General features: G+C 44.5%; 42 protein-coding genes, 8 pseudogenes and 1 other annotated feature (1 of these 51 running past the window's edge). Of the genes and pseudogenes, 19 read left to right on the forward strand and 31 right to left on the reverse strand.

All coding sequences use genetic code 11. The annotated features are described in order from the left end of the window. Positions 1-435: 435 nt before the first annotated feature. The 3 genes from clpB to rluD form a co-directional block, all read right to left on the reverse strand. Positions 436-3,015: an ATP-dependent chaperone ClpB gene (gene clpB, locus BLO31_RS22415; protein ID WP_070972224.1), complete on the reverse strand. Its 2,580-nt coding sequence runs from the start codon at positions 3,013-3,015 to the stop codon at positions 436-438. Between the two features lie 76 nt (positions 3,016-3,091). Then, entirely contained in the window at positions 3,092-3,829 is a 738-nt protein-coding gene (gene pgeF / locus BLO31_RS22420; protein WP_070972227.1) for a peptidoglycan editing factor PgeF, read from the reverse strand. 2 nt (positions 3,830-3,831) lie between these two features. Beyond that, positions 3,832-4,809, reverse strand: a complete 978-nt coding sequence (gene rluD / locus BLO31_RS22425) for a 23S rRNA pseudouridine(1911/1915/1917) synthase RluD (protein WP_070972230.1) — start codon at positions 4,807-4,809, stop codon at positions 3,832-3,834. Between the two features lie 131 nt (positions 4,810-4,940). On the opposite strand from rluD, the gene bamD reads away from it, so the two are divergent. The 5 genes and pseudogenes from bamD (at position 4,941) to yjjX (ending at position 11,064) form a co-directional block, all read left to right on the forward strand. Continuing rightward, on the forward strand, positions 4,941-5,666 hold the full coding sequence (gene bamD, locus BLO31_RS22430; protein WP_070972233.1) for an outer membrane protein assembly factor BamD: 726 nt from the start codon (positions 4,941-4,943) through the stop codon (positions 5,664-5,666). Between the two features lie 379 nt (positions 5,667-6,045). Next, entirely contained in the window at positions 6,046-6,372 is a 327-nt protein-coding gene (gene hpf, locus BLO31_RS22435) for a ribosome hibernation-promoting factor, HPF/YfiA family (protein WP_070972237.1), read from the forward strand. A 104-nt stretch (positions 6,373-6,476) separates the two neighbouring features. Beyond that, positions 6,477-6,598: a sequence feature (Phe leader region), on the forward strand. A gap of 17 nt (positions 6,599-6,615) precedes the next feature. Beyond that, on the forward strand, positions 6,616-7,794 hold the full coding sequence (pheA, locus tag BLO31_RS22440) for a prephenate dehydratase (RefSeq protein ID WP_070972239.1): 1,179 nt from the start codon (positions 6,616-6,618) through the stop codon (positions 7,792-7,794). A gap of 415 nt (positions 7,795-8,209) precedes the next feature. Beyond that, positions 8,210-10,551: pseudogene (locus BLO31_RS22445) on the forward strand (EAL domain-containing protein). Next, positions 10,517-11,064: pseudogene (gene yjjX, locus BLO31_RS22450) on the forward strand (inosine/xanthosine triphosphatase). Before BLO31_RS22445 ends, yjjX begins: the two co-directional pseudogenes overlap by 35 nt. A gap of 47 nt (positions 11,065-11,111) precedes the next feature. Here the strand turns inward: yjjX and trpR are convergent. Both trpR and sltY read right to left on the reverse strand, forming a co-directional pair. Further along, positions 11,112-11,411: pseudogene (trpR, locus tag BLO31_RS22455) on the reverse strand (trp operon repressor); the annotation flags it as partial. A gap of 21 nt (positions 11,412-11,432) precedes the next feature. After that, on the reverse strand, positions 11,433-13,388 hold the full coding sequence (sltY, locus tag BLO31_RS22460) for a murein transglycosylase (protein ID WP_070972242.1): 1,956 nt from the start codon (positions 13,386-13,388) through the stop codon (positions 11,433-11,435). A 243-nt stretch (positions 13,389-13,631) separates the two neighbouring features. Between sltY and ettA the strand changes: the two genes are divergently transcribed. Together ettA and BLO31_RS22470 are read left to right on the forward strand one after the other, a co-directional pair. Further along, a complete protein-coding gene (gene ettA, locus BLO31_RS22465) occupies positions 13,632-15,299 on the forward strand; it encodes an energy-dependent translational throttle protein EttA (RefSeq protein ID WP_070972245.1) in 1,668 nt (555 codons plus the stop codon). Between the two features lie 242 nt (positions 15,300-15,541). Beyond that, positions 15,542-15,913, forward strand: a complete 372-nt coding sequence (locus tag BLO31_RS22470; protein WP_070972248.1) for a PilZ domain-containing protein — start codon at positions 15,542-15,544, stop codon at positions 15,911-15,913. Positions 15,914-15,985: 72 nt separating this feature from the next. Here BLO31_RS22470 and tyrA read toward each other — a convergent pair whose 3' ends face one another. Beyond that, positions 15,986-17,113 carry a bifunctional chorismate mutase/prephenate dehydrogenase gene (tyrA, locus tag BLO31_RS22475; protein WP_070972251.1) on the reverse strand — a complete coding sequence of 376 codons (1,128 nt, stop codon included), beginning with the start codon at positions 17,111-17,113 and terminating at the stop codon, positions 15,986-15,988. 16 nt (positions 17,114-17,129) lie between these two features. Continuing rightward, positions 17,130-18,206: a 3-deoxy-7-phosphoheptulonate synthase gene (locus tag BLO31_RS22480; RefSeq protein ID WP_070972254.1), complete on the reverse strand. Its 1,077-nt coding sequence runs from the start codon at positions 18,204-18,206 to the stop codon at positions 17,130-17,132. 249 nt (positions 18,207-18,455) lie between these two features. Here BLO31_RS22480 and BLO31_RS22485 point away from each other — a divergent pair, with 249 nt between their 5' ends. Next, positions 18,456-20,126 (forward strand): sensor histidine kinase, encoded by a 1,671-nt coding sequence (locus BLO31_RS22485; protein ID WP_070972425.1) that lies wholly within the window; start codon positions 18,456-18,458, stop codon positions 20,124-20,126. A 15-nt stretch (positions 20,127-20,141) separates the two neighbouring features. After that, positions 20,142-20,858 (forward strand): two-component system response regulator BtsR, encoded by a 717-nt coding sequence (gene btsR / locus BLO31_RS22490; RefSeq protein WP_070972257.1) that lies wholly within the window; start codon positions 20,142-20,144, stop codon positions 20,856-20,858. Here the strand turns inward: btsR and nagZ are convergent. Then, positions 20,855-21,856 (reverse strand): beta-N-acetylhexosaminidase, encoded by a 1,002-nt coding sequence (gene nagZ, locus BLO31_RS22495; protein WP_070972260.1) that lies wholly within the window; start codon positions 21,854-21,856, stop codon positions 20,855-20,857. The two genes, btsR and nagZ, sit on opposite strands and share 4 nt — an antisense overlap. Before the next feature lie 149 nt (positions 21,857-22,005). Between nagZ and BLO31_RS22500 the strand changes: the two are divergent. Continuing rightward, a pseudogene (locus BLO31_RS22500) lies at positions 22,006-23,114 on the forward strand (anhydro-N-acetylmuramic acid kinase). Positions 23,115-23,138: 24 nt separating this feature from the next. Beyond that, positions 23,139-24,068 (forward strand): N-acetylmuramic acid 6-phosphate etherase, encoded by a 930-nt coding sequence (gene murQ, locus BLO31_RS22505; RefSeq protein WP_070972263.1) that lies wholly within the window; start codon positions 23,139-23,141, stop codon positions 24,066-24,068. Here murQ and BLO31_RS22510 read toward each other — a convergent pair. Both BLO31_RS22510 and BLO31_RS22515 read right to left on the reverse strand, forming a co-directional pair. Continuing rightward, positions 24,061-24,984, reverse strand: a complete 924-nt coding sequence (locus BLO31_RS22510) for a DUF3179 domain-containing protein (protein ID WP_070972266.1) — start codon at positions 24,982-24,984, stop codon at positions 24,061-24,063. The two genes, murQ and BLO31_RS22510, sit on opposite strands and share 8 nt — an antisense overlap. 32 nt (positions 24,985-25,016) lie before the next feature. Beyond that, the gene (locus BLO31_RS22515) at positions 25,017-25,349 is read right to left on the reverse strand and encodes a DUF2799 domain-containing protein (protein WP_070972269.1); all 333 of its coding nucleotides are present in this window, start codon (positions 25,347-25,349) and stop codon (positions 25,017-25,019) included. Between the two features lie 208 nt (positions 25,350-25,557). On the opposite strand from BLO31_RS22515, the gene BLO31_RS22520 reads away from it, so the two are divergent. Further along, positions 25,558-27,042 carry a carbon starvation CstA family protein gene (locus tag BLO31_RS22520; RefSeq protein ID WP_070972272.1) on the forward strand — a complete coding sequence of 495 codons (1,485 nt, stop codon included), beginning with the start codon at positions 25,558-25,560 and terminating at the stop codon, positions 27,040-27,042. Between the two features lie 99 nt (positions 27,043-27,141). On the opposite strand, the gene ispH is transcribed toward BLO31_RS22520, so the two are convergent. The 6 genes and pseudogenes from ispH to murJ all read right to left on the reverse strand — a co-directional run bounded on the left by ispH (position 27,142) and on the right by murJ (position 34,716). Next, positions 27,142-28,104: a 4-hydroxy-3-methylbut-2-enyl diphosphate reductase gene (ispH, locus tag BLO31_RS22525; RefSeq protein WP_070972275.1), complete on the reverse strand. Its 963-nt coding sequence runs from the start codon at positions 28,102-28,104 to the stop codon at positions 27,142-27,144. A 22-nt stretch (positions 28,105-28,126) separates the two neighbouring features. Next, a pseudogene (fkpB, locus tag BLO31_RS22530) lies at positions 28,127-28,556 on the reverse strand (FKBP-type peptidyl-prolyl cis-trans isomerase). Positions 28,557-28,657: 101 nt separating this feature from the next. Next, positions 28,658-29,167: a signal peptidase II gene (lspA, locus tag BLO31_RS22535; protein WP_070972278.1), complete on the reverse strand. Its 510-nt coding sequence runs from the start codon at positions 29,165-29,167 to the stop codon at positions 28,658-28,660. 12 nt (positions 29,168-29,179) lie between these two features. After that, positions 29,180-32,008, reverse strand: a complete 2,829-nt coding sequence (gene ileS / locus BLO31_RS22540) for an isoleucine--tRNA ligase (RefSeq protein ID WP_070972280.1) — start codon at positions 32,006-32,008, stop codon at positions 29,180-29,182. A gap of 73 nt (positions 32,009-32,081) precedes the next feature. After that, positions 32,082-33,008, reverse strand: coding sequence for a bifunctional riboflavin kinase/FAD synthetase (ribF, locus tag BLO31_RS22545; protein ID WP_070972283.1), 927 nt, complete (start codon positions 33,006-33,008; stop codon positions 32,082-32,084). A gap of 163 nt (positions 33,009-33,171) precedes the next feature. Then, positions 33,172-34,716: a murein biosynthesis integral membrane protein MurJ gene (murJ, locus tag BLO31_RS22550; RefSeq protein WP_070972286.1), complete on the reverse strand. Its 1,545-nt coding sequence runs from the start codon at positions 34,714-34,716 to the stop codon at positions 33,172-33,174. Between the two features lie 259 nt (positions 34,717-34,975). On the opposite strand from murJ, the gene rpsT reads away from it, so the two are divergent. Continuing rightward, positions 34,976-35,236: a 30S ribosomal protein S20 gene (gene rpsT / locus BLO31_RS22555; protein ID WP_041156978.1), complete on the forward strand. Its 261-nt coding sequence runs from the start codon at positions 34,976-34,978 to the stop codon at positions 35,234-35,236. Positions 35,237-35,301: 65 nt separating this feature from the next. On the opposite strand, the gene BLO31_RS22560 is transcribed toward rpsT, so the two are convergent. After that, complete coding sequence (locus tag BLO31_RS22560) at positions 35,302-35,598, reverse strand: ArsR/SmtB family transcription factor (protein ID WP_070972289.1); 297 nt, start codon at positions 35,596-35,598, stop codon at positions 35,302-35,304. A 289-nt stretch (positions 35,599-35,887) separates the two neighbouring features. Continuing rightward, positions 35,888-36,778 carry a transcriptional activator NhaR gene (gene nhaR, locus BLO31_RS22565; protein WP_070972293.1) on the reverse strand — a complete coding sequence of 297 codons (891 nt, stop codon included), beginning with the start codon at positions 36,776-36,778 and terminating at the stop codon, positions 35,888-35,890. A gap of 405 nt (positions 36,779-37,183) precedes the next feature. Between nhaR and BLO31_RS22570 the strand changes: the two genes are divergently transcribed. Then, positions 37,184-38,329 (forward strand): Na/Pi symporter, encoded by a 1,146-nt coding sequence (locus BLO31_RS22570; RefSeq protein WP_070972428.1) that lies wholly within the window; start codon positions 37,184-37,186, stop codon positions 38,327-38,329. Positions 38,330-38,483: 154 nt separating this feature from the next. On the opposite strand, the gene BLO31_RS22575 is transcribed toward BLO31_RS22570, so the two are convergent. The 5 genes from BLO31_RS22575 to rppH are packed head-to-tail and all read right to left on the reverse strand — an operon-like array spanning position 38,484 to position 43,793. Next, a complete protein-coding gene (locus BLO31_RS22575; RefSeq protein WP_070972296.1) occupies positions 38,484-39,335 on the reverse strand; it encodes a thymidylate synthase in 852 nt (283 codons plus the stop codon). Positions 39,336-39,344: 9 nt separating this feature from the next. Next, a complete protein-coding gene (gene lgt / locus BLO31_RS22580; RefSeq protein ID WP_070972299.1) occupies positions 39,345-40,169 on the reverse strand; it encodes a prolipoprotein diacylglyceryl transferase in 825 nt (274 codons plus the stop codon). Between the two features lie 55 nt (positions 40,170-40,224). Then, positions 40,225-41,016 (reverse strand): sulfite exporter TauE/SafE family protein, encoded by a 792-nt coding sequence (locus BLO31_RS22585; RefSeq protein ID WP_070972302.1) that lies wholly within the window; start codon positions 41,014-41,016, stop codon positions 40,225-40,227. Between the two features lie 9 nt (positions 41,017-41,025). Beyond that, positions 41,026-43,272 (reverse strand): phosphoenolpyruvate--protein phosphotransferase, encoded by a 2,247-nt coding sequence (gene ptsP / locus BLO31_RS22590; RefSeq protein ID WP_070972305.1) that lies wholly within the window; start codon positions 43,270-43,272, stop codon positions 41,026-41,028. A gap of 2 nt (positions 43,273-43,274) precedes the next feature. Continuing rightward, entirely contained in the window at positions 43,275-43,793 is a 519-nt protein-coding gene (gene rppH / locus BLO31_RS22595) for an RNA pyrophosphohydrolase (protein ID WP_070972308.1), read from the reverse strand. A gap of 619 nt (positions 43,794-44,412) precedes the next feature. Between rppH and mutH the strand changes: the two genes are divergently transcribed. Further along, positions 44,413-45,078 (forward strand): DNA mismatch repair endonuclease MutH, encoded by a 666-nt coding sequence (mutH, locus tag BLO31_RS22600; protein WP_070972311.1) that lies wholly within the window; start codon positions 44,413-44,415, stop codon positions 45,076-45,078. Positions 45,079-45,108: 30 nt separating this feature from the next. Here the strand turns inward: mutH and BLO31_RS22605 are convergent, their stop codons facing one another. Beyond that, positions 45,109-45,420, reverse strand: coding sequence for a DUF6482 family protein (locus BLO31_RS22605; RefSeq protein ID WP_070972314.1), 312 nt, complete (start codon positions 45,418-45,420; stop codon positions 45,109-45,111). A 244-nt stretch (positions 45,421-45,664) separates the two neighbouring features. On the opposite strand from BLO31_RS22605, the gene BLO31_RS22610 reads away from it, so the two are divergent. Next, positions 45,665-46,699 carry an NADP(H)-dependent aldo-keto reductase gene (locus tag BLO31_RS22610; protein WP_070972317.1) on the forward strand — a complete coding sequence of 345 codons (1,035 nt, stop codon included), beginning with the start codon at positions 45,665-45,667 and terminating at the stop codon, positions 46,697-46,699. Between the two features lie 40 nt (positions 46,700-46,739). On the opposite strand, the pseudogene BLO31_RS23370 reads toward BLO31_RS22610, so the two are convergent. The 6 genes and pseudogenes from BLO31_RS23370 to brnQ form a co-directional block, all read right to left on the reverse strand. Further along, positions 46,740-46,990: pseudogene (locus BLO31_RS23370) on the reverse strand (DUF1127 domain-containing protein). A gap of 105 nt (positions 46,991-47,095) precedes the next feature. Further along, complete coding sequence (locus BLO31_RS24985) at positions 47,096-47,230, reverse strand: hypothetical protein (RefSeq protein ID WP_281182308.1); 135 nt, start codon at positions 47,228-47,230, stop codon at positions 47,096-47,098. Between the two features lie 256 nt (positions 47,231-47,486). Continuing rightward, positions 47,487-48,820, reverse strand: a pseudogene (vpsR, locus tag BLO31_RS22615) (cyclic-di-GMP-binding transcriptional regulator VpsR). A gap of 272 nt (positions 48,821-49,092) precedes the next feature. Next, complete coding sequence (gene lysS / locus BLO31_RS22620; protein ID WP_070972320.1) at positions 49,093-50,610, reverse strand: lysine--tRNA ligase; 1,518 nt, start codon at positions 50,608-50,610, stop codon at positions 49,093-49,095. Between the two features lie 32 nt (positions 50,611-50,642). Then, positions 50,643-51,741, reverse strand: a protein-coding gene (gene prfB, locus BLO31_RS22625; RefSeq protein ID WP_139159098.1) for a peptide chain release factor 2 whose coding sequence is annotated in 2 segments (ribosomal slippage) — positions 50,643-51,665 and positions 51,667-51,741 — 1,098 coding nt in all. Because the reading frame shifts where the segments join, the coding sequence is not laid out codon by codon here. A gap of 158 nt (positions 51,742-51,899) precedes the next feature. Beyond that, entirely contained in the window at positions 51,900-53,207 is a 1,308-nt protein-coding gene (gene brnQ, locus BLO31_RS22630) for a branched-chain amino acid transport system II carrier protein (protein ID WP_070972325.1), read from the reverse strand. Between the two features lie 307 nt (positions 53,208-53,514). Between brnQ and BLO31_RS22635 the strand changes: the two genes are divergently transcribed. Next, positions 53,515-54,234 carry a tRNA1(Val) (adenine(37)-N6)-methyltransferase gene (locus BLO31_RS22635; RefSeq protein WP_070972328.1) on the forward strand — a complete coding sequence of 240 codons (720 nt, stop codon included), beginning with the start codon at positions 53,515-53,517 and terminating at the stop codon, positions 54,232-54,234. A gap of 91 nt (positions 54,235-54,325) precedes the next feature. After that, entirely contained in the window at positions 54,326-55,558 is a 1,233-nt protein-coding gene (gene srmB, locus BLO31_RS22640) for an ATP-dependent RNA helicase SrmB (protein WP_070972331.1), read from the forward strand. A 52-nt stretch (positions 55,559-55,610) separates the two neighbouring features. Here srmB and prfC read toward each other — a convergent pair. After that, positions 55,611-57,199 (reverse strand): annotated as a pseudogene (prfC, locus tag BLO31_RS22645) (peptide chain release factor 3). A gap of 254 nt (positions 57,200-57,453) precedes the next feature. On the opposite strand from prfC, the gene BLO31_RS22650 reads away from it, so the two are divergent. Further along, positions 57,454-57,671: the beginning of a putative bifunctional diguanylate cyclase/phosphodiesterase gene (locus tag BLO31_RS22650; RefSeq protein WP_070972333.1), read on the forward strand. The gene runs 1,819 nt beyond the window's last position; 218 of the gene's 2,037 nt are visible here — the first part of the coding sequence; it begins with the start codon at positions 57,454-57,456; its stop codon lies beyond the right edge, outside the window.

Here is a 57,671-nt window from a genome sequence, read left to right on the forward strand (position 1 = left end):
CATTCCTTTCACTAATAAATAGTGAAAGTAATGTTTGAATTGACTGTGCTGAGTCTTACGACTCGTTGGTCACTTCGTTTCATTGAAACCTAATTTGAAGCTATTGCTTCTAATTGGATTATCATCAACGAGTGCCCACACAGATTGATAGGTTTACATTGTTAAAGAGCTTTGCTTTGCGAATCTTTCATCTCAAAGCGGACGGCCATTTTAGCGAGTTAGCTTAAAGTGTCAAACACTTTTTTGCTTTAATTCTCTTTGCGTTAGCAAGTACTTAAAAAGCCGTTTCATTGCTTGGGTATTATTCCCTGACAACGGAGGCGCATTATATGGAGTTGCCGCAATAAGACAACAGTTAAAATCAAAAAAACTGCTCAAAACGATTCGTTCGAGCAGTTTTTATTCAATTATGGCTATTAGTGATTGTTTGTTGTTCTATTTGGGCTGATGAATAATGATTTGTTCTTTACTCACCACTAGTTGAACTTTTCTCTCAGGTACCACTTTCCCTGAAAGTATCGCTTTCGCAAGTGGATTTTCCACGCTTTGCTGTATCGCCCTTTTAAGTGGACGTGCACCAAATACTGGATCAAAGCCAACTTGTGCAATCAGACTTAGTGCTTTATCTGATACTTCCAGTTCAAAACCTCTTTCTTCTACTCGTTTTGATAGTTGGGCTAATTGGATAGAAGCAATAGACTTGATGTGCTCTTGGCCAAGAGGATGGAATACCACACTTTCATCCACTCTATTTAAGAACTCTGGACGGAAGTGTTTACTCACAACATCCATCACCTGCTGCTTAATCCCCTGATAATCCAACGCCGCAAAGTTCTCTTGTATCCTTGAAGAACCTAAATTCGAGGTCATAATCACAACCGTATTTCTAAAATCGACTGTTCTTCCTTGTCCATCGGTGAGCCTTCCATCATCGAGTACTTGTAGAAGAATATTAAACACGTCCGGATGCGCCTTTTCGACTTCATCTAGCAAGATCACTGAATAGGGTTTTCTTCTTACCGCTTCGGTTAAATAACCACCTTCTTCATATCCTACGTAACCAGGAGGCGCACCAACCAGTCTCGCTACCGAGTGTTTTTCCATAAACTCGGACATATCAATTCGCACCATCGCGTCATCGCTATCAAACATAAAGTTTGCTAACGCTTTACAGAGTTCCGTTTTACCTACACCAGTTGGCCCTAAGAATAGAAAAGAGCCAATCGGCTTATTTGGATCTGAAAGCCCTGCTCGACTACGCCTGATTGCGTTAGATACCACTTCAACTGCTTCTGTTTGTCCGATCACTCGACCGTGAAGTACCTCTTCCATACGCAGCAATTTCTCTTTTTCTGCTTCTAGCATTTTTGACACGGGTATACCCGTTTGCTTCGAAAGTACTTCTGCAATCTCGTTGTCACTGACTTTGTTTTTAAGAAGCGTCATCTCTTGCATTTCAGCCTGTGTAGCGAGATCCAGCTGTTTTTCTAACTCTGGTATTCGGCCATACTGCAACTCTGACATTCGGTTTAAGTCGCCAGCTCTTCTTGCAAAATCCATGTCCATGCGGGCTTGCTCTAATTCAGCTTTGATATGCTGAGTTCCGGAAAGTGCCGCTTTCTCGGCATTCCATACTTCTTCAAGCTCTGCGTATTGACGCTCTCGTACAGAGAGCTCTTCATTGAGTGCCTCTAGACGTTTTTCACTCGCATCATCATGTTCATTAGTCAGTGCTTGCTGCTCTATCTTTAGCTGAATAATTTTTCGTTCTAACTTATCCAGTGATTCTGGTTTTGAATCGATTTGCATGCGGATACTTGATGCTGCTTCATCGATTAGGTCAATCGCCTTATCTGGTAGTTGACGATCAGAAACATAACGATGAGATAAACTCGCCGCTGCTACTATCGCTGGGTCAGTAATTTCTACGTGATGGTGAAGTTCGTAGCGCTCTTTAAGACCGCGTAGAATCGCAACCGTATCTTCCACACTCGGCTCATCCACCAGTACTTTTTGGAACCGTCGTTCTAAGGCTGGGTCCTTCTCTATATATTGTCGATATTCATCGAGTGTGGTAGCGCCAACACAATGCAACTCACCTCTAGCAAGAGCGGGCTTGAGCATGTTCCCTGCATCCATAGAACCTTCACCTTTACCGGCACCAACCATGGTATGTAGCTCATCGATAAAGAGAATGATATTTCCCTCTTCTTTAGACAGCTCATTGAGTACCGACTTCAAACGCTCTTCAAACTCACCGCGATACTTGGCTCCTGCAACCAATGCGCCCATATCTAATGAAAGTACACGGCGGTTTCGCAACCCTTCTGGTACTTCGTTATTGATAATGCGCTGAGCGAGTCCTTCTACGATTGCTGTTTTACCCACACCGGGCTCACCAATGATGACAGGGTTGTTTTTGGTGCGTCGCTGTAGAACTTGAATCGTCCTTCTGATTTCATCATCGCGACCAATTACTGGGTCTAGCTTGCCTTGCTCGGCGCGTTCGGTGAGATCGATGGTGAACTTTTCTAGTGCTTGGCGAAGGTCTTCTGCATTTTGGTCATTGACCTTTTGCCCACCTCTTATCTTTTCTATGGCTGCACTTACTTTACTTTCACTCAACCCCAACTCTTTTAGCAAACTGCCAAGTGCCCCCTTGTCTTCCAAAGCTGCTAGCAAAAAGACTTCTGAAGAGATATAGCTGTCTTGTCTTTTTTGCGCGACTTTGTCACACAGGTTGAACAAAGTCCCCATTGCACCTGAAAGCTGAACATCACCTCCGATGCCGGATACCTTTGGTAATCGCTCTAGAATTTCACTCAACTTTGAACGCAGATGAATAACATCGACTTCTAGCAGGGTTAAAAGAGGTCTGATCGGACTGCCATTTTGGTCGAGCAGCGCAACCATAAGATGAACGGGTTCTATATATTGATGGTCTCGCCCTAACGCGAGAGATTGAGCATCTGAGATAGCGATTTGAAATTTGCTTGTAAATCTATCAAGGCGCATATCGATCTTCCTAACCTAACTGATTTAATAAGAAAGATGGATACGCTCGAACAAATTTTCAAGGGGAGTGTGATGATTATGAGGCGTAGTCTTCGATCCAAATGAAGGTTGCTTGCCTTCCCGTTACACCATCGCGGCGATATGAATAAAAACGTTGCTCATCGTTATAGGTGCAAAGATCGCTGGAATAGACTTTTGACACACCTGCCGCATTTAATCTTAGCGTCGCAAGTGCAAACATATCAGCTTGAAACTTATCAACTTGAGCACCTGCAACAAATGCCTGTTTTGCTTCTGGTTGCCGGGTAACAAAAGCGTCGTATACATCTTGACCCACTTCAAAAGCCTTCTGAGTGATCGCAGGACCAAGCCAAGCCATTACTTCACCATCAAACTTGTTCACAGCATTTTCTAGTATACCGTCTGCTAGACCTCGCCAGCCGGCATGCACGGCAGCCACTTGAGTTCCGCTAGTATTACACAAGAGAACAGGTAAACAATCCGCAGTCATTGCACTGCAAACCACACCTTGAGTTTCCGTGAATGCGCCATCCGCATCCAATACCAAAGCGGTAGATTTCCTCACCGAAGCAACATGGGTTGAATGGGTTTGGTTGAGCCAAACGGGTTGGCTTGGCATCCCGCTTTTTTGGCAGAGCCACTCTCGATTTTGCTGTACAGTCTGTTCATCATCCCCAACGTGCTTACCAAGATTTAATCCTGCATATACACCCGTAGAGAATCCCTCAACTCTTGTTGAGGCAAAGGCTTTAACACGATTAGGCGCTGGCCAGTTGGGGACGATTACTTCCACGATCAGAACTCGTCTTCTAATCCATGCTCTTGCGTGTCTTTTCGCAAGGCTTCGGTGATAGCAACCATATCGTCCGGCACTGGCGCGTGAAACTCAAGTTCTTCCCCAGTCACCGGATGTTCAAACCTTAGCATTACTGCGTGAAGTGCTTGTCTATCAAAGTGTCGAATCATCTCGGTCAACTCTTCCGACGCTCCAGTTGGGATACGGGCTCGACCTCCGTACGCTGTATCACCTAGCAAAGGATGCTGTAAGTAAGACATATGTACACGAATTTGGTGTGTTCGACCTGTTTCTAGACGAAGGCGGATCCTAGTGTGCTCGCGAAAGTGTTCTGCAACGCGGTAATGCGTAACAGCGGGCTTACCCATAGGGGCTACGGCCATCAAGGTGCGTTTTGTGGAGTGTCGACCAATGGGTTGCTCCACCTTACCACCAGCCGTCATTCGGCCAATTGCAATGGCCTCATACTCACGGGTAATGTTGCGCTTTTGAAGTGCTCGCACCAATCGAGTTTGAGCTGGCACCGTCTTAGCAACGACCATTAGGCCAGTCGTATCTTTATCCAGACGGTGAACGATACCTGCACGAGGTACCTCGGCGATATCGGGGTAGTGATGCAACAACGCATTCAATACTGTACCATCTGGAGTACCAGCGCCTGGGTGTACGACAAAATCTCGTGGTTTATTGACAACTAAAATATCATCGTCTTCATAGACGATATCAAGAGGAATGTCTTGCGCTTCCCAACGCTCCTCATCTTCTAGCTCCGCTTGTAAAACGATCTCTTCACCGCCCATAACTCTGGTACGAGGCTTAGTTACAACGACGCCATCGACTTGGACTTTGCCGTTTAGCAGCCACTCTTTGAGACGTGAGCGCGAAAAATCTGCGAACAATTCAGCGATAGCTTGGTCCAATCTTTGACCAAGTTGGCTGTCTTTTACGGTATTTGTTAATTCAATCTGCTGAGCCATATCGAACTTTTTTAAAAACTGTGAGACTAATACTCACTACTGTGGAAAAATAGACTATTGCGTCATTGTATCTGTTACTCGTTCGAAAGTAACGGAGATTAGAAATTAATATCAAGGAATCGACTCCTGACATGTACAAGCATACTTTAACGGGCATTTTGGCCTTATCTCTGTTGGCAGGATGTTCCAGCAGCGATGAAATTGTCCCTGATGTGCCACCATCTGAGCTGTATTCAGATGCACAATACGCGCTTCAAAGTGGTAGTTGGACAACAGCTATTGAGCAACTAGAAGCCTTAGATTCTCGTTATCCTTTTGGTGCATATTCCGAGCAAGTTCAGCTTGATCTGATTTATGCCTACTACAAAAATGATGACCTAGCTCTAGGCCTAGCGACCATTGAGCGCTTTAATCGGTTAAACCCAACTCATGACAAATTAGATTGGGTGCTATACATGAAAGGGCTAACCCACATGGCCCAAGATCGTAACTTTATGCACGATCTGTTTAATCTAGACCGCAGTGATCGAGATCCTGAGCCTGTTAAAGCCGCTTTTGCCGACTTTAAAAAGCTATTAGAACGCTATCCAAACAGCCCTTACGCCGAAGATGCACAAAAACGCATGGTGGCTTTAAAGAATCGTTTGGCAAATTATGATCTAGCAACGGCTGATTTCTACCTGCGTAGAGAAGCATGGATTGCCGCGATCAACCGTACACAAGAACTTCAAAAAGCGTATCCTGATACAGAAGCGGCACGAGCTTCTTTGAAAATCCAACTTGAGGCATACCAACAGTTAGGATTACAAGATGCAGTTGAAAGAACCAAACAACTAATTAGACTTAATCCACAATAAGCTGATTAGTTGCGTAAAAACCACTTCTTCGGAGGTGGTTTTTTTATGGGGGGCCAGAAGAGATTTTGAATGAGTGCGTCGGGGCGTGCTACTGCTCACAAAACACCGTTGGATATTTATTCATCAAAACTTTTGTTTAGGTCGAATAAAATCCCTAAAAAGCGGATGATTTTTAGTACGTTACTTCTTACTAATCTAATGAGATTTTTTTTCTCTTCAAGCTTTTTCGGACCTTAATCTAGGGACTTCTTGAGTCAGATCACGTTTAGTTGGCGATGGAAAAAACCCTTAAAGAATACTGATCTTAATCACATTTTTTTTGATACGGATAAGTAATCTGGAGTTAACCCATGAGGGATGAAACAGAGGAAAAATACTTATGAAAATAAACATCACTGGCAAAAACATCGAAATCACCTCTGCAATCCGCACTCACATAGAGAGTAAGTTTAAAAAGTTAGAAAAGTGGCAAGTAGACATTATCGGCTGTCAGACAAGCTTTAACGAAGAGCCGAACAAACAGATGAAATTTGAAGCGTGCATTACAATACCTAAAGGCAAACTCGTTGCTTCAGCCACTCACCAAGATTTATACGCTGCCGTTAATGAGGTAGAACAAAAGTTAGAACGTCAGCTAAACAAACTTCGCCACAAACCAGAAGCACGTCGTGCAGATAAACCAGAACTAGAGGAAGAGCTCGATTAATTTGCTTTTTCGAAAGTAGCGCCGAAAGGCGCTATTTTTTTGCTTGACGCCCCAGCTTAGCTTGCTTATTGTGGTTACATATTCACAGCAAGACCGTTTTTTATGCATATTTATTCTTTGTTCTTTTTTGACTTCTTTTTTCTCGACTGAACCGGGAGGCTCGCTCGTTTGCGAAAGATAAGTCAAAAACGAACAGAAAGCCTCCCAGTCGGGAGGCTTTTTTGATTGATAGGAAGATTAAAAATGACTGAACAAAAATACTCACTAGACGAGATTCGCCTTAGGTTGAATCAACTTGACGACGAACTACTTAAGCTACTGTCCGAGCGTCGACAGATGAGTATTGAAGTTGCCAAAAGCAAAGTACAGACTTCAAAGCCAGTGCGTGATGCGCAGCGAGAACAGCAGTTATTGGTCAAATTGATTGACAATGGCCAAAGCAAATATCAGTTGGACGCTCAATACATTACAAAACTGTTCCACACCATTATCGAAGACTCTGTTCTACTGCAACAGTCTTACCTACAAAACTTGGCGAATCCGGAGCTGAGCAGAAAGCCGTTGGCTAGAGTCGCTTTCTTAGGTTCTAAAGGTTCCTATTCTCATCTTGCAAGCCGAGAATATTTCAGTCGTAAAAATACCGAATTAGTCGAACTAAATTGTGAACATTTTAAAGAGGTAACTCAAACCGTCGAATCCGGTCATGCCGATTACGGAGTTTTGCCAATTGAAAACACTAGCTCAGGTTCGATTAATGAAGTGTATGACCTTCTTCAGCACACTACCCTGTACATCGTTGGGGAATTAACGCTTCCTATTGAGCATTGTTTAGTCGCGACGTCTGATATTTCTCTAGAGAAAATCAAAACCCTATACTCTCACCCACAGCCTCATGCACAATGCAGCGAGTTTTTAAGCCGTTTAGATGGTGTCACTCTGGAATCGTGTGCCAGTACTGCAGACGCGATGCAAAAGGTTCGCGAATTAAACACCGATGATGTTGCTGCAATTGGTAACGCTTCAAGTGGCAAGCTCTATGGCCTGCAACCGATAAAGAGCAATATTGCCAATCAAACGGAAAACCACACGCGTTTTATTATTGTCGCCCGTAAGCCTGTTGAAGTTTCGATGCAAATCCCTGCTAAGACCACACTAATTATGTCGACCTCTCAAGAAGCGGGATCCCTGGTCGCCACCTTGCTAGTTTTACAGCGCTACGGCATCAATATGACTAAGCTTGAATCTCGCCCTATTATGGGCAATCCGTGGGAAGAAATGTTTTACGTAGATCTTCAAGCTCATCTGGAATCAAAAGAGATGCAAGATGCATTGATCGAGCTAACTAAGCTGACAAAACACCTAAAAGTTCTGGGCTGTTTCCCTAGCGAGAACGTCAAGCCGACTCAAGTAAAACTGCAATAACGACCTTTGTTCTCTTTTTCATTCACCTCAACGTTACCCTTACTTTGAGGTGAATGAAATACACCTTGTAACATCGCCCGCTTCACCAACCCTATTCAGTCACTTTCTGAGCAAACAGCCATAAATAACTACTCGCTATTGGTCCTGTTTTAAATGGCGCCCACTTGCACGGTTTGCTGAAAAATGTTTGATGACAATTAGCAAATCTAACATTAAATCCGTGGCAAAACAGATTGTTAATTATATCATCTCATGCGTTATGGTCAGTTAGGCCCACTTATACTTGCTCTTAAAACAATAGGTGGACTCGATGCTGCCTATCTGTTTGCAAAACAGATAAACAGGTCTTGGACAGGGACTCGTCCATTGCTAATCAGCCTGCGGGCTTGGATAAATTACGGCATTTTGAAACATCATGAAGCTCAATACTAGAGTACTGTTGCTGGTCGCCCCAGTTGTGCTGATGAGTGCAGCTCTTTCAAGCTATAGTATTTACGAAAATCAAAAAAGCGCTCTTATTAAACGAGAAAACAGCTATTTGCAGCTAACTATGGAAAAGTTAGCCAGCCACTTTCGCCATTCTAGGGCCTTAATTAATAGCTACTCACTCACGTTGACAAAAAGTGACCTAATTCGTCACTACTTTACTCAAGACAGCAATCCCTACCGAGAAAAACAGTTAGTCGATAACTTACACAAGACGATTGCGACTTTGCAAAGTGATGATGCAAACAGAGTCTCAATCGCTTTATTGGATAGGGTGAATCAACAACAATTTTATGCCGACAATCAACCCGACGCGTTTGAGCAGCTCGATCAAAGTGTGCAAAGTTATGTCCTTCAGACCTATCAAAATACGGGCACGACAAGCCATATTGGCTTTACTCAAAACTTCCAAGGAGAAAGCATATTAGTCAGGTATGACGTGTTGGATAAGCAAACATTCGAGACGCCCACGGCAGCTTCGTCAGAGCCCCAATTTTTTGTGATTGTTTCGCTCTCACTAGATAAGTTCAACCAACTGCGGCATATTCTTGAACTCGACAATGACAGCAGTATTTTCTTTAGCAGTGAACCAGTTGTTCGCTCAGGGTTAACTCAAACTATCGAACTTCAAAAAGGGCTTTACGCCACGTTGGATCCCGCGCCTTATTTACTCACTGGCAAGCTAAAAAATCTGGAGGGTCAGCTCACTCTTTCTTATACCGCTTCTTCGACCATTACCCTCGCCTTGTTGCTCTTTCTGCTTTATCGCCATGTAATAAAGCCGATAACCCAATTGGATAAACAACTACAAGAAGTAGAGCAAAACAAACGGACCAACATTCAGAGACTGCCGGGTAAAGATGAAATCGCCCGTTTGTCTAGCCGCTTCTTTGATATGTATCGAGAACTCAACGCAAGTTATCAAAAAACCAAAGCGATGGCTGAACTGGATCACCTTACCCAATTAGCCAATCGCTACCAGTTCCAACAATATGTTGAGCAAAGTTTACAAGAAGTTCCAGAGCAGAAAAAAGCGTGGATCCTTTACATTGATCTCGACAATTTTAAATACGTAAACGACAAATATGGCCATCACTTGGGCGATTCATTACTCGTGAGCTTTGCCAGCCACGTGCGCAGTTTATGCTTGTACTACGAGCAGCACCACGGAGTACACTGTTTGGCATCTCGTCTTTCTGGTGACGAGTTTGCCGTGTATATAACCTTTGAACACTATCAGTGTTTAGTCGAAGATCTGGCAAAACAAATCCTAGAGCCGATTCAAAATGGCTACGATACACCGATGGGAACAATGCCAATTACCGCCAGTATCGGTATTGCAACCTATCCAGAAGATGGCCCCGATGTAACTAAGCTGCTTTCTCATGCCGATACAGCTATGTACCAAGCCAAACGGCAGGTAAAAATCAAATTGCCTATTACTCTTGTGAACTGGACAAGAGTGTAAGGCGTAAAGCCCAGCTAGAAAGAGCGCTAAGAGCCAGTAACTTTGATCAAGAGTTCTCTTTGCGTTATCAACCTTATTACGACCGAACTGGCCAGAATGTACTTGGGGTGGAAGCCTTGCTGCGTTGGTCTTCAGAGAAGCTAGGAAACGTGTCTCCGAGTGAGTTTATCCCTATTGCTGAGCAAACAGGCCTGTTTGGAGCGATTGACCGTTGGGTCGTCAATCAAGCGTTTACCGACTTTGCCAAGATCCAAGGTGCCTTCTCTACACCGATACAGATATCAATCAATCTATCTTCCGCTGAGTTGGATTCATTGCAACTGGCTAAAGATATAGACAAGCTTGCCAAGGAAAAACAGGTTCCTCCCCACCTTATCGACTTTGAGATAACCGAAACATTTGCCACGGACTCCCAGAGCTACTCCTTGCTTCACGAGTTATCCAACCTTGGCTTTAAGTTAGCCATTGATGACTTTGGCTCTGGTTACACTTCAATAACTCAGCTAGTGGAATACCCTGTACAGCGAATCAAGTTTGACCGAGGCTTCTTAGCGACGCTAATAAAAACAGATAATAAGAAGGTAGTAAAACCGCTAGTCGAACTTTGCCATTCCCAGTCAATGGTTGTCACAGCAGAGGGCATTGAAGACAAAGAGATGCACCAGTGGCTTGCCGATAACAAATGTGATTCAATGCAAGGGTTTTATCTTTCACTCCCGTTGCGGTTGAGTGAGCTTGTGCAGTTAGAAACAAAAGAGGACCCTGTAGATGTCAGTGAAGAAGGTCGTTGTAGCTTCGCTTAATCCTGCTAAAGTAAATGCGGTAAAAAGCGCCTTTCAGCAAGCTTTTAGTGATACAGACTTTGTGTTTGAAGGGGTGAGTGTCGCGAGTGAAGTTGCAGAACAACCAATGACGGATTGTGAAACCAAACAGGGCGCATTAAATCGTGTTACGAATGCAAAAATTGCCGTCACTGATGGTGATTTTTACGTCGGATTAGAAGCAGGCTTCGAAAAGGGTTCTACCTTTGCGTGGATGGTCATTGAGTCTGATACCCACCAAGCATGTCTCGCAGTGCCAGCTTAATGCTTCCGCCAAACGTCAGCCGACAATTATCCTCAGATATCGAACTCGGCACCATAATGGACAAAGAGTTTGATACTGAAAATATTAAACAGAAAGGCGGCGCCATCGGCTTGTTAACTCAAGACCTACTCACCAGAAGCTCCGTCTACCATCAAGCATTAATATTGGCGCTGATCCCATTTACCAACCCAGAGCACTTTCCCGCAAACTTACCACCAGCCAATAAATAGATGAGCAAACGCTGCGGAGATAACAGAGAAAAAAACAGGGCATCAGCCTGTTTTTGATTTTCGAGAAGTTCAGCAAGATAGGCTTTTTCTTGTTCAGATTTCGATTTAAGCTCGTTTGAACCACGTGTAATGGTGGCCACTCCAACACCTAAAAGTTGACTGATTTGTCTTTGAGAAAGATCGCCTTTTAATAGCTCTCTAAAAATATTAATGCGAGCCACCAAAGCATCTCGTTCATCTGGTGTCAGTAACATCGTCAGCAATAGCTGATGACTCTCTTGCTCTACACTCTGTTCAATTAACGTTAGCACTTGCTGCCAGTCGTTGTACTCAGGTTCTGAGGACATAGTCTTACTACCTGTTTTTTCTTAGTATCGCGTACCTATCTCCACGCTATTCAGGAATGCTCCGTCTTTACCCAATATATCTCTATAGTAGGTTTCAAACATCAGGATATTTTGAACATAACCCCGTGTTTCCTTAAACGGAATCGCTTCAATAAAGGCATAAGCATCTAGCTTACCTTCAGTGCGTGCTCGCCAAGTTTTTACTCGGTGAGGTCCGGCATTATACGCTGCCAAGGCAAAGATTCGGTTGTTATCGTACCTTTCTAACAAACTCTTAAGGTACTGACTACCAATTTCTATATTTTTCCCCACTTCATAGAGGTCATTACTGCTCCGATAACTCAGCTTGTACTTTTTCGCAGTGTACTTGGCAGTACGCGGCATAATCTGCATGATACCTCGTGCGCCAACAGGTGAACGCGCTTCGACATCCATCCCGCTCTCTTGTCTGGCAAGTGACATTAAAGTGATTGGGTCAATATCGTGCTTATCACCGTAAAAATCGAACCACCAGCGATGGGCCACGGGGAAACGAACTTCCAAGTTGTCCCACATTTTAGCCTCAATACTAGCGGTCACGGTTAGGTGATACCAGCGTCTAGATGCCGCGTATACCGCCAACATCTCTTTGGTTGAACTATCAACTCTACTCAATAACCAGCGCCACTCGCTCTTTGCCGCCGTTATTTTATCTAATGCGATTAACTCTTTAATACGATTTAACGCCACTTGATGGGGCGTGACAAGCGAACGGTCTAAGGTCAGGGAAGAAGTGGGGTAATAGATTGACTGCCCTACTTCTTTGGCGGCAGCAACACTATAGAAATTGCGCTCGCCAAGTAAATTTTGCAATCTCTGATTGCCTTTGCTCGCCAAACCGGTTTCGATTTCACTTCTACCCAACCAAAACTGCCAGCGGTTGCTCTGTTGAGCCTCCTGCGGTAATTGCCCTATCCAATAGCGAACATCTTCCCAGTCTGCGTGTTGAATCGCTAAGCGAACTCGCCTCTCAATCAACGTTTTCTTACTTGACTGCGCAATCGCTTTGTCTCGCCATATCGCCAGTTCGGTAGACTCTGTATTGATTAAGCGAAAGGCAATGTAATCTGCCAACGCCTGACTGCGAGTACTATTTAGCTTTTGCCCCGTCACTACTGATGAATAGCTCTCTTTTGCTAGCTCGACATTTTTCCGTGCCAATTTTTGCAAGGCCAACTCAGATAACGTTTGATTGGTGGGCGTGACATACTGTTTTTTAGCAAACGCTGCGACTTTTTCTGGTGCACGGAACAGAGAAACAATATGTTCTCCTTGCTCACGCTCCTGAGCACCTTTCAGCTGTTTGTTTAGATACTTTAAGAGACTGCCATTTCTCGCCTGATAAACTAGCAGCATGCGTTCGATCACTTGACTATCCGTTTTACCACCCGTCTTTTCCCAGACTTCAAACAAAGGTTCACAAGCATCATCGATACTTGTACCGGATAACCAAAGTGATTCAGCCCCTTTTAAAGCACTTGATATCTGCCCTGTTTGATATTGAGCATTAAAGTAGTGACAGCGGTATTTCTCCCCTTTAGGTTCTGAGGTTTGAAAGTTCAAAAAGCTTTTCCAGTCCGAGCGTTTAGCTAACGCTTCTAAATAAGGCGCTCTAACTCTAAACGAAAAAGGAAAGGCTTCATTCTCTTCGATAAACCTGTTCACTTGCTCAGGGGTTTTCTCATTTATCTCCGCTAAAAAGGCGCGATAATCAACATAAGGTGTCAGTGGATAGTCTTCAATTTTGGGGCGAAGAGCGCGGTATTGGCTCAACTGTTCCTTGTCTAAATACTCTTGTGCTTGTTCATATAAATCTCTCTGCTGATTAATATCCGCAGAATGAGCTAAATTTGGTATTGTCGCTCCGCATATACATGAGATCACAACCATCAGTGATTTTGGAAAACGATGCGAAGACAGTGCTAACGATGGTTTCATCTTTTAACTCCCTGTCCAGAGGTTCGACGAACGTGAGTGCATATTAATGCTTATTCTCAGTGCTCCTGTAAAGAGTCCAGATGTAAATAATAATAAATTCACAATAGTGTGACAGAACATTGGCAAAAGCATCCCTGTTCAACCATAGCAGCAATGAATCAAGCTATGCCTAACTTGTGGATAGCAGAAATTGAGATACAATAACTCTTTACGTAAATTAGACACCTTAGGAACAGATCGGCAATGGCTGAATACGTTTATACCATGTCGCGGGTGAGCAAAATTGTGCCACCTAAGCGTCAAATTCTTAAAGACATTTCATTAAGCTTCTTCCCTGGAGCAAAAATCGGTGTTCTTGGCCTTAATGGTGCAGGTAAATCGACCCTGCTTCGCATTATGGCGGGTATCGATACCGATATCGACGGTGAAGCTCGTCCACAACCTGGGCTTAATGTCGGCTACCTCCCTCAAGAACCGGTGTTAGATGAAAGCAAAACGGTTCGCGAAATTGTTGAAGAAGCCGTTTCTGATGTTGCCGATGCACTAAAACGTCTAGACGCAGTATACGCCGCTTACGCGGAAGCTGACGCAGACTTCGACGCACTTGCAAAAGAACAAGGCGAACTTGAAGCACTGATTCAAGCGAAAGATGGTCACAACCTAGAAAACGCACTAGAGCGTGCGGCAGATGCCCTTCGTCTACCGGAGTGGGACCAAAAAATCGCCCACCTTTCAGGAGGTGAGCGTCGCCGTGTTGCTATCTGTCGTCTACTTCTAGAAAAACCAGATATGCTTCTACTTGACGAACCGACCAACCACTTGGATGCTGAATCCGTAGCTTGGCTTGAGCGCTTCCTAGTTGACTACACTGGCACCGTTGTTGCGATTACCCACGACCGTTACTTCCTAGATAACGCTGCGGGTTGGATCCTAGAACTCGACCGTGGTGAAGGTATTCCATGGCAGGGTAACTACACGTCTTGGCTTGAACAGAAAGATGCTCGTCTTCAACAAGAAGCATCTCAAGAGAAAGCTCGTCAGAAAACCATCGAGAAAGAACTTGAGTGGGTTCGTCAAAACCCTAAAGGTCGACAGGCGAAATCTAAAGCTCGTATGGCTCGCTTTGAAGAGCTGCAAAACAGTGATCACCAGAAGCGCAACGAAACTAACGAACTGTTTATCCCACCAGGTGAGCGCCTCGGTGACAAGGTTATCGACGTTAAAAACCTAACCAAGTCATTCGACGGACGAGTACTGATTGATGATTTGTCGTTTAGTATGCCAAAAGGTGCAATTGTCGGTATTATCGGTGCCAACGGTGCGGGTAAATCTACCCTATTTAAAATGCTAAGTGGTACAGAGCAACCAGATTCCGGTAGCATCGAAATGGGTGAAACCGTGAAGCTAGCTTCTGTTGATCAGTTCCGTGACAGCATGGATGACAGCAAGACCGTTTTCCAAGAAATTTCTGAAGGTGCTGACATCATCAAGATCAACAACTTCGAATTTCCAGCTCGTGCATACTGTTCACGCTTTAACTTCAAAGGCGTGGATCAGCAAAAAATCATTGGCGAACTTTCAGGTGGTGAGAGAAACCGCGTTCACCTTGCAAAACTGCTTAAAGCTGGCGGTAACGTACTACTACTCGATGAACCAACCAACGACCTAGATGTTGAAACACTACGAGCACTAGAAGAAGCTTTGCTTGAGTTCCCAGGCTGTGCCATGGTGATCTCGCACGACCGTTGGTTCCTTGACCGTATTGCCACTCATATCATCGACTACCGCGATGAAGGTCAAGTTAACTTCTACGAAGGTAACTACACCGAATACATGGATTGGTTGAAGAAGACCTTGGGTCCACAAGCGGCTGAACCACATCGCATCAAATACAAGCGAATCACTAAGTAACACTCAAGGCCGCTGTTCATCAGCGGCTTTTTTATACCTACTGACATGCTCTATCAAAGGCTAGTTAAACAAAAATCCAGTTCATCAAATCAGTTCAAATGACTTTTACTATCACCGTTGAACTATTCATATCAAAACTATCGCGCATTTTTACAGTGCAAGTGACGATAATGAGAACAATAACATATTGACTACGGCTGGGTTTTGCTAAGCTTAAGGGAAGTCAATTACGGGGACTTACTATGACTGAGCGACGTCGCTTTTCGCGTATTATCTATCAAGCACCTGCCACATTATCTCAAGGTGAGGTTTCTGTCGTGGGCAATGTCAATGACCTTTCCTTACACGGCTTGCTATTGAGGGCTGATGACGCAGAAAAGCTGACTCTTGGCAAAGCAGTAAACGTGTCGTTCACCCTGCCTGAAAGTGATATCACTATCGCTTTAGTTGGCAATTTAATTAGTAATGAAAAACATGCTGTTCGCTTGAGCATTGACCATATTGATATTGAAAGTATCGGTCACCTAAAACGCCTAGTAGAACTCAACGTCGGTGATGACAGCCTTTTACACCGAGAAATTGAACACCTTTCAGATCTTGGTGAACACCATTAAAAAGGCCAGGTAGTAAAAAAGCAGCCAAGCTGCTTTTTTACATGTGAACTTCTAGTAGGACAATCAATAGCCCTATCCTCTTTGAATTGAATCGTTCGCTTGTTTTAACAGTTGCTGACTCTCTGACATAAATTGCTGAGAATACTCTCCGAACCACTCACTCACTTGTTCAAAGCTATCGACAAACTTAGATTTATCTTGCTGGTCGAGTAACTGCATCGCTTCGCCAAAACTCTCGTGGAAGCGCTTAATCATATCGATATTTTCTTGAGATGAGAGAATAATATCGCCGTAAAGATTTGGATCTTGCCCAAATAGTCGTCCTACCATTGCTAGTTCTAATCGATAGATTGGTGAACTAAGGGTCAGTAACTTATCAAGGCTTGGGTTCTCTTTACTTAAGTGCAAGCCATAAGCAAACGAAGTAAAGTGTCGCAACGCCTGAATCAACGTCATTCCGTGATCATGTTCAGGAGCATCAATCGGACACAAACTCGCTCCCCAAATAGAAAACTGTTGTAACAACCACTGGTAACTCTCTTGCCCACGACCATCACAGTAGACAATAACCTGCTTAGCTAGACTTGGAACGTCCGGGCCAAACATAGGGTGAAGACCAACTACTGGGCCTTGATGAACGTCCATCATTGCTTGAAGCGGCTTCGACTTAATCGAGGTAAGGTCGCATAAGATACAATCTTTGGGCAAGTTGCCAAGTTGCTCAATCACCCCCAAAGTGCGATTGATCGGAACCGTGACAACCACAAGGCCAGCATCGCTCAAGATTTCGCTGGCATTGTTCCAATCTTGGCTACCGAGAATTTTTACCTTATAACCGGAGAGTTCAAACATTCGCGCAAATAGACCACCCAATTGACCGCGACCACCGACGATCACCACAGAGCGCAGTTCTGGATTTAAACACTTAAACCCAGAGTCCTTTTCACTTGCATACGACTCGCGCATTGTACGGCGTAAAATGTCTTCAATCAGTTGAGGCGGAACACCTATCTTCTCTGCTTCTTCACGTCGAGAGGCGAGCATAGCCGCTTCGCGGTCAGGAGCATAAATAGGCAGACCATGTTCACTTTTTACTTCACCTACTTTCTCTACCAACGACAAACGTTGCGCCAATAGGTCAAGGATCTGCTTATCAACAGCGTCAATTTGATCGCGTAATAGGTTCAGCTCTGCGGCCATTCAACTCTTCCTTAAATTACTTATTTTGAATACGATTTTCTAAAAACGGAACCAATTCAGTATGGGCTCTCGTCAATAGTGCCTCAGTTGAATCCCAATTGATACATGCATCGGTGATCGATACTCCGTATTGCATGTCATTGGGGGCGAGATCGGATGATTGATTTCCTTCATTGATATGACTCTCTATCATCAAGCCGATAATTGAGCGATTTCCCTCGCGAATTTGGTGAATCACATCTTCAGCAACTAAAGGCTGACGACGGTAGTCTTTTCTAGAGTTAGCATGACTACAATCAACCATTAAAGACGCGTCCAAACCTGCACTGGCCATCTCTTGTTCACATTCAGTCACCGACACTGAATCGTAGTTGGTTTGCTTACCGCCACGAAGAATAACATGACCATTGGGGTTGCCTTGGGTCGTCAGTAAAGCAACCTGACCTTCGCGGTTAATCCCCATAAAGCGATGGCTGGAAGATGCCGCTTGCATAGCATTGATCGCAGTACCTAAATTACCATCGGTACCATTTTTAAAGCCGATAGGCATAGAGAGACCACTCGCCATTTCGCGGTGTGTCTGTGATTCCGTTGTACGGGCACCTATCGCAGCCCAAGAAAATGTATCCGACAGATACTGAGGGCTAATTGGATCGAGCGCTTCTGTTGCCAACGGAATTTCCATTTCAGCCAGTTCCACTAACAACTTACGACCAACGTGAAGACCGTGCTCAATATCAAATGAACCATCTAAATGTGGGTCATTGATTAATCCTTTCCAGCCAACCGTCGTTCTTGGTTTTTCAAAGTAAACACGCATAACAATATACAGCTGGTCGTCGAGTTTTTCGGAAAGTGCTTTTAGTCGACGCGCGTAGTCTATTGCCGCATCAACATCATGGATGGAGCAAGGTCCACACACGACAAGTAATCGATGGTCTTTCTTATGAATAATATTGGCGATAGTTTGACGAGACTCTTGGATAAATCGACGTGCTTTTTCACTCAGTGGTAGTTTCGCTTTTAACTGTTCAGGTGTGATAAGAACCTGTTCGTCACTGATGTTAATATTACTTAGTTCACTTTTTTGCATGCCGGCCTCAACTGTATACTTTTATTTACAATAATGGATAACAACTATATCCAAAAGACTACAAAACATAAGATATCAGGATGAAATTGATTTTCAACCGTAAACTATAAAAAACACTACTGTAAACTTGATGTTACACCTTACACTAAATTCCCTTTCCCTATTCGCATACTATTCCCCCTACCGCACTTGTGCCTTTTCTTCTCAAATAAGGTTAGAATAAAGCCCTCACTCTCTATGGGCCAGCTTATGGATCTGATCCTTTCTTTACTGCAACAGATGTGTGTTTACTTAGTACTGGCTTATATGCTGAGTAAAACCCCCATTTTTTTGCCGCTTCTCAGCATTTCTAATCGCTTAAGCCACAAAGTAAGTGTCTATGTCCTTTTTTCTCTCTTTTGCATTATGGGCACCTATTTTGGTTTACAGATAAACGACGCTATCGCCAACACTAGAGCGATCGGTGCTGTTATGGGGGGGCTATTTGGAGGGCCGGTAGTCGGCTTTTTTGTTGGCCTTACAGGGGGATTACATCGATATACTCTAGGAGGGTTTACGGATGTAGCCTGCGCGATTTCAACCACCGCAGAAGGTTTGATCGGTGGTTTACTGCATACTTACCTGCTGAGAAAAGGCAAAGGCATTCTTCTCTTTAGCCCTAGTATTGTATTCGCCGTAACCCTAGTTGCCGAAATCGTCCAAATGGCGATCATTCTCATTGTCGCTAAACCTTTCGACCAAGCCTACAGCTTAGTTTCTGCTATTGCCGCCCCAATGATCATCGCCAATTCAGTGGGTGCTGCGCTGTTTATGAGCATACTGCAAGACCGCAAAACTATTTTCGAAGAGTACTCTGCCACGTTTTCTAAGCGGGCACTGAATATTGCAGAGCGTTCTGTCGGTATATTGGCTTCTGGCTTTAATAGTCAAAACGCCGAAAAAATCGCGCGTATTGTCTACGAAGAAACCAGTGTTGGAGCGGTATCTATTACTGATGATGAAAAAATACTCGCCTTTGTCGGAATTGGCGATGACCACCACAAGCCAGAAACTCCAATTTCTTCGCAAAGTACTCTAGAGGCGATTGAAAAAAACAACATCATCTATCTCGATGGCAAAGATAAACCATATCAATGTTCGATTTCCAAGGATTGTAAACTGGGGTCTGCTTTAATCATTCCTCTACGTACCGGAGACAAGGTTATTGGTACTATTAAGCTATACGAACCCAAGCGAAAGCTATTTTCCACCATCAATATGTCCATGGCTCAGGGGATTGCTCAGTTGCTTTCTAGCCAAATTCTGTACGGCGACTATCAACAAAAGCAAACCTTACTTTCACAGGCCGAAATCAAGCTATTACACGCACAAGTCAATCCACATTTTTTGTTTAACGCCTTAAACACTATCAGTGCCGTCATTCGCCGCGAACCAAGCAAAGCAAGAGAGTTAATCCAGCATCTCTCTCAATTTTTCCGCAGCAACCTGAAACAGAACGTTGAAACTGTCACACTAAGAGAAGAACTGGCCCACGTCAGCGCATATCTAACAATAGAAAAAGCCCGTTTTGCCGATCGTCTTGAAGTCGACATCGATATTGATAGTGAACTTTTGGATAAAAAACTCCCCACCTTTACATTGCAGCCTCTGGTTGAGAATGCGATCAAACACGGGACTTCTAATCTATTGGAAAGCGGAGAAATCCGAATTTTCAGTCAAGAAGTCAGCAACGGGATAAAAATAGTGGTTGAAGACAATGCTGGTTGTTATCAAAAGCCAGAACAGGGCCATAGTGGCTTAGGCATGGAAATTGTCGATAAACGCCTTTCCAATATGTTTGGTAGAATCGCGTCCCTTGAAATTGATTCCATGCCCAATAAGTACACAAGGATGAGTTTCGTGATCCCAAATCACGAATGAGGATAAGGTAATAAAATGCTGTCAGCGTTAGTGATAGATGATGAACTTCTGGCTCGTGAAGAGTTAACGGAACTTCTTACCGAGAGCGGTAAAGTTGAAGTGATAGCACAAGCGAGCAATGCTATTGAAGGCCTCAAAAAGATCAATCACTTAAAGCCGGATGTGGTATTTCTCGATATTCAAATGCCCCAAGTGACTGGTATTGAACTACTGGGGATGCTCGATCCTGATACCATGCCTAAAGTGGTTTTTGTCACCGCCTATGACCAGTATGCGATCCAAGCATTTGAAGACAACGCGTTCGACTATCTACTCAAGCCTGTTGATGAAAACAGGCTAGATAAAACACTTGATAGACTCAACAAACAGCAAAGCCACCAGCCAGACCTTGCAAAGCTAGCCCCTATACAGCTGGACCAAGTGCCTTGCGTTGGTCACAATCGCATAGTGATTATCGCGACCAAGGAAGTGGAACTGGCCTACAGTGATCTCTCTGGTGTACAAGTTGTCACAAATAACCAAAAAGCCACCAGCCAATTGACCCTGAAAGTGCTAGAAGAAAAAACACACTTAGTTCGTTGCCACCGACAATACTTGGTCAACATAAAAGCAATTAAAGAGATAAAACTGTTAGAAAACGGACTGGCTGAGATCGTTACCGTTAGCGACAACTTAGTTCCTGTCAGTCGTCGCTACCTAAAAACACTAAAAGAGATGCTGGGTTTTCATTAGCAGTGGTTTTGCCATTCATCCATCACTTTTTGCATTGCCTTACTCGCCTCTTTCCATTCAGTGGTGAGTTTTAGCTCGCTGAAAGTGAAGCTCTTGCCGCGCAACAACTGATTGGCCACAGGCGTTTCCATAATAGGAAGATGATCCAGCACTTCAATTTGAGCGTCTCTTTGGTTGCATACCAAAATCATATCGCACCCCGCTACCAAAGCCTGATGAGAGCGCGCGGCAGGGCTTCCCATCACCGTAGCACCTTCCATAGTAAGATCGTCCGAGAAGATAATACCTTTAAATCCTAGCTTCTCTCTTAAGATGGTTTTCAACCAGAACTCCGAGCCACTTGCAGGCTGGTCGTCATAGTGTGGGTAAATCACATGAGCGGGCATCATAGCATCTAAGGTTCCAGCTTGGATCTGAGCTTTAAACACTGCCATATCCCGCTCAAAAATATCACTCCGACCGTCTACTGGCGTCTCAAGGTGAGAATCCGCTACCACGCCACCGTGACCAGGAAAGTGCTTGCCAGTCGTCGACATACCTATGGCTTTCATTCCTCGCATATACGCCGTACTCAGTTTGACAATGGTATCGGTGTCTTCGCCAAATGCTCGACTGCGAATCGCCTTACAGTCATATCCCATATCTAACACTGGCGCAAAACTCAGGTCGACGTCGTGAGCAATAAGTTCTGCCGCCATCAACCAACCGCCTTGTTGCGCAAGCTGTTCTCCCTCTGCGTGGCGACCATATGCCTGAGCGGGCGGGATCAAAGAGAAGCCTTGTTTAAATCTCTGGACTAATCCACCTTCCTGATCCACACCAATTAAGATGGGACGTTTGGCCGCTTCGCGAATAGAGCGGTTGAGCTCAATCAACTGTTCGTTATCGTGGTAGTTTCGAGCAAACAGGATGACGCCACCAACGGTTGGATGAGCGATAATTTCTTTGTCTTCTGCAGTCAGCTCGTACCCAGCTACATCAACCCACAATGGTCCCATGTTTAAATCCTCTTGTCCTAACTTGCCATTTCAGTTGTCAATGACGACACTTGAACACGCATGTTAGCACTAGATGAAAAAAATAGTGAGAGTGTGTCTATTTTTACTGGTAAATTAGAAAGATAACCTGAGATAGAGTTTGTAGATTCATGAGTAGAGAGCGCTTTATTGGTGTAATGTCTGGTACGAGTATGGACAGTATCGACACCGTTTTAGTCGAATTTGAAAATGGCGTTCCCAAAGAGTTATGCGCCAACGACTACCCGTTCCCCAGTAGCCTTAAACAAGAATTGCTCGACATCTGTTTAGGTCAGCCAACCAACTTAGCAACGGTAGGTCGACTAGATCATCAGTTAGGCCAACTCTTTTCCGATGCGATCTTAGCCCTGCTGGCCAAAGCGAATATCTCAGCTTCAGAGATCACTGCGGTGGGAAATCACGGACAAACCGTTTACCACCATCCCCACGGTGAATCCCCTTTTACTATTCAGTTGGGCGATGCCAATATTATCGCCGCTAAAACAGGAATCACCACTATCGCCGATTTTCGTCGCAAAGATATGGCACTAGGTGGACAAGGCGCTCCCTTGGTTCCTGCCTTTCATCAAGCCGTTTTTGCCGCAAAAGATTCGAGCGTGGTGATACTCAATATCGGTGGGATAGCCAACATTTCAGTACTTCAACCAAATCAGGCCACCATAGGCTACGATACCGGACCGGGAAATATGCTGATGGATGCTTGGATATCCCAAAGCTTGAACCAAGCCTACGACAAAGATGGCGCTTGGGCTAAACAGGCCGAGTCGATCCCGACTTACTCAGCACCCTATTAAGTGACCCTTATCTATCCGCTCCCTACCCAAAGAGTACCGGACGGGAACATTACAACCTGCCTTGGCTAAAACAGCAGTTACAGGGACGAACTCTTGAAGACATTGATGTTCAAAGAACTTTATGTGAATTTACTGCCCGTTCTATTTCAGATCAAATTGCCCATTTTAAGTACGGCAATAACCCCAAAGTACTGGTTTGTGGCGGTGGTGCTAACAACACCTTATTAATGGATCGCTTAACAGACTTATTGCCACACTGGTCGGTAGCCACAACCGACCACTATGGTATTAAGAGTGACAATATGGAAGCGATCGCGTTTGCATGGCTGGCACAGCGACGATGGCACGGACTGCCAAGTAACTTACCCGAAGTTACCGGAGCAAGCCAAACCGCTTCTCTCGGCGTCCTTTACCACGCTAACTAACCGTCTTAAAAGATAGGAATCAACATGACCAATGACGCTCTTATTTCTGCACTGTCGAAACTGGTATCGGAAGGAAGAAATCCCGACACTATGGATATCGACCTGTTACCCGCTATCGACATCGTCAAACGAATTAACGAGCAGGATAAACAGGTTCCCATAGCGATCGAAAACGTATTACCTGAGATAGCTCAAGCTGTTGATTTGATAACCGACACCTTTAAGCGAGGAGGTAGGCTTATCTATATCGGTGCTGGTACAAGTGGCCGCTTAGGGGTACTTGACGCTTCAGAATGCCCACCAACATTTGGCGTGTCTGATCAGATGGTCATAGGTTTGATTGCCGGCGGCAAAGACGCCATGTTTAAAGCGAAAGAAGGCGCTGAAGATTCCACAAGCCTAGGTCAAAGTGACCTCAAACAGCTTGCCATTTCTGATAAAGACGTGGTTGTTGGTATCGCGGCGAGCGGACGTACCCCCTATGTAATCGGGGCTCTAGAATATGCCAATACTCAAGGTTCTGGAACGGTCGCCGTTTCTTGTAACCCCTCTTCGCCCATCGCTGAAATTGCTGACGTGGCAATTAGTCCCCTTGTAGGCCCAGAAGCCCTGACAGGCTCAACTCGATTAAAATCGGGGACCGCACAAAAACTGGTTCTGAACATGCTGACCACTGCTAGCATGATTCGATTGGGAAAGAGCTATCAAAATTTGATGGTAGATGTAAAAGCAACCAATGAAAAACTGGTCGCTAGAGCGGCTCGCATTGTAATGCAAGCGACAGATTGCGACAAAGAGACAGCAGTTAACACTCTTGAACAGACGGACTATGACGTCAAACTGACCATTTTGATGCTGTTGACCGGATTAGATAAGACGACAGCCCAAGCCCAGCTTAACAAGAGTAACGGTTTCTTGCGCACGGCTGTCGAAAACAACCCGCCGTCTAATTGAGCTGCCAGAGCTCTGTTGAGGGATAAAAAGCTTGCCAAGCAAACCAGAAGACCATAACAGATGGCACTATCTCGCCATTTTCGGTGACCACCAAAGGCATACGAGTTTTAGGATCAAAAGAGACTTTAATTCGTTTGCCTTGTACTTGGTCTTCTAAAGAGAGTGCTTGGTCTAATCCGCTAATTTGGTAAGCCTTAGCACGATCATCGATCAGTACACCCAATACCCAAGATTTCGCAGGTAACTCATTTCGATTAGATGGGACAGGAAACATAGGAGAATCCGATTGGAAATAAGAGTAGTAGGCATTAGCAAAGTAATTGCGGTTAAATCCTGTATCTAATGACAGCACTAAACTCTGGGGATAGTTTTCCTTCCAAGCTTTCCACGTCATTTGATGACTGGGCAACCAATTGAGACGCGCACCTTTTTCTTTTCCCGAGACAGATTTAAGACCGAGTTGACTCCATAGCGATTCAGTTTGTCTGTCATACATAAGAACATCACTCTGATAGAGAAGTCCGGAAACGCCAAACGTTCGCTTAGTACCATTCACCTCACCGTCAAACACCATTCCAGTACCGCATAAAGGGCAATAAGTGATCACAACGGTTTTGTCTTGGAACTCGTCATTGACAATTTCGTGCCAAATTAGGATCCGCAGTGGATAAGCCTTGGAAACACCATTGATTGTTACCCCCATAACCACGTCATCGTCGTGAAGATACGTAACCTTATCGGCAGAAGTAAATTTGGGGTTATCAATGGCTGGAATGCCATCTTTTGGCGGGCCGCCTGCTAAAATCAAATCAGAATCAACAAGCGCATTGTTAAGGTCAAATCCGTTTAAGGTTTTGCCGTTACTTGAGGCTACGTGAACCAGTAGCCCCAAAAGTAAAATAGTCAGTCGAATCATAGCGTCTTCTCCTTGTGAGAAGACAGACCGGATTAGTGGGTGTAATCATTCCAACCGCGTTGCCACTCCATACGGAATTTCTGAGCCTCTTCCATTCCTTCACACACCCCTTCATAAACTTGGCCCGAGAGCCCTATTTGGTAGGCAAAATTAGGGTTACAATACTCTTTAACCCCTATTAAGTAGCCTTGATCATACTGGGCGCGTTGCTCACCATTGACTGCCGCCATAGAACTATTAGAGCGCTCTGCATGTCCTCTGATCCCATCCTGATAGCCTTTTTGGTACCAATCACCTCCCGACTCATATTGAGTGGAACAGGCTGTAAGAGTTACTAGCATTGCGAATAACCACATTTTATTCATTGTATTCTCTTCCGAAATTCAGGGACTTAATTTAATAAAACCACTAAATCCATCAGAATGCCACTCCGAGAACAAAAAAACCGCTTATCTAGCCTAGAGACCACTTAACAGGTAATACGACCACTCACTCCTAAAGCGAATGTCACTCGACCTCGTTGTTTATATTATCGAACATGAGCTTATTAAAATTGATTAAGGAAGAATCGCTATGATGTGGTTTTTAACCTGTGTCGCTGCACTAATCGGCGGATACTTTATCTACGGTGCCTTTGTTGAAAAAATCTTCGGCATCAACGAAAAACGTCAAACTCCAGCACACACTAAAGGTGATGGCGTGGACTTTGTACCAATGTCGACCAAAAAAGTCTACTTAGTTCAGCTTCTAAACATTGCTGGCGTTGGCCCAATTTTTGGTCCGATTATGGGTGCGCTATACGGTCCAGCTGCAATGCTCTGGATTGTTGTAGGCTGTATTTTTGCAGGTGCGGTCCACGACTACTTCTCTGGTATGTTGTCGGTACGCAACGGCGGAGCTTCGGTTCCAACTATCACTGGTAAGTATCTAGGCAATGGCGCAAAACACTTTATGAACATCTTTGCCATTGTTCTACTACTGCTAGTCGGTGTCGTTTTCGTTTCTGCTCCAGCAGGTATGATCACTAACCTGATCAATGATCAAACTGACCTGACCGTAACTATGACCACTATGGTTGTAGCCATCTTTGCGTACTACATCATTGCGACAATCGTACCGGTCGACAAGATCATTGGCCGCTTCTACCCGCTATTCGGCGCACTGCTTATCTTTATGTCGGTTGGCCTAATGACGGCTGTCGCCTTCTCTTCTGAGCATACTGTTATGGGTAGCTTCGAAGTAAGCGATATGTTTACTAACATGAACCCGAATGACCTTCCACTTTGGCCTGCTCTATTTATCACCATTGCTTGTGGTGCAATTTCAGGCTTCCATGCAACTCAGTCTCCTCTTATGGCTCGCTGTATGGAAAATGAAAAGAACGGTCGCTTTGTCTTTTACGGAGCAATGATCGGCGAAGGTGTTATCGCTCTTATCTGGTGTGCAATTGCGCTTTCTTTCTTCGGCTCCTTAGACGCGCTTTCAGAAGCAGTGAAGAACGGCGGTCCAGGTAACGTGGTTTACAGCGCTTCCTTTGGTCTACTGGGTGTATTTGGCGGTATCGTTGCTTTCTTAGGAGTCGTGATCTTGCCTATCACTTCTGGTGATACTGCATTCCGCTCAAGCCGCCTAATTCTCGCTGAATACTTTGGCATGGAGCAAAAGACACTGCGCAATCGCCTACTGATGGCACTACCGCTGTTTGTGATTGGTGGCATCCTAACCCAAGTAGATTTTGGTGTAATTTGGCGCTACTTCGGTTTTGCCAACCAATCAACGGCGGTAATGATGCTTTGGACAGCATCGGCATACTTGCTGCGCCATAACAAGCTTCACTGGATCACTACCGTACCGGCGATGTTTATGACAACAGTATGTGTCACCTTTATTCTAAACAATGCAACTTTAGGGTTTGGATTACCAATCGTCACTTCAACTATTGCTGGTGTTCTGTTCGCAGTAACCGCAGCGGCATACGTAATTAAAACTTCAAAAGGTAAAGGGGAATCAGACTTGCCTAGCGAAGAGAAACCAAAAGGCGTCGCTGAAACTGCCTAGTTTTCTTCACTTTTGGTCAGCTTATCTCGTTGACGAATAAGCAAGTAAAATAGAAAGGGGCTCCTAATCGGAGCCCCTTAATTATATCTAAAGTTTTACTCAATCAATCTGTTTGACTTGCAACTCTTTCGGCACTTCAAAAAACATGTTTTCTTCGCGGCCTAATACATTTTCAACTTCGTCTGCACCCAACTCTTTTATGCGGTTAATGATCTGATCAACCAACTCTTCCGGTGCTGAAGCTCCAGCGGTAACACCCACTTTCACTTTTCCATCGAACCATTTGGGATCGATGTCTTCAGGGCAGTCGGTGAGATAGCCAGGTGTGCCTAGCTTCTCTGCCAGCTCTTTCAGTCGGGTAGAATTAGAAGAGTTCTTAGAGCCCACAACCACAACTACATCAACCATATACGCTAACTCGCGTATCGCATCTTGTCGGTTCTGGGTTGCGTAACAGATGTCGTCTTTGCGCGGACCTTGTATATCAGGGAAAACGCGGCGCAGTTCTTCGATTACGTCTGCCGTTTCATCAACAGACAACGTAGTTTGACTAACATAATGAAGATGGGACGGGTCTTTGACTTGGTCTTTTAACAATATGACTTCTTCTGGTTTTTCGACCAGATACATACCACCGGACTCACTGGCATACTGACCCATGGTACCTTCTACTTCAGGGTGACCTGCATGACCAATCAATACCACTTCCATGTGTTTTCGACTCGCACGAGCGACTTCCATATGGACTTTGGTTACTAGTGGGCACGTAGCATCAAACACCGTTAGATCGCGCTGCTTCGCCTCTTGTCTTACCGCCTGAGACACCCCATGAGCAGAAAAGATAACAATGTTATCATCGGGGACTTCACAAAGCTCTTCAACAAAGATCGCGCCTCGTTGCTTTAAGCCCTCAACGACAAATCGATTGTGAACCACTTCATGTCGAACATAGATCGGAGGCTGGTACATTTCTAGCGCACGCTCCACTATGCTGATAGCTCTATCCACTCCGGCGCAAAAGCCACGTGGATTAGCGAGTAAAATTTTCATTGCATTGCTCATGGTATCTTTCTTTTTTGGGTCGCTATTCTACCGACAAAATTTCAACTTCAAAAGTCACATCCTGCCCAGCAAGAGGATGGTTGAAATCAACCGTCACTGAATCACCCGCCACTTCTGTAATTATTCCCGGTATTTCTGCTCCATCAGGCCTGAAAACGCCATAATAGTGCCAACTTCCACTTCGGCGTCACCGACAAACTTCGCGCGATCCATGTGGTGCACATTGTCTGGATTAGGCATGCCAAATGCGTCTTGCGCTTTTAGTTCAATCGCTCTTTCATCACCCTGAACTAAACCGAGCAGACAATTTTCAAAGCTTTCACTAAGACTTCCATCACCAATAATCAATTTGGCAGGTTTACCCATGTTATGAGTACTGTCGCTACAGAGCCATCATTCAATTTAATTGTGAAGTGCAGTGTCACTGCAGAATTTTTAGCAATGGTGGTCACGTTAGGGCTTCCTTTCGATTATCAGGCTAGAACCTGTCTTTTTATAGTAAAAAGCGCCGTCCGAATCAACGGACAGCGCCTAGGGTTATTGTAATATGAGCCTAGTTTTCGCTCTGTTCATTTTTGCGAAAACCGTCGAGAATGATCATCGCAGCACCAACACAGATAGTACTATCGGCGAGATTGAATGCAGGCCAGTGATACGCTCCCCAGTAGAAATCTAGGTAATCGACCACAAAACCGTGCACGATTCGGTCGAAAACATTGCCAACCGCACCACCGATAATCATCGCGTAGGCAATATTGTTCCACTTCTCTTTTGCTGGCAGTTTACTCATCCAGTAAGTCAATAAGCTTGTCACAACAATGGCAATACCAGTAAAGAACCAACGCTGCCAGCCCGATTGATCGCTTAAGAAACTAAAGGCAGCACCATAGTTATGCACGTACAACAAGTTAAAGAATGGCAATATCTCTATGCGATTAGCCCACCCATAACCCATATTGTTCATAACCACGAGCTTAATCGCGATATCGGCAAAAAAGATGACGACCGCTAGCCATAGCCAGCGGACACCAGACTGTTTTAAAGTCAAAACATTCTCACTCATTACACTCACTTCTTAGGCAAATTGTCGCGTTTCACCTTCGCCTTCAACGTTGGAGACACAGCGACCACAGATGGTTTCATGTCCTGAGATAGTACCAACGTCTGAAGTGTGATGCCAACAACGATCACATTTCTCTGCCTCAGTGGCAACCACTTCAACAAACAGGCCTTCAACTTCCGTCTCTTGCGCTGTCGCCGTTTTTTCGGACAGCGGTTTGACAACGGCTGAGGACGTCAAAAGTACAAAGCGAAGTTCGTCTTCTAGGCGATTCACTTTTTCCAAAAGCGCATCATCAACATAAAGTGTCACTTCAGCTTGTAGAGAACCACCTATCGTTTTTTCACTTCTCGCCGCTTCTAGAAGCTTGTTGACAGCTCCGCGAATCTCTTGAATTTCTGACCAGAATTCATTGTTCAGCTCTTCACCTTCTTGCAAGTCGAATAGACCTTCGTACCACTCATCAGCAAAGACAAATTTACCGCGTTCGCCTGGCATTTGATTCCAAATTTCATCAGCGGTGAATGACATAATCGGAGCCATCCAACGAACCAGCGCTTCTACAATGTAGTACAGCGCTGTTTGGCAACTGCGTTGAGCGTGTCCGCCCAGCTTCGCAGTGTATTGACGGTCTTTGATAATATCTAGGTAGAAAGAACCCATTTCGATAGAACAGAAGTGCATCAGGCGCTGCATAACAGCATGAGTGTTGTACTCATTGTACGCCTTGATAATCTCTTCTTGTGCAGCAAATGCTCTAGCAACTGCCCAGCGATCCAATGCCACCATATCTTGTGGTGCGACTAAATCAGTTGATGGATCAAAGCCGCTCAAGTTGGCGAGGAAGAAACGCGAAGTGTTGCGGATACGGCGATACGCATCGGCACTGCGTTTAAGGATCTCATCAGAAACCGCAACTTCACCAGTGTAGTCTGTGGATGCAACCCAAAGGCGTAAAATATCTGCACCTAGCTTGTTAGTCACATCTTTTGGTGCAACTACGTTGCCGATAGACTTAGACATCTTACGCCCGTGTCCATCAACCACAAAACCATGAGTTAAAACTTGCTTGTAAGGCGCTTCATCTTTCATCGCAATCGAAGAGATAAGCGAAGACTGGAACCAGCCGCGGTGTTGGTCTGAACCTTCTAAGTACAGATCAGATGCATTTCCGTTGTACTCTTCACGAGCATCGACAACCGAGTAGTGAGTCACACCCGAATCGAACCAAACGTCTAGGGTATCGAGTACTTTCTCATATTTGTCTGCATCATCACCTAGCAACTCTGCTGGCTCAACATCCCACCATGCTTGAATGCCTTTTTGCTCGACAAGTTGAGCTACTTTCTCAATCAACTCAGAGCTATTTGGATGAAGCTCTGCCGTCTCTTTATGGACAAAGAGAGCTATTGGCACACCCCAAGTACGCTGGCGAGAAATACACCATTCAGGGCGACCTTCAATCATACCTTCAATACGGCTCTGACCCCAATCCGGCATCCATTCAACATTTTTGATTGCTTCAAGCGCTTTGGAACGAAGACCCGCTTGATCCATAGAAACAAACCATTGAGGTGTTGCTCTGAAGATAATCGGAGTCTTGTGACGCCAGCAGTGAGGGTAGCTGTGCTCATAAGCGTGGTGATGTAGCAGGGCGCCTTTTTCTTTTAACACCTCAACAACGGCGTCATTAGCTTTAAATACGTGCTGACCAGCAAACAGCTCAGTATCTGGTAGGTAAACGCCATTGGAGCCAACAGGGTTAGCCACTTCTAGGTCGTATTGCTGACCTACCGCGAAGTCTTCTTGACCATGCCCTGGCGCTGTATGAACAACACCTGTACCTGAATCGGTGGTTACGTGATCGCCCAAAATGGCTGGCACGGTAAAGTCGTAGAAAGGGTGTTGGAACTGAGACAACTCTAAGTCAGCACCTTTCGCAAAACCTAGGTTGTGGAAATGTTCAATGCCCGCGCGATCCATCACGTCTTTCGCGAGTTCAGAAGCGACAACGATACGCTCAGGGTTGTCGCCTTCCACTTGAATTAATACGTATTCAAGATCATCACGCAAACACACGGCGCGGTTTGCAGGAAGTGTCCAAGGCGTTGTTGTCCAGATAACAATTGAGATATCTCCATGGCCTTTGTGATCTTTGAGCAAGGAGAATTTATCTTCTAGTGCCGACTGATCTGCGGCTTTAAAACGCACGTCGATAGAAGGAGATACTTTATCTTTGTACTCGACTTCCGCTTCCGCCAACGCACTGCCACAATCTGTACACCAGTGGACAGGCTTAAAGCCTTTTAAAAGGTGACCATTGTCAGCAATCTTGCCCAAGGCGCGAATGATGTTCGCTTCAGTGGCAAAGTCCATCGTGCGGTAGGGCTTGTCCCACTCGCCTAAAATACCCAGGCGTTTAAAGCTCTCTTTTTGGCCTTCAACCTGACCCGCTGCGTAATTGCGACACTTTTCGCGAAACTCACCAGCCGTTACTTTTTGACCCGGTTTGCCCACTTTCTTTTCTACCATTAGTTCAATAGGCAGACCGTGGCAGTCCCAGCCAGGAATGTAAGGAGCGTCAAAACCCGACAGCGTTTTGGATTTGATAATAATGTCTTTAAGAATCTTGTTTAGTGCGTGACCAATGTGGATATCGCCGTTGGCGTATGGAGGGCCATCGTGCAATACGAAAGATTTTTTACCTTTCTTCGCTTTACGAATTTCTCCGTAAAGATCTTCTTTGTACCAACGCTTAAGCATTTCTGGCTCTCTGTTGGCCAGATTTCCGCGCATTGGAAACCCTGTTTCTGGTAAGTTCAGGGTATCTTTATAATCACTCATCGATTCTTAATTCCGTTGTGTTGGGCGATAATTAGACATTGTGCCATCCGGTGGACTAAACCCTTTGGCTTGCTCACTGACGCAACCACACCCGAGCTGCTTCAGCATCCAATTCAATTTGCTGTTTTAATGCTTCAAAAGATTCAAATTTTTGCTCATTTCGAAGCTTGTGGAGCAGCACTATCTCTAGCTGCTTACCATATAAGTCCCCTTGAAAATCGAACAAGTGGACCTCTAACTGTTGACGAACACCGTTAACGGTTGGCCTGTTACCTATATTAGCAACACCACCCAAAGCTTGCTCACCTAACCCCAACGCCTTTACGACATACACACCGGAAACCGGTGATACACATCGTTTCAAAGGGATATTTGCGGTAGGAAAACCTATGGTTCGTCCCAGTTTGCGACCATGTGAAACACGGCCGCTAATACTGTAATCTCTTCCGAGCATTTCAGAAGCAGAAATAAGGTTGTCACGCGCGAGAGCATCTCTAATAGCAGTGCTACTCACTCTCTGTTCAGATAGGCAAAAACTCTGTGTGCTGACCACTTCAAAGCCCATTCGCGCTCCAGCCTGCTCAAGCATTTTAAAGTTGCCTTGACGACCTCTACCAAAGCAAAAATCATCACCGACGACTAAGTACTTTACACCAAGCTTTTTAACCAAAAGATCGGAGATGAAATGGTCGGCAGTCATATCAGCAAATTGTGCATTGAAGTTAATGCACACCAAGCGATCAACACCTAACTTACCCAATTGGACAAACTTGTCTCTTAAACGAGTAAGACGGGCGGGTGCTCGCTCTCTAGCAAACAGTTCCAGAGGTTGAGGCTCAAAGGTCATCACCGTGGAGGCTAACCCCATACGATGAGCTTTCTCGATCACTTGTGACAGTACTTCTTGGTGCCCCAAATGCACACCATCGAAATTGCCAATGGTCAATACACACCCAGCGTGACTAGGGTTGAGATTGTGAATTCCGCGAATCAATTCCATTGGAGCTGCCAAAAACCTATTAAATTTGCCGATTTTGAAACCGACGGATTATATACTATCCCCAAGCGACTTAAAATCGCTGTCTGGTAGAAAACCAGACAGAATGGAGCAAGCCCTGTCGACTTAACGCGAGGAACACAAACTAATTACTCGACCACCGCTTTTAAATGTTGAATCGAACTCCCAAAACAAGTAACGCAATCAGATAGGTGAAAGCACCAGCGCCAATAAGCCCCGCTAACCAAAAAACGCGTTCAGCAAAGCTCCATGCCAACCAGACGTGCATCTCTTCAAGTAAGCTCAACAAGACGGCGACCATAGCACCACCCGCTGCGATCACTTTGGCTATAAAGACCAGCGTCCCTTTAGTCAGGCGATATACCTGACTTTGATGTAAACCGCGATAAAGAAGTGACATATTGACCAAAGCAGACAAAGAGGTAGCTATCGCCAATCCAATGTAGCCATAGAACCAAGCAAAGATAAGGTTGAATACCATATTGGTAGCCATAGCGATTATGCCGTAGCGCACCGGAGTTTTCGTATCTTGGCGAGAATAATAACCAGGAGCCAGTACTTTGATTAGCATAAAGTTGAGCAAACCGGCCGCGTAAGCCATAAGAGAAAGTGAAGCAAACTCCACATCTTGTGGCGAGAACTCCCCTCTCATAAAGAGTACCATCAGCATAGGTTTAGCCAAAAACATCAAACCGAGCATCGCAGGCAAGCCTAATAACACCACCATTTTCACACCCCAGTCCATAGTGGCAGCAAATGCGCTGTGCTCCACATCGACGTGCTTTCTCGATAAGGTAGGCAGAATCACCGTAGCGATAGCAATACCAAACAGACCAAGTGGGAACTCTAACAGTCGATCAGAATAGTAGAGCCAACTGATTGATCCCGTCTGTAGAAAACTCGCAATAAAGGTATCTAGCAGCAAGTTGATTTGACTGACCGATACACCAAAAAGAGCGGGGATCATCAAGGTTCTAATTTTAACCACGCCGGGATCGCGCCAACCCCATTTGGGTTTTACCATCACACCCGCTTTTATTAAGAAGGGGATCTGAAATAGAAATTGAACCAAACCACCGAGGAAAACTCCGATAGCTAACCCCACTTCCGGTTGGCTTAATAGAGGGGAGATAAACCAAGCGGAAAGAATAATCATCACATTGAGAAAGACAGGGGTAAATGAAGAAACCGCAAATTTCCCCAAAGTGTTGAGTATTGCCCCAGATAATGCGACAAAAGTAATAAACCACAGATAGGGGAAAGTTATCTTCAGCATAAAGCTGGCCAGTTCAAACTTACCAGCGGAAGGACCATCGTTAAGCCAATCAATAAACCATCCGGCACCGAATAATGCTGTAACGGCTCCAGAACCCAAGACCCCTAGTAGGGTGACAACAGAGACAATAACCCCTAAGGTCCCCGCCACTCTAGCGATTAGCTGGCGAGTTTTATCCATATCACCTTGAGCTTGGTATTCAGTCAGTACAGGGACGAATGCTTGAGAGAATGCACCTTCACCAAACAAGCGACGCAGAAAATTGGGAATTTTATTGGCAAAGAAAAAGACATCGGCACTGGCACCTGCCCCCATTAGATTTGCCACCACTACGTCCCTGACTAAGCCAAGCACGCGTGAAATAAGAGTCATGGCGCTGACAATCATGCCAGACTTGAGCAGACGTTTACTCACGGATACCTCAATAGAGTGCTAATCCTCAGTCAAACCTCAACTAAATTGCGGAAAGTCGAAATGAGGGTAGATAAGTATTAGCATTGCAAAAAAAATACTGTTAGAATCCCCGCCATCTTAACCGCGATGACCTCTCTAATCCAAAATTTGTTTTGGCTTCGATTGGTTTTTGCACAAATCATTTGACATTTGAGCGCAAATAGGGGATATTCCTCGCCCTTAAATTGTCACCGAATTAAAGTTTTTGGGAGTTAGACCCTTGGCAAATAGTAAATCTGCTAAGAAGCGCGCTATCCAGGCTGAGAAACGTCGTCAGCACAATGCTAGCCGTCGTTCTATGATGCGCACTTACATGAAGAAAACAGTTGCTGCTATCGAAGCAGGCGACAAAGAAGCTGCAACTGCTGCATTCGCTGTAGTTACACCTATCCTAGACCGCATGGCGACTAAAGGCCTTATTCACAAGAATAAAGCAGCTCGTCATAAGTCTCGTTTCTCTGCACAAATCAAAGCGCTTTAATAGCAACTTGATTCGTCAGTGAAGAAAAAACCGCTTTCGCCGGTTTTTTTATATCTAAAATTCCATTAAACACTGCAATAAAGACCGTGTAACAACTTGATCATCGCTTTCACTTCTTCACTGCTCAATGTATAGAACACCGTTTGCGCTTCTTTGCGAGTGTTGACAAGCCCATCTCTACGCAACCAAGCCAAATGTTGAGAAAGTGCCGACTGACTAAGCTCTAGTTTACTGCATAGCTCTCCAACAGAAAGTTCTTGGTCGTGTAACAAGCACAATATCTGTAAGCGACGTTCATTGGCCATTGCCTTGAGCAACACCACGGCTCTCGCGGAATTCTTTTCCATTTCTTGTAAGTTCATTGGCTGGTACTCCTTAGAACAACTGCACTTCTACCACTCACTAGCCTGAATAAAGTCACGAAGATTATCACACTAGGCGACGTAATCTCTTGGTCAATTTGTCCGATTTATTGGCCGAAGGCTGGATAAACTAACAAAAAGAGAACGTCGTTGGAACTCGCCCACCATTAAAGCTTAAGTACACTTCTACCCACTGCTTGACCTTTGTTTTGTGAAACAAGTAAAACAACGAGCATGGTTTTATTAATTTGATTAATAATAAATCAATTGACTATGCGATGAAAAGTTTTCACTTAAACAAAGAGCCAAAATCTGCGTCACACACATTTTTTACTGCTGGATGCTGGATCATCCGCTCTGCAAATATGACGTAATACTCCTCTTTGAGGTCTTCTGGTTGCCCAATAAGCTGTAAAGGAAGCTCGTCGCCTACTTCATCTAGATATAGAGTGGGCGCAAGAAAAATCACGTCACTGTGGTATCGAGCAAAGGCCTTCATTAAAGCAACATCATCAAACTCGCCCAAAATATTTGGTTGTATCCCTTGCCTATCGAACCACTGCAAAACTTTTCGTCCCATCGCTGTTCGGCTGCCGGGGATAAGGAGCTTTCTCTGCTCTAGAAAAGCTGGGAAGCTCACGTTTCCCACATAACCGGAGCAAAAAAAGCTCATACTGCTTTCACCGAGTTTTTTACTGTACAAACCAGGGCTTTGACTAGAATCAACTGGACAGTCAGATAAAATCATATCCAACTTGTGTTGAGACAGTTGCTCTAACAGCATTTCGTGTGTCGATTCAAAACACCGCAAGTGAATACTGTTGTCTGCGGGAACCGTATTCAAAAGGACTTTACTCACTAGCCGTTTTGACAGCGCATCAGCAACCCCAACGTCAAACAACAGATTTGATCGCTGACTGTAATTAACGATATCGAGCATTTCATAGCTCAGTCCAAACATGCGATCGGCATATTTAAACACCAGTTGCCCTAACTCAGTAGGTTCAACACTTCTGCCGTTTCTCTTAGTGAGCTTGCCAGACATGCGATCTTCTAACGCTTTAATTTGTCCGGTGACCGTCTGCGGCGTTAAAAACAGTGCATCTGCCGCCTTAGTGACCGATCCCTGTTTACATACCATCCAGAAATAATAGAGATGGTTATAGTTTAAATGTGACATTCATGAAACCTATAGATAGGGAAGCAGTTTTATATCAAACCACCGCCATGACAGCAACAGTTCGGAATTTACGAAGAATAAAAAGATTTTAATGATTTTTTCCGAAATCAACAATTACATAAGTGTCATATTTGTCATATTCAAACTTTGTACACAAATCTAAACGGCCAAATTTTAAGCAATTTTGAGACTTTACCCTCACACTTACAAATTGTTATTTTTACCATAATAAACAACGAGTTAACTAAAATGTAAAACTAAAAAAACAGTTCAATTTTGAGCTAACAAACAAAATCATCATTGATACATATAACTGTAATATTACTGAAATAATTCCCCTCTAGTATCGGCCACAGTTTCAACAACAGACCAAACAGATCTAAACGGTCAATGGAGAAAATTATGATGAACCAAGCTACTTCTACAGCAGCGCCAATTTCGAGCACCACTCGTTGGTTACGCTGGGCTAACTTGGCATTCATGTTATATCTACTGCTGCTGGCAGTATCTATGGTAGGCAGTGGTTTTAAATGGGCAACTGGCGAACAAGCCAAAGTCCTATTTGAATTTGCTTCTCACCCAGTAGCAGGCCTTATGATCGGCCTTGTGGCAACCGCACTTATTCAATCTTCTAGTACAGTAACATCTATTATCGTCGGCCTCGTTGCTGGTGGCCTACCGGTAGAAACCGCTATCCCTATGGTTATGGGCGCGAATATCGGTACAACTGTAACGAACACCCTAGTGAGCCTAGGTCACGTGCGCTGTAAAACAGAGTTTAAGCGTGCTTTTGCTAGTGCAACCATTCACGACTTCTTCAATCTTCTAGCGGTGGTTATCTTCCTTCCTCTAGAGATGATGTTTGGTATCTTAGAAAAGATCTCTCATTGGTTAGTATCACCGCTTCTTGCAACTGGTGATATGAGCATCAAAGGTCTGAACTTTATCAAACCAATTACTAAGCCTGTTGTTAGTGCCGTTAAAGAGCCATTAGCGGCCTTTGGTGACACCATGGGCGGCGTATTGCTTATCGCTATTGGTATCACGACTATCTTCGTCGCTATTACGGTTATGGGTAAACTGATGAAGAGCCTAATGGTGGGTCGCGCTCGCGAGATCCTAAAGAATGCTATTGGTCGTGGTCCAATTCACGGTATCGCTTCGGGTTCAATCGTGACAATTCTGGTTCAATCTTCATCAACGACTACCAGCCTTATGGTGCCATTAGTAGGTAGTGGTGTACTGAAAGTACGCGAAGTGTACCCATTCACCCTTGGTGCAAACATAGGTACTTGTATTACTGCTCTACTCGCTGCAACGGCAGTTTCTGGTGAGTTTGCGGTGTTCGCCCTTCAGATCGCGCTTGTACACTTAGTATTCAACCTAATGGCAACCGTGTTTATCTTCGGTATTCCATTCCTGCGTGAACTACCTGTTAAAGGTTCTGATTACATCGCAGAAATGGCGATTAAAAACAAAGCCGTTGTAGCTGGATATCTAATGGCTGTATTTATTATCATGCCAGGAACTATCCTTGCTCTAACAACCTAAACAAAATTACCATCGCTTAAAGGGGCTCTAATGAGCCCCTTTTTTTGTCTCTGTACCGGCCCAACACGAAATTGAATTGAGTGTTTACCTGTAAAATGAAAGATAAAAAAACAGCCTCGAAGGCTGTTTTTGTCATTATTGATTTAGCTGGCGATCAAACCGAGAACGGATACTTAATCGCATCATGACATTCGTAGCCTGTCACTTCGAAATCATCTAATGTTACCCAAGTCTCTAGGTCTTCTAGTGACTTAATCTCTGGGTTGATGTGGAACTGTGGCGGAGATAGAGGCTCGCGTTTCAACTGAACATCGCGCATTAGCTCTAGCTGATCTTCATATATGTGAGCATTCACTATCTTGTGATAAGCGACACCCGCTTTCTTACCAGTGATCTGAGCCATAATTGCGAGGAATACATAAACCTGAACCATATTAAAGTTAAGGCCTAAAGGAACATCACAAGAACGCTGAGTACTGTTTAGATACAGAGTGTCTCCGAGTAAAGAAAAGTGATGGCTGTACATACATGGACGTAAACACCCCATATGGAACTCACCCGGATTGTAAAAGTTAAGGATTTCACCTCTATCATCAACGCCTTTACTTAGGTCATCCACAATTTTCCGAAGCTGATCGATATGGCCACCATCTGGCTTAGACCAAGCGCGGCCCTGAACGCCATAAACGCGCCCCATATCATCCTCTCCTTTGCGATGAGGGTTGTTTAACCAAGCTTCATTGAGATTTGCGTTAGCATCCCAAGTTTTGGTACCCAACTTGCGGAAATCTTCCGCGCTGTCATAACCGCGAATATAACCGAGTAATTCGGCTACTGCTGCTTTCCAAAAACTTTTACGCGTCGTCACCAATGGAAACTGATTGTTAGCGACATCATAAGTGAGGTCCGCGTTAATCACCGTTAGACAACGTTTACCTGTGCGTTCGTTTTCTACCCATTCACCATGGTCAACGATGCGTTGACACAAATCTAAATACTGTTTCACAGCAACACCTTATTTTACTTTCTGTTGTGTCATTGAGTCTGAGTAATGGCCGCGTTTGTATGCCCAAACAACCATACCAGCACCGATAATCACCATTGGCAATGACAAAATCTGCCCCATGGAAATATATCCACCGAATAGACCTAAATGCGCATCGGGTTCACGCACGTATTCTACCAAGAATCGGAATAAACCGTATCCCGCTAAGAACAGGCCAGATACCGCGCCAAGTGGTCTTGGTTTCTTAATAAACCAGTTGAGGATAAAGAAGAGTACGATACCTTCCAAGGCCATCTCGTACAATTGAGAAGGGTGTCGAGGTAAAGGCCCACCATTTGGGAAAACCACGCCCCAAGGCACGTCGGTAACGCGTCCCCAAAGTTCGCTGTTCATAAAGTTGCCAAGACGTCCCATACCTAAACCAAAAGGCACAAGTGGAGCGATAAAATCTGCCACACCAAAGAAGGTTCTTTGATTGCGTTTTGCATACCAAAACATTGCGGTAATCACACCAAGTAAACCACCGTGGAAAGACATACCACCTGTCCAGACTTTAAATAGGTAAAGCGGATCTTGTATAAACAGGTCAAAGTTGTAAAACAGGACATACCCTACTCGACCACCAATCACCACCCCTAAAAAACCGGCAAACAGCAAATCAGAGACTTGTTCTCTCGTCCAGCCGCTTCCCGCTCTGTCAGCTCTGCGATTGGCTAACCACAATGCGAACACAAAGCCGACTAAGTACATCAAACCATACCAACGAATGGAGACCGGCCCCAGTGACACCAATACAGGATCAATATTAGGAAATTCAAGATACCCTTGAGACATAACTTTCTTTCTCTTTTTCTTAGATGAGGCAACATGCCCCTTTAATGAGATGCTCTTAGAACAACATAGTTCCAGCAACAAACATCAAAAATACCGCAAAGATTTTTTTCAGTTGTGCTGTTGGCAGACTTGTTGCCCATTTAGCCCCAAATCGGGTGGTTAGCATAGACGTTGCAGCAATGGCGAACAAGGCTGGCAAATAGATATAGCCAAGGCTGTACGATGGCAAACCCTCGGCTTGATAGCCGTGTAGAATAAAACCAGCCATACCTGATAACGCAATAAAGACACCACATACCGACGAAGAGCCGACGGCCTTCCGCATTTCAACACCGTGTTGATTCAAAAAAGGAACCGATAAAGAACCGCCGCCAATCCCAGCGAGACTCGATACTACACCGATACCAGTACCATATACTGTCGTTATTCCGCTACTTGGCATCGACTTATTGCTAGTCACTTTAATAGAACGGAACATCTGGATGGACAAACAAAATACGATGACACCAAATACACGGGGTAAGTATTGGCTAGGTATCCATTCAGCGACATTTGCTCCAATAAACCCACCAATTACCACACCTGGCATCAGCCACTTGATTACATACATATCGACGTTGCCAAGCTTTAGGTGGTTGAATGCAGAGGAGCCCGAAGTGACAATGATTGAAGCGAGTGAAGTAGCCAGTGCGATGTGCATTGTGATATCGGGACTGATGCCCGCTTTTGGAAGTAGATACACCAGAGCGGGTACAACGATCAGCCCTCCGCCAATACCTAACAACCCAGCCATTACACCAACAAAAGCCCCCACAAGAAGCAATAAGCCCAATAGTTCAAACGTCACAAGCAACCCCTACTTTTTACCAGCTCGAATAAAGCCAGCGAATCCTTTATTTTCAAAATAGTCGCTCATCATACCATAGATAGAATCGCCGTAAGGTTGAACTAATGCCTGCTCGGCGAGTTCTTTCAATTCTTCCACACGAGTGTGCCGAAGCAGATATTTGACTTTGGCAACGTTCGAGGTGTTCATACTTAGACTGCGGTATCCCAGCCCTACCATTAACATCGCGCCAATGGGATCACCCGCCAGTTCACCACAAATACAGACGGGCAGTTTGAGTTTTTCGCAGGTTTGATGAATATGCTGCAGCGCCATGACCACTGCAGGGTGCATTGACTCATATACATCAGCAACCCGAGCATTGTTGCGATCCACCGCCAGTAAATATTGCGTCAGGTCATTAGTACCAACCGAAACAAAATCAATTTTTTCCGCAATCAGAGGCAGTAAATAGAGCATAGATGGCACTTCAACCATCACGCCCAATTCAGGCATTTTGATCGATTTGTCAACGGCTTCAATTTCCAAATAAGCCCTTTCTATTAACTCTAAAGCATCGTCGAGTTCTTTGGCTCCAGAGACCATAGGTAAAAGAATTCGCAAGTTGCCGTGTTTTGCGCTCGCTTTCATCATTGCCCGAATTTGCATCAAGAATATATCGGGATGATCTAGGGTAAAGCGGATCCCCCTCCAGCCCAAAAAAGGATTGTCTTCTTCTATGGGCAAATAAGGAAGCGCCTTGTCTCCCCCGACATCTAACGTCCGCATTACAACAGGTTTATCTGGGTAGGCCTCTAGTACACTACGATACAATTGAACTTGCTCATCCTCAGAAGGAAAGCGGTGTTGCAACAAAAAGGAAATTTCTGTTCGATAAAGTCCAACACCATCGACACCTTGGTTCACCGAAATATTAGTATCGGCACTCAACCCAGCATTTAGCATCACCTCCACTCTGACATCGTCTTGAGTACAGGCCGGTTGCTCGATTCGATCATTAACCATGCGCGATAGCTCGCGCTCTTCATCGGCTAACGCTTGATACTCTTTTCGCAGTTGCTGACTAGGAGAAACTAAAATTTCACCACTGTAACCATCAACGATCCCGCTTTTGCCGTGAATAGAGTCTAGGTTTAGGTTCACGCCCATTACGGCAGGAATACCCAGCGCTCTGGATAAAATAGCGGCGTGTGAGTTAGCCGCTCCTTCAAGAGAAATGACTGCCAATAACTGCTCTTTGGGAACCGATGCCAAAAGCGTCGCCGTAAGCTCTCGAACAACCAAAATAACGGGTTTATCAAAGTAGATTTGCTCTTTTTCCGTATTGTGAAGGAAAAAAAGTAATCGCTGACCTAGCTCTTTAATATCTTGAGCTCGCTCTCTAAGATACACGTCTGACATGCGAGCAAATCGGTTGGAGTACGATTCGACAACTTGTCTCAGCGCCCAATCAGCCCGGTCGCCCTTTTGAATCTGCGCCTTGAGATCGTTGCGCAACATGGGATCGTTTAGCAAGTGGGTAAACAGGTCAAAAATCGCCAACGTGTCTTTGTTGATTTCACTGTCAAACTTTTTACGCAAGCGTTTAAAATCAGCTAAAGCCTGCTCAATAGCCAGAAGTAACCACTCCTGTTCTTGCTCTACATCAATGGCAGATGCTGGATAGACATCTGCCAAATCAGGCTGAGTGTTGTCCCACCAAAACTCGCCGATAGCGACACCAGAAGAAGCGGGTATCCCTTTTATCGATTGCTGTTTTTTCTCCAGAGACCAATTACCTTGAGCTTGAGCATGCGCAATAATCACCGCCAACTGAGCCGCAAGCGTCACTAAGAATGACTCTTCCATCTCAGTAAACTGTCTTGGTGTTTTTTGCTGGACAACCAGAACACCTAGCACCTGTTTTCGGTAGATAATAGGGGTTCCTAAAAAGCTGTGATAAACCTCTTCGCCTAAGGCGGAGAAATATTTGTAATTAGGGTGTTTAGAAGCTTCGGCAAGGTTTAGGGGTTCTGCGCTGCGTTTAACCAGGCCAACTAACCCTTGCGAAAACTGGATATGAATTTTGTCGCCTTTGAACCTCAAGCCTTGAGTGGCCATCAGTTCTAGGCGTTGCATTTCTTCGTTCGAAAGATAGACGGTGCAACACTCAGTATGCATTGCATCACACGTATGCTTTACAAGTAAATCCAAAGCCTGATGAACATCTTCAACTTTGGATACCTGTTCAACTATTTCCCTTAGTTGAGAAAGCATGTCTACCCTCTTCGTTGTTTTCTCTTACCTTTAGACTTGCGCTCTTTAAAAGGCATCGCCATCGAAGCAAACTCTTTCATAGCACGTCGATAAACATCGCGCTTAAATGAAACAACTTGCCTTACTGGATACCAATAGCTAACCCAACGCCAACCATCGAACTCAGGTGAGTTTCCTCTTAGCATATTGATCTTAGACTCATCGCAATCAAGACGCAGTAGAAACCATTTCTGTTTTTGACCGATACAGACAGGTTTAGAATCCCAGCGAACTAATCGCTTGGGTAATTTATACCTCAACCAGTGCCGACTTGTAGCAACGACTTTAACGTCTTTTTCAGTCAGCCCTACTTCTTCGTACAACTCTCGAAACATGGCTTGTTCCGGAGTTTCACCTTCGTCAATTCCCCCTTGGGGAAACTGCCACGAGTGTTGCCCGTATCGCTTAGCCCAGAATACCTGACCATGGTTGTTACAGATTACAATTCCCACATTTAAGCGGTAACCATCGCCATCTATCACTGGCCAACCTCTAATAAATTCTTAATTACAGTGATTTTTCCACATATCCCCAGCAGGAGCAAATGAACCAGTGTGATAAACACGTGATTTATGCTCATCACTTATGACTTTGAATAACTTTCACTCCAATTCAGTTTTATTAACAACTAGGTGAGACCTAGGCCACATTTATTCACCTTTTCTGTGCATAACTTTGTGAAGAATACTTTTAAAACAGATCCAAACATCAATTTATTGATAACTAAGTGCTCTACTAAATTTATTCAACATAAAAACAAAACATTAAAATACAACAAGTTACCAAGGTGCAAATGGTAAAAAACCAACAAAGTAAATCACAAAAAGATAACCACAAAACAGATCGGTCAAAGATCAACCAGAGAGCGCCTTATCCACATAAAATGTTGTTTTCTTCACCAAAACCGTCGTCATACCCACCTCTAGCCCTTTAATTAACCCTGTTTATATATACACTATTAGCCTAAAGCCAATACCTAAAGCAAACACCTGTGGATAACCATATTGGCGATGATCTTTTGTACGCTTCGATCAAACTTTCATCGTAGGTATAAATATAAAGATCGAGTAAACTACCTTTTTGTTTTTTTTCCTAGAGCCTATGAAGTCCGAACCTAAGTCAGAAACCGAACTGATGCAAAGAGCATTTGAAATTGCTGGTCTCTCTTTCGCGGAGTTAGCTGAAGAGGCAGGAATTGATGTTCCTCCAAATCTTCAAAGGGATAAAGGCTGGGTAGGGCAACTGCTAGAGTGGCATCTCGGAGCGCGTGCAGGAAGTCGACCAACTCAAGACTTCGAAGACTTAGGAATTGAATTGAAAACCATCCCGATCAGTTATACCGGTAAACCTTTAGAAACGACGTTTGTTTGCGTAGCTCCATTAACGGGCGTTCACGGACTGACTTGGGAGCAAAGCCACGTTAGAAACAAACTTTCTAAAGTACTTTGGATCCCCGTGCAAGGTGAAAGAGAAATTCCACTCGCCGATCGACGAGTGGGAAGCCCTCTACTTTGGACCCCTTCAGAGCAAGAAGAACAGCAGTTGAGAGAAGATTGGGAAGAGCTGATGGAACTCATCGTCCTTGGGGAAGTACAGCAGATCACGGCCAAACACGGTCAGTATCTGCAATTAAGACCCAAAGCAGCAAACAGTCGCGTTGTGACACAAGCGTATGGCTCAAACGGAAAGCCGATTAAAACCTTGCCTCGGGGCTTCTACTTGCGTACTCAATTTACCCAGCAGATCTTGCAACAACACTACGCTTAACACGACAGAACCATTAGCAAAATTCGCTGGCTAGTGCTTAGTTAAAACCAATTCAACATCTTGATAAAGCGGTGAACCACTCTGTCCGAACTCGTCATAAGCGTTGTGCAATCGCAAGTATGCGCGTTCAACACCTAATCGTCCCAACTCCTCTTTGACCAACTCTATCGAGTCAAAATAGATAAGTTCACCATCGACCTTAATCGGTTCAACTTTGTGTTTGTACTCCACCGCTAACTGGTACTGAGACAAATCAGAACAACCAATAACAAACACTTTGGGCGGCTGATAGGACGCCTTGTGAAAACCGTGGATCCACTTATCAAGTTGATGTTTTTGCATAGGGCACCTCCAGATCCAAGTGTAGTTAACCTGTCAATTTTTGGCGAATTAGATAAAAAGGCACCTTTTTGCAGATATCGAACCTCCCTTTACTGCCGTGAAAAGGTTTGTAATTGAACGGAAAACGTGGTGAAAATAGTGGCATAGGGATTTTTGGAAATACAATGCTCTTGCTCAGTAGTTTAAGAACGTATTGGCTAGTGGATGACCGGACTCAATTGAGCGAGATTTACAAGGAAGAGATATGCAATACACAAAGTTGCCCCATTCGACGCTTGAAGTCAGCAAAATTGCTTTAGGAACAATGACATTTGGAGAGCAAAACTCTCAGAAAGAGGCTTTTTCGCAACTTGATTACGCCTTGGAACGCGGGGTGAATTTTATCGATACCGCTGAAATGTATCCCGTTCCTCCAAAAGCAAAAACTCAGGGGCTCACCGAAACTTATATCGGAAACTGGCTGGAAAAGCGGTCAAATCGCGAAAAGATCGTTTTGGCCACTAAGGTTGCAGGTCCAAGAAATACGCCTTATATACGCGAGCATATGAGCTTAGATCGCCGCAATATTCACATGGCGGTTGACGACAGTTTACAAAGGCTTAAAACCGATTATATCGATTTGTATCAGTTGCATTGGCCTCAGAGACAAACCAATTGCTTTGGTCAGCTCAACTACCCTTACCCAGACAGCAAAGAAGAAGTGACACTTGTTGAAACTTTAGAGGCGATGGCTGAGCTGGTTAAAGCTGGGAAAATTCGTTATATCGGACTCTCCAATGAAACGCCTTGGGGAGTAATGAGTTATCTGCGTTTAGCTGAAAAGCACGAACTGCCAAGAGTGGTTTCTATCCAAAACCCCTACAATCTTCTCAACCGAAGCTTTGAAATTGGTCTATCTGAAGTCAGTCACTACGAGGGGGTTAAGCTTCTCGCTTATTCACCTCTGGCATTTGGTTGCTTGAGCGGTAAATACCTAAACGGCCTACGCCCTGCCAATGCACGCTGTACCTTGTTTGAACGATTTGCTCGTTACTTTACTCCGCTGGGCATCGAAGCGACGCAAGCTTATGTAAATGTTGCCAAAGAGTTTGGCCTTAATCCCGCCCAAATGGCGTTGGCATTTGTTAATCAACGCCCCTTTGTCGCATCGAACATCATTGGCGCAACACAGTTAGAACAACTGAAAGACAATATAGATAGCGTAGAACTTGAGCTAAGTGATGAAATACTAGAAAGGTTGCAAGAGGTTGGAATCACTTACTCCAACCCCTGCCCATAAAAAATCGTCAGGCTGGTATCCAGAGATACCAGCCTATCTGTTACGTTGGTATTCGAGCACTTAAGACTCGACGTAAATGACGAATACGGCGCTCGGCTTTAAAGCTATCTGGTTCGCTATATCCCATAGGTCGACCATCGGCTTCTAAACCTATATCTTTTAGCAAACGGGCATTGTGCAAGGTATTTCGTGTGCACTTCGTCTTACTCGACGCTTCCATTCGCGCTCTTCGCGGCGTAGATCGGCTTTTACGAGTAGTGTTGCAAGTTGTAGGTATAGTGAATGACTCATTGTAGTTCTCCGGTTTTGGGCCGGGAAAAACAGCTGGGGAGACAATGAGTTACGCTCTTAATTTCGCTGCTTTTCCGCAGCCTATTAAAATTAAGAGGTTACGGACTAATTATTTTGCTGTTTGGCTTTTCGATCTGACGCAATGAAATCACCTTTGGTGAGATCACTGGCGTTGACCGCTTTGTTTTGCGGTAGATCGAACGAGACGCGACGAGTTTGAATGACATTGAAATGTTTCATTTGTGCGCCTCCTAGCAAGTAATTAATCCAAAAAAATATTTTGAGTGAACGACTGTTCACGGTTAAATTCTATTCAAACGGGTTAATAATTCAACCGATATTTGGCCGTGATTTGTAAAACAAACTTATCCGCCAACATTTAGCAATGTAACAGCATATTTCTAATATATTCACTATAAGAATAAGATATAGCCAATATTATATTTTGCATAAAAAATGCCGCCCTTGCAGGACGGCATCTTGATAAGTTATTAAATTACATAGCATTATCAGAAATTAGGTTATGTTTATTGAGCAGACGATACATGGTCGCTCTTGATACCCCTAACTCTTTTGCCGCCATTGAGACCTGCCCAGAATGCGATTCCAAAACCAAAAGTAACGCATCTCGCTCACTTCGTTCTCGGATACTCTTGAGACTGCGTTTACCATCACTGCGTTTAGGCAAGTCCAAGTGCTGGTCATCCAACATAACCGTATCAGACATTAAAACGATGCGCTTAATTTGGTTCATAAGTTCACGGACGTTTCCAGGCCAGTGATAACGCGTAAGCGAACGTACTGCATCTTCGGTAAAGCTCCGAGCCTGAGCATTGTACTCTTTGGAATAATCTTGCAAGAAATGACGAGCAAGGATAGCGATATCTCCTGCTCTCTCCTTCAGGCTGGGTACATTAATTCTAAGTACATTGATATAGTGATAGAGCTCTTCATTAAAATCGCCATCAATCAATGCTTTTTCTATATCCGCGGAGTTCGCTGCCAAAATTCGAACGTCGACTTCTTTGCGACCCGTAGCCGTGTCGATAGTGCCTTCTTGTAAAAAGCGCAACAGATTTAACTGCTGAGATTTAGGCAAGGTAAGAATGTCATTGAGAAGAATCGTTCCGCCATTGGCTCTCTCAAGAATTGATACTTGGGTATCATCCTCGCGGTTGATACCAAAAAGGTCACACTCTAGCCGCCTTTCTGACATGGCTCGACAGTTCACCGAAACAAACTCTTTTTGAGCGCGAGAAGACGTTTTATGGATCGCACGAGCTACCGTCTCTTTACCTGTACCACTTTCACCGTAAATCAATATGCTCACATCGGTTGGGCCAATGCGCTTGATTTGATCTCTTAAGCGTTTCATGGGAATGGACTCACCGATCAATCCCATATCATTGTTATTGCCGTAGTGTGGCCACACTTTTTTCTCTAGTTTAAGCATACCGAGTTGGTGGCCAATGGTGCTGAGCAATTGGGCGTCTGGAATTGGTGCGGTAAAGAAATCGATACAGAAGTTCACGATAAACTGACACAAGGTGTCTGAACCGAGTTGGGACTCTCTAATAAAAGCTAACCAACGAACTTGTTTGTGATTACTAACTAAATTGGCAATGCATTAAGGCTGAACTCATCGTGACTAAGGTCTACGATACCGATACATGGACCAGTTTCAGTAAAGAGAGCATCAGCTTTTCGCAGGTCTGCACACTGAGTGCAACGCCAACCCACTTGCTCTAATACCGACAACCAAGGTTCATACGTTCCGCCAACGACAATCAAAGAGCCAGGGACAGAATCCATACGGAATTGACTACCCATTGTTTTATCCTTTTTATTTTTAATTTGTCGCATTGAATGCATCTGAGACTAGAGTTGTTACAGTATCGAGACTAGATAAAAAATTCTGTCTCATAATTAAGAATATAACTGGAATGGAAGAATTCAAGCGGCTTTTGAGAACCCGATTCAGTATTCACTAAATAAATCTTGGCGAAATTGTTATTGATAAAACTCGCTGTTAATCGAGATGGTAGGGAGCTGCATAGATCAAAAAAACCACCCGAAGGTGGTTTTTCTATCTAGTGCCAAGCTTATGCTTGAGGACGCATCGCTGGGAATAAGATAACGTCGCGGATGGTATGTGTGTTGGTAAACAACATAGCTAAGCGGTCGATTCCGATACCTTGACCTGCTGTTGGTGGCAGACCGTGTTCCAATGCTGTGATGTAATCGGCATCGTAGTACATCGCTTCATCGTCACCCGCGTCTTTTGCTTCAACCTGAGCTTTAAAGCGAGCGTCTTGATCTTCCGCATCATTAAGCTCAGAGAAACCATTTGCTACTTCACGCCCACCGATAAAGAACTCAAAGCGGTCAGTGAAGAACGGGTTGTCATCACTGCGACGAGCAAGAGGCGAGATGTCCGCCGGATAACCTGTAATAAAGGTAGGTTGGATCAGTTGCGGCTCAGCCGTTTCACCGAAGATTTCTTCCAATAGCTGACCACAAGTCCAGAAGTCTTCTACGTCCACGTGAACAGATTTCGCAATAGATACCATAAGGTCGCGATTGGTCAAATCAGATTCAGTTAACGCTTGAATTTGCTCGTGATTTGGATTGTAGTGTTTGATAGCCTCGAACATACTCATTCGCGCATAAGTACCGCCAAACTCAACGGTTTCTTCACCGTAAGGCATTGATGTAGAACCTAGTACATCCATCGCTACCGTGCTCAACATTTCCTCTGTTAGATCCATCAGATCTTTGTAGTCAGCGTAAGCTTGGTAGAACTCCATCATGGTGAATTCTGGGTTGTGGCGAGGAGACAAACCTTCGTTGCGGAAGTTGCGGTTGATTTCAAAAACGCGATCAAAACCACCTACCACTAGACGCTTTAGGTATAGCTCTGGGGCAACACGTAGGTACATATCGATGTCTAGCGCATTGTGGTGAGTGATAAATGGACGAGCCGTCGCTCCGCCAGGGATCACGTGCATCATTGGAGTTTCAACTTCTAGGTAACCTTTAGAGCTCATAAAGTTACGGATAGAAGAAACCAGCTTTGAGCGAACGATAAATGCTTGGCGTGAATCTTCGTTAACAATTAGGTCAACATAACGCTGACGGTAACGCATCTCTTGGTCAGTAAGACCGTGGAATTTTTCTGGAAGCGGACGCAGAGCTTTGGTTAGCAACTCGTACTCTTCCATGTTCACGTAGAGATCGCCCTTACCAGACTTGTGCAGAGCACCTTTAACCCCAACGATATCACCGATGTCTAAACCTTGATATTGCTCTTTAAGTTGCTTCTGTACGTCTTTCGCAGCGTAAGCTTGAATACGACCAGAAGTTTCTTGAATCACAAGGAATGGACCGCGTTTAGCCATAATACGGCCAGCAATTGCCACTACGTGATTCAGTTCTTCAAGCTCTTCTTTGCTCTTTTCACCGAACTCTTTTTGCAAGTCGCCAGCTAGGCTATCGCGACGGAAGTCATTTGGGTGGCCGTTAGCTTTACAAGTCTTGCGAATCTCATCCAGTTTCGCGCGTCGTTCAGCAATTAGCTTGTTTTCTTCTTGTAAATTTTCGTTTTGAACAGCATCAGTCATTTTCGATGTATCCTGTTTTGTCGGTGAAAAGCTTAAAGGCCTGATTTCAGGCTGGCTTCAATAAATTTGTCTAGGTCGCCGTCCAGTACGGCTTGGGTGTTGCGATTTTCCACCCCAGTGCGCAGATCTTTAATGCGAGAGTCGTCTAATACATAGGAGCGAATCTGGCTGCCCCAACCAATGTCAGACTTCGCGTCTTCATTAGCTTGCTTCTCGGCATTCTGCTTTTGCAGTTCAAGTTCAAACAGCTTTGCTCTTAGCTGTTTCATTGCCTGATCTTTGTTCTTGTGTTGAGAACGGTCATTCTGACACTGAACCACTGTATTAGTCGGAAGGTGGGTAATACGTACCGCAGATTCCGTGGTGTTAACGTGCTGACCACCTGCACCAGATGCGCGATACACATCGATGCGAAGATCTGCTGGGTTAATGTCGATATCAATATTCTCATCAATCTCTGGGTAAACAAACGCAGATGAGAAAGAAGTGTGTCTACGGCCACCTGAATCAAATGGCGATTTGCGTACCAAGCGGTGTACACCCGTTTCAGTGCGCAACCAACCGTAAGCGTACTCTCCGGAGATGCGAACAGTTGCCGATTTAAGACCCGCAACTTCGCCTTCTGATACTTCGATAACTTCCGCTTTAAAGCCTTTCGCTTCTGCCCAGCGAAGGTACATGCGCAGAAGCATGTTCGTCCAGTCCTGCGCTTCAGTACCGCCCGAACCTGCTTGTAAGTCTACGTAACAATCCGACGAGTCATGGTCACCAGCAAACATGCGACGGAACTCAAGCTTAGAGAGTTTCTCTTCTAGCTCAACCAGCTCAGGTTCAATTTCGTCGAAAGTCTCTTGGTCTTCTTCTTCTATTGCTAACTCAAGTAGACCTTCCACGTCTTCCACGCCTTGGTCTAAGTGATCAATAGTTTCAACAACCGCTTCTAATGATGCTCTTTCCTTGCCCAGCGCTTGTGCGCGGTCAGGTTCGTTCCAAACATCTGGTTGTTCTAATTCTGCGTTTACTTCTTCTAGACGCTCGCGTTTCGCGTCGTAGTCAAAGATACCCCCTCAGGACATTCGTGCGCTCTGACACATCCTGAAGACGGTTTTTAATTGGATTGATTTCAAACATGTTTGCTCAACATTTAGGATAGATTTTGACCGAAGAATTCTACTTAAAAATGTGATGAAGATACAGGAAAATTTTTAGTCTATTCATCTAGCCCAGAAACAAAACATCCCTCTTCCGCCAAGGGCTGAAGAGGGATGATAAAGCAGATTAATCGACAGTTATGCGGTTTCTTCTGCTAGCGTTTTACTTTTGCCAATAAACATCATGCAAACCGTAGCGACAAACGTAGGCAGAGCCCAGCCCATACCAACGCTGAATAGTGGTAGGCTATCGAATGCTGATACATCAATTCCAGAGATTTTGGCAGCGTCGATCAATGCGAATAGCAAAGCGATAGAAATCACCACTCGGTATGCCAAACAAGGGTTTGGCAACATCTTGCGAACAAAAGTCAACGCGACCAACGCAATCGCCACAGGATACAGCGCAAAAAGAACTGGTATTGAGAAGGCGATAAGTTGAGAAAGACCTACGTTAGCAACAATTGCGCATGCAACGCCGTTGATCACAACCCAAGCTTTGTAAGAAACAGGGGTTAATGTGCTGAAGTAGTCAGAACACGCTGAAATCAAGCCAATTGCCGTTGTTAAGCACGCCAATATTACGATCACTGAAAGCACGACTTGGCCGTAAGGGCCAAATAGAGATTGAACGTAAAGGCTCAGTACTGCACCACCATTATCGGCACCACCAGCAACTGCGGCACTAGTCGCACCAAGATAGAAGAGTGATACGTAAACAAACGCCAAGCCAAGCGCAGCGATACAAGCTGCACTGATCAGGTATTTAGTCGTTGCTTTTTGCTCAGTGATACCCTTGCTGCGCAAAGCATCCACCATCAACATACCAAACATTAGCGCACCAAAGGTATCCATAGTGTTGTAACCTTCGAGGAAACCTTTAGTCAGAGGTTGTGTGAGGTAATCACCTTGAGGAGCAATCATTTCGCCTTGAGGATCGATAAACACCGCAAGTGCAAGAACAATCAAGCCAATAAACAATACTGGTGTTAGAAACTTACCAATAACGTCGATAAGTTTGCCTTGAGACCAAGCAAAAAACATAGCCACAATAAAGAACAAAACTGAGAACACCGTTAAGTGCATTTGCTGGGCATCTGCAAAAAATGGTTTAACCGCCATTTCATACGCAACCAAACCGGTACGTGGTGCAGCGAATGCAGGACCGATAATAATGAAAATGAGCACTGCCATGATCATCGCTGCTTTTTTAGGAAGATCTTGTGTTAAATGGTCCCAAGATCCGCCAGATACCGCGATAGCAATAATGGTAGCTAAAGGAAGACCTACCGCAGTAAATAGAAAACCAATCATAGCTGGAAGCAAGTTATCACCTGCCAATTGACCTGCTAGAGGTGGGAAAATGATGTTACCAGCGCCCAAAAAGAACGCAAAAAGCATAAAGCCTACAGCAATAATATCTGTTAGTTTTAATGTCTGCTTCACGGATAACCCTTATTTATATTTGAATGGATGTTGTGAGTGCTAAGTGATCGAAAATCGTCACTTAATCTATAAAAATAGGCGCGAATAATGACGAATTACTCATCTATCCGCAAGTATCACAAAAAAAACACCATATAAATTTACAAAACAAGCGATATCATAGTTATTTAAACCACCACTATTAAATAAATCAGTGTTATCAACTACAAAAACAGACATACAACTGACCAACATTTAGAACAAAACACTAAACATTGAATTAACAGCAACACCATAAACTAACAAAGATCGAAATAACAACACAATCATGAAAGAGAATATAAGGCGAACTAAAGGCTTTGATTTTAAACAGTTCTCCATAAGCGAAAGCTATGCGGGTATGCCAGTCAGTACAGATGGCGTTTTGCTAGGTGCATGGTGTCAACTGACCCAAATGGGAAGAGTACTGGATATTGGAACCGGTACAGGGTTACTCGCACTGATGGCAGCTCAACGCGAGCAAAACGCACAAATTGACGCCATTGATATCGACCAGTTTTCTATTCAAGCTGCAACCAAAAATATCGAACAATCACCTTGGTCTAAACGAATTAAGATTTTTCACACCGATCTTTGCAAGTTTAGCCCCAACGCACTATATGACTCTATCGTTTGCAACCCGCCCTATTTTAACTCCGGTGAAACCGCAAAATCAGACCAAAGAGCCAAAGCTAGGCATACCGATACCCTTCCTCATCACACACTTATTGAACGGTGTAGTCAGTTACTCACTGAATCAGGGAGCGCCTCTTTTGTCTTGCCCGTTCCTGAAGGTGAAACTTTTATTCGCTTATGTGAAAACGCGGGGTTACATCTACAGAGAAGGTGCGACGTCCAACCCAATGAAGTAAAACAGGCAAATAGGTTACTGTTTCAAGTGGGGAAATCGGAAGTAACGCCAAAAGAGGAAACGCTAATCATTAGACAAAATGGACAATACAGCCAAGCATTTGTCCATCTAACTAACGCCTTTTATCTAAAGATGTAGAAAATAAGGTGTGATCCAAGTCATCGAACACCTTATACTGTGCCCCCTTTTGAAAATATCCGGGCTACTTTTCGCCAGTGGAGAACAAATAGTGATTAAAAATTTCGCCGAATTAGAGTTAGATGACAACTTGCTTAGCGCCATTGAAGAAATGGGATTTAGCAGACCGACAATGATTCAAGCTCAAGCCATTCCACAGGCTTTAGATGGCAGAGACATCCTCGCAAGTGCACCAACGGGTACAGGTAAAACCGCCGCTTTTGCTTTACCTGCTTTGCAATACTTGCAAGATTTTCCGCGCCGTAAACCTGGACCAGCACGTATTTTGATCCTTACGCCGACGCGCGAACTGGCAATGCAAGTTGCCGATCAAGCACGAGCACTGGCGAAGAATACCAAGCTTAAAGTTTTCACTATTACTGGTGGTGTTCAATACCAAGAACACGCCGACATTTTGGCAAACACACAAGATATTGTCGTCGCTACACCAGGCCGCTTAATGGAGTACATTGAAGCAGAGCGCTTTGATTGCCGTGCCATTGAATGGCTTATTCTCGATGAAGCAGACCGAATGTTAGACATGGGATTTGGCCCTGTCGTGGATCGCCTTTCTTCTGAGTGTCGTTGGAGAAAGCAGACCTTGCTCTTCTCTGCAACACTTGAAGGCAAAGGGGTTGAAGGCTTTACGGCTGATCTGCTTAAAGATCCAGCAGAGATTGATGCAGAGCCCTCACGCCGCGAAAGAAAAAAGATCACTCAGTGGTATCATCGCGCAGACACAATGGAACACAAACTGGCTCTGCTTAAAACCATAGTGACTGAGCAAGCTGAACGATCCATTGTTTTTGTTAAAACTCGCGAGCGACTGGCCGAACTTAGAATCGAACTGGAAAAAGCGCAAATCCCTTGTAGTTGGATACAAGGTGAAATGCCGCAAGACCGTCGCAACAATGCCATTACTCGCTTCCGAGACGGTAGTGTCAATATTCTACTGGCCACGGATGTCGCTGCCCGTGGTATCGATCTTCCCGACGTCAGTCACGTCATAAACTACGATATGCCACGTAGCGCAGACGTTTATCTTCACCGCATTGGTCGTACCGCTAGAGCAGGTAAAAAAGGCAATGCCGTCTCTATCGTAGAAGCACACGATCAGCCGATGCTAGATAGAGTGGCTCGTTATACCAAAGAAGAAATTAAAGAACGCTTTGTCAATGGCCTTCGTCCTAAACACAAAAAACCTGTGTTTAAGAAGAAAAAGAAAAAAGAAGGCAAGAAAAAAAGCCCAGCTCCAAAAAAGAAATCTTCGGGTAAAAAGAAGTAGAGACCAAAAAAAAGGCCGATAACAATCGGCCTTTTTAGTGTCTTGCAAAAAATTAGTGCTCGCGAGTTGCTCTAAAGTCGACTTCAGGAAAACGCTCCTGAGCTAAGTTTAGGTTGACCATAGTCGGTGCGATATAAGTTAAATTGTCACCGCCATCCAGAGCGAGGTTTGTTTGATTCTTGCGTTGGAACTCATCCAGCTTTTTACCGTCTGAACACTCAACCCAGCGCGCCGTTGCCACGTTTACGCTTTCGTAAATCGCTTCTACGTTGTATTCCGCTTTTAGTCGAGCCACAACAACATCAAACTGAAGGACACCCACCGCGCCTACAATCAAATCGTTGTTTTGCAGCGGACGGAACACTTGCACCGCACCTTCTTCTGAAAGCTGAACAAGGCCTTTAAGCAATTGCTTCTGCTTGAGTGGATCTTTCAAGCGGATTCGACGGAAGAGTTCTGGTGCAAAGTTAGGAATACCCGAGAACTTCAGGCTCTCACCTTGTGTGAAGGTATCACCAATCTGAATAGTACCGTGGTTGTGTAGACCAATAATATCACCCGCGTAGGCATTTTCTGCACGAGAGCGGTCACCAGCCATAAAGGTCACTGCGTCCGAAATGCTCACTTGTTTGCCCAAACGCACATGATTCATCTTCATACCTTGTGTATAGGTACCCGATACAATACGCATAAATGCAATTCGGTCACGGTGTTTGGGATCCATGTTGGCTTGAATTTTGAACACGAAACCAGAGAACTTCTCTTCTTGTGCTTCCACTTCTCGCTCATTTGCTTGGCGAGGCATTGGCTGCGGAGCCACTTAGTCAAACCATCTAACATGTGGTCAACACCAAAGTTACCCAGTGCCGTACCAAAGAATACTGGTGTTAGCTCACCACTTAAAAACAGCTCTTGGTCAAACTCGTGAGAAGCCCCAATCACTAACTCTAGTTCTTCTCTTAACTGCTCAGCTAGCTCATCGCCAACGGCTTCATTCAGTTCAGGGTTATCCAGCCCTTTGATAATTTGGCTTTCTTGAATCGTGTGCCCTTGACCGGTGGAATACAAAATACTCTCGTCGCGGTGAATGTGATACACGCCTTTGAACTCTTTGCCGCAACCAATTGGCCACGATACAGGAGCACAAGCCATATTGAGCTCGCTTTCTACTTCGTCCAACAGCTCCATTGGATCGCGAATATCACGGTCCAGTTTGTTCATAAAGGTAACGATTGGAGTATCGCGCAATCGAGTCACTTCCATAAGCTTACGCGTGCGATCCTCTACACCTTTCGCCGCATCGATCACCATCAAACAGGAGTCAACAGCGGTCAAGGTACGATAAGTATCTTCAGAAAAGTCTTCGTGTCCTGGTGTATCTAATAGGTTTACCAAGCAGTCGTTGTACGGGAACTGCATCACGGACGTCGTTACCGAGATACCACGTTCTTTTTCCATTTCCATCCAGTCGGATTTTGCATGCTGGTTAGAGCCACGCCCTTTTACCGTACCCGCAGTTTGAATTGCGCGTCCGAACAAAAGTACTTTTTCGGTAATCGTCGTTTTACCCGCATCCGGGTGAGAGATGATAGCGAAAGTTCGACGCTTCGATACTTCGCCTAAAAAGTTGCTATTAGCCATGGAATGGGTCTTCTTGGTTTTAAAGCTGACAAGCCAGAAACCTATCAGTTTAATATCAGATTCAATAATGCGCGGTATTCTCGCTTATATTGCGTTTTGGAGCAACCTTAGCCAGATGAAGAAAAAAACAACTTGCTCAAAAAAAAGATGTCACCTTGTTAGATTTGGCATCATAATGACGAAAAGCCGTTACAGATTAAAATATCAATAAATATGGACTATAACTAAAGGAGTAGTTCAGACCTTGAAGCCCTATGCCGAATACAAAACAAATTAACTCTTTGGCATTTCGCCAAGCAAAGACAGTCTTTCTAGTGTCCGTCATACTAGGGCTGTGCTTTAGCTTTTATCACATTCTGGTGGATGTCCATCAGGAGCAACGACGCATTGAAGAACACTACCAATTCAAACTATTGCAAAACTACTCCAATGCCAGCCAAGCGGCATATCACCTAAATCAGTTATTAGCCGA

This window comes from Vibrio sonorensis (assembly GCF_001854765.1).
Lineage (GTDB): Bacteria > Pseudomonadota > Gammaproteobacteria > Enterobacterales > Vibrionaceae > Vibrio > Vibrio sonorensis.

What these genes read in the sequence shown, in the direction of transcription:
- clpB (WP_070972224.1), bottom strand. Translation starts at nt 3,015, where the DNA reads ATGCGCCTTGATAGATTTACAAGCAAATTTCAAATCGCTATCTCAGAT.
- rluD (WP_070972230.1), bottom strand. Translation starts at nt 4,809, where the DNA reads ATGGCTCAGCAGATTGAATTAACAAATACCGTAAAAGACAGCCAACTT.
- bamD (WP_070972233.1), top strand. Translation starts at nt 4,941, where the DNA reads ATGTACAAGCATACTTTAACGGGCATTTTGGCCTTATCTCTGTTGGCA.
- hpf (WP_070972237.1), top strand. Translation starts at nt 6,046, where the DNA reads ATGAAAATAAACATCACTGGCAAAAACATCGAAATCACCTCTGCAATC.
- pheA (WP_070972239.1), top strand. Translation starts at nt 6,616, where the DNA reads ATGACTGAACAAAAATACTCACTAGACGAGATTCGCCTTAGGTTGAAT.
- sltY (WP_070972242.1), bottom strand. Translation starts at nt 13,388, where the DNA reads ATGAAACCATCGTTAGCACTGTCTTCGCATCGTTTTCCAAAATCACTG.
- ettA (WP_070972245.1), top strand. Translation starts at nt 13,632, where the DNA reads ATGGCTGAATACGTTTATACCATGTCGCGGGTGAGCAAAATTGTGCCA.
- BLO31_RS22470 (WP_070972248.1), top strand. Translation starts at nt 15,542, where the DNA reads ATGACTGAGCGACGTCGCTTTTCGCGTATTATCTATCAAGCACCTGCC.
- tyrA (WP_070972251.1), bottom strand. Translation starts at nt 17,113, where the DNA reads ATGGCCGCAGAGCTGAACCTATTACGCGATCAAATTGACGCTGTTGAT.
- BLO31_RS22480 (WP_070972254.1), bottom strand. Translation starts at nt 18,206, where the DNA reads ATGCAAAAAAGTGAACTAAGTAATATTAACATCAGTGACGAACAGGTT.
- BLO31_RS22485 (WP_070972425.1), top strand. Translation starts at nt 18,456, where the DNA reads ATGGATCTGATCCTTTCTTTACTGCAACAGATGTGTGTTTACTTAGTA.
- btsR (WP_070972257.1), top strand. Translation starts at nt 20,142, where the DNA reads ATGCTGTCAGCGTTAGTGATAGATGATGAACTTCTGGCTCGTGAAGAG.
- nagZ (WP_070972260.1), bottom strand. Translation starts at nt 21,856, where the DNA reads ATGGGACCATTGTGGGTTGATGTAGCTGGGTACGAGCTGACTGCAGAA.
- murQ (WP_070972263.1), top strand. Translation starts at nt 23,139, where the DNA reads ATGACCAATGACGCTCTTATTTCTGCACTGTCGAAACTGGTATCGGAA.
- BLO31_RS22510 (WP_070972266.1), bottom strand. Translation starts at nt 24,984, where the DNA reads ATGATTCGACTGACTATTTTACTTTTGGGGCTACTGGTTCACGTAGCC.
- BLO31_RS22515 (WP_070972269.1), bottom strand. Translation starts at nt 25,349, where the DNA reads ATGAATAAAATGTGGTTATTCGCAATGCTAGTAACTCTTACAGCCTGT.
- BLO31_RS22520 (WP_070972272.1), top strand. Translation starts at nt 25,558, where the DNA reads ATGATGTGGTTTTTAACCTGTGTCGCTGCACTAATCGGCGGATACTTT.
- ispH (WP_070972275.1), bottom strand. Translation starts at nt 28,104, where the DNA reads ATGAGCAATGCAATGAAAATTTTACTCGCTAATCCACGTGGCTTTTGC.
- lspA (WP_070972278.1), bottom strand. Translation starts at nt 29,167, where the DNA reads ATGAGTGAGAATGTTTTGACTTTAAAACAGTCTGGTGTCCGCTGGCTA.
- ileS (WP_070972280.1), bottom strand. Translation starts at nt 32,008, where the DNA reads ATGAGTGATTATAAAGATACCCTGAACTTACCAGAAACAGGGTTTCCA.
- ribF (WP_070972283.1), bottom strand. Translation starts at nt 33,008, where the DNA reads ATGGAATTGATTCGCGGAATTCACAATCTCAACCCTAGTCACGCTGGG.
- BLO31_RS22560 (WP_070972289.1), bottom strand. Translation starts at nt 35,598, where the DNA reads ATGAACTTACAAGAAATGGAAAAGAATTCCGCGAGAGCCGTGGTGTTG.
- nhaR (WP_070972293.1), bottom strand. Translation starts at nt 36,778, where the DNA reads ATGTCACATTTAAACTATAACCATCTCTATTATTTCTGGATGGTATGT.
- BLO31_RS22570 (WP_070972428.1), top strand. Translation starts at nt 37,184, where the DNA reads ATGAACCAAGCTACTTCTACAGCAGCGCCAATTTCGAGCACCACTCGT.
- lgt (WP_070972299.1), bottom strand. Translation starts at nt 40,169, where the DNA reads ATGTCTCAAGGGTATCTTGAATTTCCTAATATTGATCCTGTATTGGTG.
- ptsP (WP_070972305.1), bottom strand. Translation starts at nt 43,272, where the DNA reads ATGCTTTCTCAACTAAGGGAAATAGTTGAACAGGTATCCAAAGTTGAA.
- mutH (WP_070972311.1), top strand. Translation starts at nt 44,413, where the DNA reads ATGAAGTCCGAACCTAAGTCAGAAACCGAACTGATGCAAAGAGCATTT.
- BLO31_RS22605 (WP_070972314.1), bottom strand. Translation starts at nt 45,420, where the DNA reads ATGCAAAAACATCAACTTGATAAGTGGATCCACGGTTTTCACAAGGCG.
- BLO31_RS22610 (WP_070972317.1), top strand. Translation starts at nt 45,665, where the DNA reads ATGCAATACACAAAGTTGCCCCATTCGACGCTTGAAGTCAGCAAAATT.
- BLO31_RS24985 (WP_281182308.1), bottom strand. Translation starts at nt 47,230, where the DNA reads ATGAAACATTTCAATGTCATTCAAACTCGTCGCGTCTCGTTCGATCTA.
- lysS (WP_070972320.1), bottom strand. Translation starts at nt 50,610, where the DNA reads ATGACTGATGCTGTTCAAAACGAAAATTTACAAGAAGAAAACAAGCTA.
- BLO31_RS22635 (WP_070972328.1), top strand. Translation starts at nt 53,515, where the DNA reads ATGAAAGAGAATATAAGGCGAACTAAAGGCTTTGATTTTAAACAGTTC.